36 protein-coding genes and 1 pseudogene (1 of these 37 running past the window's edge) are annotated in these 57671 nt (G+C 66.0%); 18 read left to right on the forward strand and 19 right to left on the reverse strand.

Features of this window, described 5'->3' with window-relative positions:
- A pseudogene (locus FR943_RS26320) lies at positions 1-12797 on the forward strand (non-ribosomal peptide synthetase); the annotation flags it as partial.
- 391 nt (positions 12798-13188) lie between these two features.
- On the opposite strand, the gene FR943_RS04455 reads toward FR943_RS26320, so the two are convergent.
- Positions 13189-13854 carry a methyltransferase family protein gene (locus tag FR943_RS04455; RefSeq protein WP_217155149.1) on the reverse strand — a complete coding sequence of 222 codons (666 nt, stop codon included), beginning with the start codon at positions 13852-13854 and terminating at the stop codon, positions 13189-13191.
- A gap of 28 nt (positions 13855-13882) precedes the next feature.
- A complete protein-coding gene (locus FR943_RS04460) occupies positions 13883-14899 on the reverse strand; it encodes a hypothetical protein (RefSeq protein ID WP_308170462.1) in 1017 nt (338 codons plus the stop codon).
- A gap of 27 nt (positions 14900-14926) precedes the next feature.
- Here FR943_RS04460 and FR943_RS26735 point away from each other — a divergent pair, with 27 nt between their 5' ends.
- On the forward strand, positions 14927-15268 hold the full coding sequence (locus tag FR943_RS26735; RefSeq protein ID WP_308170463.1) for a hypothetical protein: 342 nt from the start codon (positions 14927-14929) through the stop codon (positions 15266-15268).
- Here the strand turns inward: FR943_RS26735 and FR943_RS04465 are convergent.
- A complete protein-coding gene (locus FR943_RS04465) occupies positions 15265-16062 on the reverse strand; it encodes a GAP family protein (RefSeq protein WP_217155151.1) in 798 nt (265 codons plus the stop codon). The two genes, FR943_RS26735 and FR943_RS04465, sit on opposite strands and share 4 nt — an antisense overlap.
- A 4-nt stretch (positions 16063-16066) precedes the next feature.
- Positions 16067-22402 carry a sulfolipid-1 biosynthesis phthioceranic/hydroxyphthioceranic acid synthase gene (gene pks2 / locus FR943_RS04470; RefSeq protein ID WP_217155152.1) on the reverse strand — a complete coding sequence of 2112 codons (6336 nt, stop codon included), beginning with the start codon at positions 22400-22402 and terminating at the stop codon, positions 16067-16069.
- Between the two features lie 367 nt (positions 22403-22769).
- Here pks2 and FR943_RS04475 point away from each other — a divergent pair, with 367 nt between their 5' ends.
- The 5 genes from FR943_RS04475 (at position 22770) to FR943_RS04495 (ending at position 31449) form a co-directional block, all read left to right on the forward strand.
- Positions 22770-24509 carry an AMP-binding protein gene (locus tag FR943_RS04475; protein ID WP_217155153.1) on the forward strand — a complete coding sequence of 580 codons (1740 nt, stop codon included), beginning with the start codon at positions 22770-22772 and terminating at the stop codon, positions 24507-24509.
- A gap of 327 nt (positions 24510-24836) precedes the next feature.
- On the forward strand, positions 24837-25247 hold the full coding sequence (locus FR943_RS04480; protein WP_246584856.1) for an MmpS family transport accessory protein: 411 nt from the start codon (positions 24837-24839) through the stop codon (positions 25245-25247).
- Positions 25244-28105: an MMPL/RND family transporter gene (locus tag FR943_RS04485; RefSeq protein ID WP_217155154.1), complete on the forward strand. Its 2862-nt coding sequence runs from the start codon at positions 25244-25246 to the stop codon at positions 28103-28105. Before FR943_RS04480 ends, FR943_RS04485 begins: the two co-directional genes overlap by 4 nt.
- Before the next feature lie 5 nt (positions 28106-28110).
- A complete protein-coding gene (locus tag FR943_RS04490; protein WP_217155155.1) occupies positions 28111-30987 on the forward strand; it encodes an MMPL/RND family transporter in 2877 nt (958 codons plus the stop codon).
- 138 nt (positions 30988-31125) lie between these two features.
- Positions 31126-31449 carry a hemophore-related protein gene (locus tag FR943_RS04495; protein WP_217155380.1) on the forward strand — a complete coding sequence of 108 codons (324 nt, stop codon included), beginning with the start codon at positions 31126-31128 and terminating at the stop codon, positions 31447-31449.
- A gap of 6 nt (positions 31450-31455) precedes the next feature.
- Here the strand turns inward: FR943_RS04495 and FR943_RS04500 are convergent, their stop codons facing one another.
- Positions 31456-32355: a helix-turn-helix domain-containing protein gene (locus FR943_RS04500; protein WP_217155156.1), complete on the reverse strand. Its 900-nt coding sequence runs from the start codon at positions 32353-32355 to the stop codon at positions 31456-31458.
- A gap of 100 nt (positions 32356-32455) precedes the next feature.
- Here FR943_RS04500 and FR943_RS04505 point away from each other — a divergent pair, with 100 nt between their 5' ends.
- Genes FR943_RS04505 through FR943_RS04515 form a run of 3 tightly spaced genes read left to right on the forward strand, consistent with a single transcriptional unit; the run spans position 32456 to position 35522 of the window.
- Complete coding sequence (locus tag FR943_RS04505) at positions 32456-33583, forward strand: hypothetical protein (protein WP_217155157.1); 1128 nt, start codon at positions 32456-32458, stop codon at positions 33581-33583.
- Between the two features lie 2 nt (positions 33584-33585).
- Positions 33586-34368: an SDR family oxidoreductase gene (locus tag FR943_RS04510; RefSeq protein WP_217155158.1), complete on the forward strand. Its 783-nt coding sequence runs from the start codon at positions 33586-33588 to the stop codon at positions 34366-34368.
- The gene (locus FR943_RS04515) at positions 34365-35522 is read left to right on the forward strand and encodes a sulfotransferase family protein (RefSeq protein WP_217155159.1); all 1158 of its coding nucleotides are present in this window, start codon (positions 34365-34367) and stop codon (positions 35520-35522) included. The genes FR943_RS04510 and FR943_RS04515 overlap by 4 nt, the downstream gene beginning before the upstream one ends.
- A 5-nt stretch (positions 35523-35527) precedes the next feature.
- Here FR943_RS04515 and FR943_RS04520 read toward each other — a convergent pair whose 3' ends face one another.
- The 3 genes from FR943_RS04520 to FR943_RS04530 form a co-directional block, all read right to left on the reverse strand.
- Positions 35528-35998 carry a hypothetical protein gene (locus FR943_RS04520; protein ID WP_217155160.1) on the reverse strand — a complete coding sequence of 157 codons (471 nt, stop codon included), beginning with the start codon at positions 35996-35998 and terminating at the stop codon, positions 35528-35530.
- Positions 35998-37149 (reverse strand): 3-ketosteroid-9-alpha-monooxygenase, oxygenase component, encoded by a 1152-nt coding sequence (locus FR943_RS04525; protein WP_217155161.1) that lies wholly within the window; start codon positions 37147-37149, stop codon positions 35998-36000. Before FR943_RS04525 ends, FR943_RS04520 begins: the two co-directional genes overlap by 1 nt.
- Positions 37150-37257: 108 nt before the next feature.
- Entirely contained in the window at positions 37258-37893 is a 636-nt protein-coding gene (locus tag FR943_RS04530) for a hypothetical protein (RefSeq protein ID WP_217155162.1), read from the reverse strand.
- A gap of 61 nt (positions 37894-37954) precedes the next feature.
- Between FR943_RS04530 and FR943_RS04535 the strand changes: the two genes are divergently transcribed.
- Positions 37955-38479, forward strand: a complete 525-nt coding sequence (locus FR943_RS04535) for a gamma carbonic anhydrase family protein (RefSeq protein WP_217155163.1) — start codon at positions 37955-37957, stop codon at positions 38477-38479.
- A gap of 88 nt (positions 38480-38567) precedes the next feature.
- On the opposite strand, the gene FR943_RS04540 is transcribed toward FR943_RS04535, so the two are convergent.
- From FR943_RS04540 to FR943_RS04555, 4 genes are read right to left on the reverse strand one after another with little or no spacing between them, the layout of a single operon-like run.
- Positions 38568-39446, reverse strand: a complete 879-nt coding sequence (locus tag FR943_RS04540) for a TIGR03619 family F420-dependent LLM class oxidoreductase (protein ID WP_217155381.1) — start codon at positions 39444-39446, stop codon at positions 38568-38570.
- 11 nt (positions 39447-39457) lie between these two features.
- Positions 39458-40633 carry a thiolase family protein gene (locus FR943_RS04545; RefSeq protein WP_217155164.1) on the reverse strand — a complete coding sequence of 392 codons (1176 nt, stop codon included), beginning with the start codon at positions 40631-40633 and terminating at the stop codon, positions 39458-39460.
- Positions 40633-41697, reverse strand: a complete 1065-nt coding sequence (locus FR943_RS04550; RefSeq protein WP_217155165.1) for a thiolase family protein — start codon at positions 41695-41697, stop codon at positions 40633-40635. Before FR943_RS04550 ends, FR943_RS04545 begins: the two co-directional genes overlap by 1 nt.
- A gap of 13 nt (positions 41698-41710) precedes the next feature.
- A complete protein-coding gene (locus tag FR943_RS04555) occupies positions 41711-42703 on the reverse strand; it encodes a Zn-ribbon domain-containing OB-fold protein (protein WP_217155166.1) in 993 nt (330 codons plus the stop codon).
- A 57-nt stretch (positions 42704-42760) separates the two neighbouring features.
- On the opposite strand from FR943_RS04555, the gene FR943_RS04560 reads away from it, so the two are divergent.
- From FR943_RS04560 to FR943_RS04570, 3 genes are all read left to right on the forward strand, one after another.
- Positions 42761-43801: an LLM class F420-dependent oxidoreductase gene (locus FR943_RS04560; protein WP_217155167.1), complete on the forward strand. Its 1041-nt coding sequence runs from the start codon at positions 42761-42763 to the stop codon at positions 43799-43801.
- A 127-nt stretch (positions 43802-43928) separates the two neighbouring features.
- The gene (locus tag FR943_RS04565) at positions 43929-44609 is read left to right on the forward strand and encodes an acetoacetate decarboxylase family protein (RefSeq protein ID WP_217155382.1); all 681 of its coding nucleotides are present in this window, start codon (positions 43929-43931) and stop codon (positions 44607-44609) included.
- On the forward strand, positions 44606-45841 hold the full coding sequence (locus FR943_RS04570) for a cytochrome P450 (protein ID WP_217155168.1): 1236 nt from the start codon (positions 44606-44608) through the stop codon (positions 45839-45841). Before FR943_RS04565 ends, FR943_RS04570 begins: the two co-directional genes overlap by 4 nt.
- Before the next feature lie 562 nt (positions 45842-46403).
- Here FR943_RS04570 and FR943_RS04575 read toward each other — a convergent pair.
- A complete protein-coding gene (locus tag FR943_RS04575; RefSeq protein ID WP_217155169.1) occupies positions 46404-47213 on the reverse strand; it encodes a crotonase/enoyl-CoA hydratase family protein in 810 nt (269 codons plus the stop codon).
- A 70-nt stretch (positions 47214-47283) separates the two neighbouring features.
- Here FR943_RS04575 and FR943_RS04580 point away from each other — a divergent pair, with 70 nt between their 5' ends.
- The 3 genes from FR943_RS04580 to FR943_RS04590 are packed head-to-tail and all read left to right on the forward strand — an operon-like array spanning position 47284 to position 50964.
- On the forward strand, positions 47284-48936 hold the full coding sequence (locus FR943_RS04580; RefSeq protein WP_308170465.1) for a medium/long-chain-fatty-acid--CoA/3-oxocholest-4-en-26-oate--CoA ligase: 1653 nt from the start codon (positions 47284-47286) through the stop codon (positions 48934-48936).
- Positions 48936-50057 carry an NAD(P)H-dependent flavin oxidoreductase gene (locus FR943_RS04585; RefSeq protein WP_217155171.1) on the forward strand — a complete coding sequence of 374 codons (1122 nt, stop codon included), beginning with the start codon at positions 48936-48938 and terminating at the stop codon, positions 50055-50057. The genes FR943_RS04580 and FR943_RS04585 overlap by 1 nt, the downstream gene beginning before the upstream one ends.
- Before the next feature lie 52 nt (positions 50058-50109).
- The gene (locus FR943_RS04590; RefSeq protein ID WP_217155172.1) at positions 50110-50964 is read left to right on the forward strand and encodes a class I SAM-dependent methyltransferase; all 855 of its coding nucleotides are present in this window, start codon (positions 50110-50112) and stop codon (positions 50962-50964) included.
- A gap of 67 nt (positions 50965-51031) precedes the next feature.
- Here FR943_RS04590 and FR943_RS04595 read toward each other — a convergent pair whose 3' ends face one another.
- On the reverse strand, positions 51032-52591 hold the full coding sequence (locus FR943_RS04595; protein WP_217155173.1) for a succinic semialdehyde dehydrogenase: 1560 nt from the start codon (positions 52589-52591) through the stop codon (positions 51032-51034).
- Positions 52592-52701: 110 nt separating this feature from the next.
- On the opposite strand from FR943_RS04595, the gene FR943_RS04600 reads away from it, so the two are divergent.
- Positions 52702-53244, forward strand: a complete 543-nt coding sequence (locus FR943_RS04600; protein WP_217155383.1) for a helix-turn-helix domain-containing protein — start codon at positions 52702-52704, stop codon at positions 53242-53244.
- A 15-nt stretch (positions 53245-53259) separates the two neighbouring features.
- Here FR943_RS04600 and FR943_RS04605 read toward each other — a convergent pair whose 3' ends face one another.
- The 5 genes from FR943_RS04605 to fadD17 all read right to left on the reverse strand — a co-directional run.
- The gene (locus FR943_RS04605; protein ID WP_217155174.1) at positions 53260-54240 is read right to left on the reverse strand and encodes an NAD-dependent epimerase/dehydratase family protein; all 981 of its coding nucleotides are present in this window, start codon (positions 54238-54240) and stop codon (positions 53260-53262) included.
- A gap of 69 nt (positions 54241-54309) precedes the next feature.
- Positions 54310-54900 (reverse strand): LutC/YkgG family protein, encoded by a 591-nt coding sequence (locus FR943_RS04610; RefSeq protein WP_217155175.1) that lies wholly within the window; start codon positions 54898-54900, stop codon positions 54310-54312.
- On the reverse strand, positions 54887-56284 hold the full coding sequence (locus FR943_RS04615) for a lactate utilization protein B (protein WP_217155176.1): 1398 nt from the start codon (positions 56282-56284) through the stop codon (positions 54887-54889). The genes FR943_RS04610 and FR943_RS04615 overlap by 14 nt, the downstream gene beginning before the upstream one ends.
- Complete coding sequence (locus FR943_RS04620) at positions 56281-57027, reverse strand: (Fe-S)-binding protein (protein ID WP_217155177.1); 747 nt, start codon at positions 57025-57027, stop codon at positions 56281-56283. The genes FR943_RS04615 and FR943_RS04620 overlap by 4 nt, the downstream gene beginning before the upstream one ends.
- A 48-nt stretch (positions 57028-57075) precedes the next feature.
- Positions 57076-57671: the 3' portion of a long-chain-fatty-acid--CoA ligase FadD17 gene (fadD17, locus tag FR943_RS04625; RefSeq protein ID WP_217155178.1), read on the reverse strand. 916 nt of this gene lie beyond the right edge of the window; 596 of the gene's 1512 nt are visible here — the last part of the coding sequence; the start codon falls outside the window, past its right edge; its stop codon occupies positions 57076-57078.

The following is a 57671-nucleotide window of genomic DNA, read 5'->3' on the forward strand; positions in this document are numbered from 1 at the left end:
GATGAGCATGTGCTGGTGGCGGTGGTGCATCACATCGCCGCTGATGGTTGGTCGGTGGCTCCGCTGGTGGCTGATCTGGGTGCGGCGTATGCGAGCCGGTGTGCGGGAAGGGTGCCGGATTGGGTGCCGTTGCCGGTGCAGTATGCGGATTACTCGTTGTGGCAGCGGTCGTATCTGGGTGATCTTGCCGATCCGGAGAGCCGTATTTCGGGGCAGTTGGCGTACTGGGAGCAGGCGTTGGCCGGGTTGCCCGAACGGCTGGAGCTGCCGACGGACCGGCCCTATCCGCCCGTTGCGGATTACCAGGGCGCCAGCGTGGCAGTGGAGTGGCCGGCGGAACTGCAGCAACGCGTTGCCAGCGTGGCCCGCGAACACAATGCCACCACCTTCATGGTCGTCCAAGCCGCATTGGCACTGCTGTTGTCGAAGCTCAGCGCGAGTTCTGATGTGGCCGTGGGGATCGCGTCTGCCGGGCGCAACGACCCCGCACTCGACAACCTCGTCGGGTTCTTCGTCAACACGTTGGTGCTGCGGGTGGATCTCTCCGGCGATCCGACGGTCGGCGAGCTACTGGATCAGGTGCGGCGCCGCGGTCTGGCGGCCTTCGAGCATCAGGATGTGCCGTTCGAGGTGCTGGTCGATCGGCTCAACCCAACCCGCAGCCTGACGCATCATCCGCTGGTGCAGGTGATGTTGTCGTGGCAGAACCTGTCCTGGCAGCACAGTGCGGATTCCGCCGCCGGCCTGTCCCTGGGCAATGTGACGGCATCCCCGCTTCCCGCACAGACAAATACCGCGCGCACGGACCTGACTTTTGCACTGGGGGAACGCTGGACGGAGACCGGCGCGCCCGCGGGGATCGGAGGGACAGTGGAGTTTCGAACTGATGTCTACGACGAGGCGAGCGTTCGGCGGCTGATCGAGCGGCTGCGCCGGGTGCTGACGGCGATGACCGCCGAGGTAGAGGCGCCGTCATGACCGCCGATCTGTCCCGTCGGCTGTCCGCGATGGATTTCCTGGACGAGGACGAGCACGAGCAACTGTTCGGGTGGGGTAATCGCGCGGTGCTGAACGGCCCGGTGGTGGTGCCAGAGTCGATTCCAGGGATGTTCGCGCGTCAGGTGATGAGTGCGCCCGACGCGGTGGCCGTCGTTTTCGGCGGGTCTGAGATGTCGTATCGGGAGCTGGATGAGGCGTCGAATCGGTTGGCGCAGGTATTGGTCGACCTCGGCGCCGGGCCGGGCCGTTCGGTCGCGGTGTTGTTGCCCCGATCGGCCGATGCGATCGTGGCGATTCTTGCCGTCCTGAAAGCCGGCGCTGCATATCTGCCGATTGATCCGAAGCATCCGGATGCGCGGATCGAGTTCATGGTCGGTGATGCTGCCCCGGTTGCGGCGGTGACAACGGTGGAACTCGCCGGACGCCTGGACGGCTGCGGGGTGCGGCTGGTCGATGTCGAAAATGCCTTGGCCGCAGTAGCCCCTGACGATCCGCTGCCGGTTCGCGCCTCGGATGACGTTGCATATTTCATCTACACCTCGGGGACCACCGGTGTGCCGAAAGGAGTGGCGATCACCGACGGCAATGTGGTGCGCCTGCTGGGCACTCTCGACACGGAGCTGGGATTGTCGGATCAGGTGTGGACGCAGTGCCATTCGCTGGCGTTCGACTATTCAGTGTGGGAGATCTGGGGCGCGTTGCTGTATGGCGGTCGGTTGGTGGTGGTGCCAGAGTCGGTTACGCGGGCACCGGAAGAGCTGTTGGCGTTGTTGGTCGGCGAGCAGGTGACGGTGTTGAGCCAGACGCCCTCGGCGTTCTACGCACTGCAATCGGCTGAAGCGCTGGTGCCCGAGCTGGGCGGTCAACTGACACTGGAGACCGTGGTCTTTGGTGGGGAAGCGCTTGAACCACAGCGGCTTCGGCCATGGCTGGACAGCCACCCGGGCTCACCTCGGTTGATCAACATGTACGGGATCACCGAGACGACGGTGCATGCGTCGTTCCGGGAGATTGTGGCCGAGGACATCGAGGACAGTGTCAGTCCGATCGGTGTGCCGCTGGCACACCTGGGCTTCTTTGTGCTGGATCAGTCGCTGCAGCCGGTGCCGGTCGGCGTGGTGGGTGAGTTGTATGTGGTCGGTGCCGGTTTGGGACTTGGATATTGGCGTCGTGGTGGCTTGACCGCATCGCGGTTCGTGGCGTGCCCGTTCGGTGGTGCGGACACACCCGCGGCACGCATGTATCGGACCGGCGACCTGGCGTCCTGGGGTGCCGATGGGCAGCTGCGGTATCTGGGCCGGGCCGATGAGCAGGTAAAGATTCGCGGTTACCGCATCGAGCTCGGCGAGGTCCAGACTGTCCTTTCGGAGGTCGACGGGGTCGATCAAGCCGCGGTCATCGCGCGGGAGGACCGGCCGGGGGACAAGCGTCTTGTCGGATATGTCACGGAATCATTCGGCGGGGCTGTCGATCCGGGCCAGGTGCGGGCGGTGCTGGCGCAGCGGTTGCCCGGCTATATGGTGCCCGCCGCGGTGGTCGTCCTCGAAAGGCTCCCGTTGACGGTAAACGGCAAGCTGGACAAGCGGGCCTTGCCGGCGCCGGAATACCTCGACAGCGATCGTTACCGGGCCCCGAGCACCGTCACCGAGGAGATTCTGGCCGGCATCTATGCCCAGGTGCTGGGCCTGGAACGGGTCGGGGTCGACGACTCCTTCTTCGACCTGGGCGGAGATTCACTGACAGCCACCCGGCTGATCAACACGGTCAACGCCGGCCTGGATACCGACCTTCCGGTCCGTGCGGTGTTCGAGAGCCCGTCGGTGGCCGAACTGGCCACCCGTGTCACCGAGAGTTCAGGTGGGCGTGAGCCGTTGGTGTCGCAGCCACGGCCAGACGTCATCCCGTTGTCCTATGCCCAGCAGCGGTTGTGGTTCCTGGACCAGCTCGAGGGCCCATCGCCGACCTACAACATGCCGGTGGCGCTACGGATCACCGGTCTGCTGGACACTGACGCCCTTGGTCACGCGCTGGCCGATGTGGTGGGCCGCCACGAGAGCCTGCGCACCATGTTCGCCGCCCCGGGGGGCGTACCTCGACAAGTTGTGCTGCCCATCGCCGAGGCTGACTTCGGCTGGCGTGTCATCGATGCCGTCCACTGGCCGGCAACTGAATTGCAGCATGCCGTCGAAGCGATCACCGACCACAGCTTCGCTCTCGACGACGAGATCCCTTTGCAAGCCCGGCTTTTCCAGGTTGCCGATGATGAGCATGTGCTGGTGGCGGTGGTGCATCACATCGCCGCTGATGGTTGGTCGGTGGCTCCGCTGGTGGCTGATCTGGGTGCGGCGTATGCGAGCCGGTGTGCGGGAAGGGTGCCGGATTGGGTGCCGTTGCCGGTGCAGTATGCGGATTACTCGTTGTGGCAGCGGTCGTATCTGGGTGATCTTGCCGATCCGGAGAGCCGTATTTCGGGGCAGTTGGCGTACTGGGAGCAGGCGTTGGCCGGGTTGCCCGAACGGCTGGAGCTGCCGACGGACCGGCCCTATCCCTTGGTGGCCGATCATCGCGGTGCGAGCGTGGCAGTGTCCTGGCCGGCGGATCTGCACCAGCAGATCCGCGAGGTCGCCCGTGCGCACAATGCGACGACATACATGGTGGTGCAAGCGGCGCTGACGATTCTGCTGTCGAAGCTCAGTGCGAGTTCTGATGTGGCGGTGGGGGTTCCGATCGCCGGCCGCGGCGACACCGCCCTGGATGACCTGGTGGGCTTCTTTGTCAACACGCTCGTGCTGCGCGTCGACCTGGCCGGTGATCCCACCGTCACCCAGGTTCTGGAGCAGGTACGAGCCCGCAGCCTGGCTGCTCTCGAGCATCAGGATGTGCCGTTCGAGGCCGTGGTGGATCGGCTCAAACCGGTCCGCAGCATGGCCCACCATCCGTTGGTCCAGGTGGCATTGGCCTGGCAGAACTTCACCGCCGACCCCGCGGCCGAATCGGTATTGGGTGCGGCACAGGTCAGCTCGCTGTCGGTCGACACACACGTCGCTCGGATGGACCTGACCTTCTCGTTGTCCGAACGCTGGGACGCAACCGGTGAAGCCGCAGGGATCGGCGGGACCGTCGAGTTCCGGACCGATGTCTTCGACGCGGCTGGCATCGATAAGTTGGTCGGCCGATTGCAGCGGATGCTGGCGGCGATCACCGCTGACCCGGGACAGCGGTTGTCGATGGTGGACCTGCTCGAGGCGGACGAGCGGCTGAGATTGGACCACATGGGGAATCGGCAAGCACTGTCGCATGCGGTGACGCCGGTGTCCATTCCGAAGCGTCTCGCCCAACAGGTGACCCGCAATCCTGAGGTCGTCGCCATCACTGGCAATGGGCGGGGAATGACCTACCGGGAGTTGGACCTGGCCTCAAATCAGTTGGCGCATATGTTGACCGGCCTCGGTGCGGGGCCAGGCCGGTGCGTGGCACTGTTGTTCAACCGGTGCCCCGAGGCGATCGTGTCGATCGTGGCGGTGCTCAAGGCGGGCGCGGCCTATCTGCCGATCGATCCTGCGCACCCCGATGCCCGGATCGATTTCATGCTCGCCGATGCTGCTCCGGTCGTGGTCGTGACGACAGCGGAGCTGGCCGGCCGGGTGGCCGACTGCGGTGTGGCCGTCCTCGATGTCGCCGATGCCCGGATCGCAGCACAACCCGACAGCGCCTTGCCGGCCTGCGCCCCCGACGATGTTGCCTACCTCATCTACACCTCGGGGACCACCGGCGTCCCCAAGGGAGTGGCCATCGCCCACCGCAACGTCACCCAACTGCTGGCCGCCGTGGACCACCGGCTGTCGCCGCGGGTGTGGGCACAGTGGCATACGTACGCGTTCGATGTCTCGGTGTGGGAGATTTTCGGTGCGCTGCTGCACGGTGGGCGGCTGGTGATAATCCCCGAGTCTGTGGCGAGTTCACCGGATGACTTCCACGCGCTGCTGGTGGCCGAAAAGGTCAGCATCCTGAGTCAAACTCCGTCGGCGGTGGGCATGCTGTCGCCGCACGGCTTGGAGTCGGCCGCCCTCGTGGTTGCCGGCGAGGCGTGTCCGGCTGAGGTGGTCGATGACTGGGCCACCGCCGGGCGGGTGATGATCAACGCCTACGGACCGACCGAGACCACGGTGTACGCCACGATCAGCGCTCCCTTGAAGAAGACCGGTCCGGGCCCGGCGGTTGTGCCGATCGGTTCACCGGTGCCAGGGACCTCCGTGTTCGTGCTCGATCCGTGGTTGCATCCGGTGCCCCCGGGGGTGGTGGGGGAACTGTATGTGGCGGGGCTGGGTGTGGGGTACGGATACGCACGCCGGGCCGGCCTCACCGCAACCCGGTTCGTGGCCTGTCCGTTCGACGAGAACGGATGGCGGATGTACCGCACAGGTGACCTGGCGCGGTGGGGCGCCGATGGCCAGTTGCAGTATCTCGGTCGTGCCGATGAACAGGTGAAAATCCGTGGGTACCGTATCGAGTTGGGTGAAATTCAAACCGCCCTTGCCGACCAGGAAGGGGTGCGGCAAGCCGCGGTGATCGCGCGGGAGGACCGGCCCGGGGACAAGCGGCTGGTCGGATATGTCACCGAATCGAGCACCGGGGTCATCGACGTGGCTGCGATCCGGACCGCCTTGGCACAGCGACTGCCCGGCTACATGGTGCCGGCGGCGGTGGTCGTGGTCGAGGCGCTTCCGTTGACGGTAAACGGCAAGCTGGACAAGCGGGCCCTGCCGGCGCCGGAATACCTCGACAGCGATCGTTACCGGGCCCCGAGCACCGTCACCGAGGAGATTCTCGTCGGCATCTTCGCCCAGGTTCTCGGGCTGGAACGGGTCGGTGTCGATGACTCCTTCTTCGACCTGGGCGGTGATTCGTTGTCGGCGATGAGGTTGATCAACGCGATCAACGCCGGCATGGATGCCGACCTTCCGGTTCGTGCGGTGTTCGAAGCGTCGACGGTCGCGGGTCTGGGTGAGTACCTGAGGCGTCACCAGGGCGGGTCGGCCAGACCGCGGTTGGTGCCGCAGCAGCGCCCGACGGTGGTGCCATTGTCATTCGCACAGCAGCGGCTGTGGTTCCTGGATCAGTTGCACGGCCCGTCACCGCTGTACAACATGCCGGTGGCGTATCGGATTCGTGGTGCGTTGGATACCGAGGCACTCGGCCGGGCATTGACGGATGTGGTCGAGCGTCACGAGTCGTTGCGCACGGTGTTTCCCGCGACCGCCGGAGTTCCGCGGCAGCTGATCATTCCGGCCGGGCAGGCCGAAGTCAGTTGGCAGATTGTGGATGCCGACGGCTGGTCGGATGCTCGGTTGGCGGAGGCCATCGGCGAGACGGTGGCGCATCCCTTCGATCTGACAAGTGAGATCCCGCTGCGGGCCATCGTTTTCCGGGTCGGGCCCGATGACTACGTGTTGGCCGCAGTCGTACATCACATCGCTGCCGATGGCTGGTCGGTGAACCCGTTGGTGGCCGATCTGGGCAGGGCGTACGCCGCGCGATGCGTGGGCTCCCCTCCGGAATGGTTGCCGCTGCCGGTGCAGTATGCGGATTACACGTTGTGGCAGCGCTCGTACCTGGGTGAGTTGGATGATCCCGAGAGCGGCATCGCGCGGCAGGTCGCCTATTGGGACCAGGCGTTGGCCGGGCTGCCGGACTGCCTGGAGTTGCCGACGGACCGACCATATCCGGAGGTCGCTGATCACCGGGGCGCAAGCCTGGCGGTGCAATGGCCGGTGCAGCTGCAGCAGCAGGTGGCGCGCCTGGCCCGTGACCACGGGACGACCAGCTTCATGGTGGTACAGACCGCCCTCGCGGTGCTGCTGTCGAAGCTGAGCGCGAGTTCTGATGTGGCGGTAGGGGTTCCGATCGCCGGCCGCGGTGACGCTGCCCTGGATGACCTGGTGGGCTTCTTTGTCAACACCCTCGTGCTGCGCGTGGACCTGGCCGGTGATCCCACCCCCGCCCAGGTTCTGGAGCAGGTACGAGCCCGCAGCCTGGCGGCCTACGATAATCAGGACGTCCCGTTCGAAATGCTGGTGGACCGGCTCAATCCGACCCGCAGCATGACCCACCACCCCCTGGTCCAGGTCATGCTGGCCTGGCAGAACTTCAACGGTCAGGGGCACACCCCGGCAGTTGAAGATCCGCAGCTGGGCGACGTCCAGATCAGCCCGCTCACTGCTGAAACATCCACTGCCCGGATGGATCTGGTGTTCTCGCTGGGCGAACGACTCGACGGGGACGGTGAAATGGCCGGAATCGGCGGCACCGTGGAGTTCCGCACCGATGTGTTCGACGCGGCCGGCATCGAGACGATGATCGAACGGTTGCAGCGGGTGCTGTCGGCGATCACAGCCGATCCCGAGCAGCCCCTGTCAGCGATAGACGTGGTGAGCACCGGCGAGCGCGCCTACCTCGACCAGATCGGCAACCGCGCGGTGTTGGCCGGAACCACCCCGCTCGAGATGTCCATCCCGACCGTGTTCGGCCGGCAGGTGGCCTGCAATCCCGAGGTTGTCGCGGTCACATGCGGTGGCCGTGGGATGACCTATCGCGAGCTCGACGAGGCATCGAACCGGTTGGCGCACTTGCTGGCCGATCTCCATGTCGGCCCGGGTGCGTGTGTCGCGCTGTTGCTGGAACGGTCGATTGCGCCGGTCGTGGCGATCTTGGCGATACTGAAATCGGGCGCGGCATATCTGGCATTCGACCCGGCACATCCGCAGGAGCGGATCGAGTTCATGCTCGCCGACGCCGCACCGGTGGTCGCGATCACCAGCGCGGAGCTGCGGTCGCGGCTGGACGGTTGTGGCGTACCGGTCATCGACATCGACGATCCGCGCATCGCCGCACAACCCGGCGGCGCCCCTGCCGCGACACCGGCGGCCGACGACACCGCCTATCTCATCTACACGTCAGGCACCACCGGCGTGCCCAAGGGCGTGGCGATCAGCCACGGCAATGTCACCCAGCTGTTGACATCGCTGGACCTCGGGCTACCCGCCCCGGGCGTCTGGGCGCTGTGCCATTCATTGGCTTTCGATCTGTCCGTATGGGAAATCTTCCAGGCGATCCTGCGCGGTGGACGGTTGGTCGTGGTGCCTGAGGCCGTGGCGAATTCACCTGAGGAGTTCCACGCTCTGCTTGCCGCCGAACAGGTCAGTGTCTTGAGCCAGACCCCCTCTGCGACTGCGACGCTCGCGCCGCAGGGCCTTGAGACGATGGACCTCGTTGTCGTCGGTGAAACCTGTCCCGTCGAGTTGGTGGAGCGGTGGGCCCCAGGTCGACTGATGCTCAACGGTTATGGACCGACCGAAACCACGATGGGTGTCGCGATCAGCGCGCCCTTGACGGGGACGGGGCAGGCCGGTTCAGCGGTTGTTCCGATCGGTTCGCCGGTACCGGGCGCCGCCCTGTTCGTTCTCGACCCGTGGTTGCGTCCGGTGCCACCGGGCGTGGTGGGCGAGCTTTATGTGGCCGGCCGAGGCGTGGCGTGCGGATATATCGGTAGGTCCGCACTGACGGCGTCGCGGTTCGTGGCGTGTCCGTTCGGTGGGTACGGCTCGCGCATGTATCGGACCGGGGATCTGGTGTCCTGGGGCGCTGACGGACAGCTGCGGTGTCTGGGACGGGCCGACGAGCAGGTCAAGATCCGCGGCTACCGGATCGAACTCGGTGAAATCTCGGTGGCCCTCAACGAAATCGACGGCGTCGACCAAGCTGTGGCCATCGCCCGCGAGGACCGGCCGGGTGACAAGCGGCTCGTCGGATACATCACCGGCACCGCGGACCCCGGCGCGGTCCGTTCCGCTCTGGCGCAGCGGATGCCCGGCTATATGGTTCCCGCCGCCGTGGTGGTCCTGGACGCGATTCCGCTGACGCCCAACCACAAGTTGGACAAACGAGCGCTGCCGGCGCCCGACTACGCCGGGGCCGATCGCTATCGTGCCCCGGCGACCCCCGCGGAGGAGATCCTGACCGGGATCTATGCCCAGGTGCTGGGTCTGGACCGGGTCGGAGTCGATGACTCCTTCTTCGACCTGGGCGGGGATTCGTTGTCGGCGACCCGGCTGATCGCCGCGATCAACACCAGCCTGGCGGCCGACCTGGCCGTGCGTACCCTGTTCGAGGCGCCCACCATCGCCGAGCTGGCTCCGCACATCGGTGACGGTGGGTGCGAACGTACTCCGTTGACCCCGCGTGAACGCCCGACGGTCATCCCGCTGTCGTATGCGCAGCAGCGGTTGTGGTTCCTGGAGCAGCTGCAGGGGCCTTCACCGATTTACAACATTCCCATGGCATATCGGATCAGCGGGACGTTGGACGTGGCGGCGCTGGGCCAGGCCATCGCCGACGTGGTGGGGCGGCACGAGACCCTGCGCACCGTATTCGCGACCGCCGAGGGTGTTCCGCGGCAGGTCGTCAAACCGGTCGAGGACATCGAACTCGGATGGGAGATTGTCGACGCGGCCGGGTGGCCGGAGGAGCGGTTGCGGGCGGCCGTCGGCTCGGCTGTCGGACACGCGTTCGATCTGGCCGTCGACATCCCGTTGCGAGCCACTCTTTTCCGGCTGTCCGAGGACGAACATGTGCTGGCGGCGGTGCTCCACCACATTGCCGCCGACGGATGGTCGGTTGCGCCGTTGGTGACGGATCTGGGAACCGCCTACGTCGCCCGCTGTGGCGGGCAGGCGCCGCAGTGGGCGCCGTTGCCGGTGCAGTACGTGGATTACACCTTGTGGCAGCGCGATCAGGTCGGTGAGTTGTCGGATCCCGACAGTCGCATCTCCGAACAGATGGCCTACTGGGAGCAGGCGTTGGCCGGGCTGCCGGAGCGACTGGAGTTGCCGACAGACCGGCCCTACCCACTGATGGCGGACTACCGGGGCGCCAGCGTGCCCGTGCAGTGGCCGGCGCAGTTGCAGCAGCAGGTGGCGCGGGTGGCCCGGGAGCACAACGCGACCAGTTTCATGGTGATTCAGGCAGCGTTGGCGGTGCTGTTGTCGAAGCTGAGCGGAAACTCCGATGTGGCAGTGGGCTTCCCGATCGCCGGCCGCAACGATCCGGCGCTGGACAATCTCGTCGGCTTCTTCGTCAACACCTTGGTGTTGCGGACAGACCTGGCCGGGGATCCCACCGCCGCCGAGGTGGTGGGCCAGGTGCGCGCGCGGAGTCTGACTGCCTTCGAGCATCAGGACGTACCGTTCGAGACGTTGGTGGAGCGGCTCAACCCGACCCGGAGCATGGCGTCTCATCCGTTGGTGCAGGTGATGCTGGCTTGGCACAACCCGACGGCTGACGTCGCGGCCGAGACCGGCTTCAACGGCCTGCGGGCCACCCCCGTCACCGCTGAAACCCACTCCGCACGTATGGATCTGGTCTTCTCGCTGGGTGAACGTGTCGGTGCGGACGGTACCGCCGGCGGGATCAGCGGGGCGGTGGAGTTCCGGACCGATGTGTTCGACACCGAAACCGTGCAGACACTGGTCGACAGGTTGGCGCGGGTGGTGGAGGCGATCAGTTCCGACCCGTTGTGCCCAGTGTCATCGATCGACGTCCTGGATGCCGGGGAACGGACCCGCCTCGACCAGATGGGCAACCGCGCCGTGCTGACGGAGCCCGAACCTGCCTGGGTCTCGATTCCGGCGATGTTCGCCGGTCAGGTCGCCCGGTCGCCGGACGCGATCGCGGTGAGCTTCGAGGACTCGGCGATCTCCTACCGCGAGCTCGACGAAGCATCGAACCGGTTGGCGCACCTGCTGACCGGTCTGGGTGCTCGGCCCGGGCAATGTGTGGCGCTGTTGGTGCAGCGGTCTGCGGCGGCCATCACGGCAATCCTGGCGGTACTCAAGACCGGCGCGGCGTACCTGCCGATCGACCCGATGCACCCCGATGCCCGGGTCCGGTTCATGATCGGCGATGCCGATCCGGTTGCCGTCATCACCGCCGCGGGTCTGGCCGGGCGGCTGACGGATTGCGGCGTGACGGTTGTCGATGTCGATGATCCGCGTATCGACACGCAACCGGGTACCGCGCTGCCGGACCCGGATCCGGACGGGGTCGCGTACCTGATCTACACGTCGGGAACCACTGGTACTCCGAAAGGTGTGGCGGTGCCGCACCGCAACGTCACCCAGTTGTTGGACTCTGTGGAGGTGGGCCTGCCGCGACCCGGGGTGTGGACGCAATGGCACTCTTATTCCTTCGACGTGTCGGTGTGGGAGATATTCGGGGCATTGCTGCAGGGTGGTCGCCTGGTCGTGGTGCCCGAGACGGTGGCCGGCTCACCCGGAGACCTGCACGATCTGTTGATCGCTGAGCGGGTCGACGTGCTGAACCAAACCCCCTCTGCCGCAGCGGCACTCTCCCCAGAGGGCTTGGAATCCACGGCGTTGGTGGTGGCCGGCGAGGCCTGCCCGACCGAATTGGTGGAACGGTGGGCGCCCGGCCGGCTGATGATCGACGGCTACGGACCGACGGAGACGTGGTATGCCTCGTTCAGCGCCCCCTTGGAGACGGCTGGAGCCGATGTTCCGATTGGTATGCCGGCGCCAGGGGCGGCCTTCTTTGTTCTCGACGGGCGGCTGCGCCAGGTGGCACCGGGTGTGGTGGGGGAGTTGTACATCGCCGGCCGGAGTGTGGCCTACGGGTATGCCCGACGGTCGGGTCTGACGGCGTCGCGTTTCGTGGCATGCCCGTTCGGGTCCGGGGCGAGGATGTATCGAACCGGTGACCTGGTGTGCTGGGGCGCCGACGGGCAGATGCGCTATCTGGGACGGGCTGATGAGCAGGTCAAGATCCGGGGCTATCGAATCGAATTGGGAGAGATCCAAACAGTTTTGGCCGACCTTGACGGGGTGGACCAAGCTGCGGTGATTGCCCGGGAGGACCGGCCGGGTGACAAGCGGTTGGTCGGCTACGTCACCGGCACTGCTGACCCGGCACAGCTGCGCAGTCAACTGTCGCAGCGACTGCCGGCTTACATGGTGCCGTCGGCCGTGGTGACGGTCGAAGCATTGCCGTTGACCGTCAACGGCAAACTCGACCGGCGTGCGCTGCCGGCGCCGGAATACGCCGAGGCTGATCGGTACCGTCCGCCCTCGACCGCCACCGAGGAGGTCATGGCCGGGATCTATGCCGAGGTGTTGGGGCTGGAACGGGTCGGGGTGGACGACTCGTTCTTCGACCTCGGTGGGGACTCGTTGTCGGCGACGCGGTTGATCGCAGCGATCAACCGCAGTCTGGATGCCGACCTTGCGGTACGCACCATATTCGGCGCACCGACCGTGAGCGGGTTGGCTCAGCAGGTGGGCAGGGGCGACAGTGCCGAGGAAGTGATCCCGGTCGAGGTTTTCAAGACAGGTGACGGAATTCCGTGGTGTTGCATCCACGACGGGTTCGGCTTGAGCTGGTCGTATCGAGCTTTGGATGCCTACTTGAGCGGGCCGATCATCGGTATCAACCAGATCTCACGGGGCGATGAGGCTGAGGTCACCTCCATCCGCGAGATGGCGGAGAACTATGCAGATCGCCTCCAAGCCCTCCATCCCGAAGGGCACTACAACGTTCTCGGATGGTCCTTCGGCGGCATCGTTGCCCATGCGATGGCCGTGGAGCTACAGCGACGCGGGTGTGAGGTTCGGCATCTGGTCCTGCTGGATCCGACGGTCAACGTCAAACGGATCATCTCGTCGAATCTGACCTGGGGGCAGAGCCGTGTCTTCAAACACATTCTGCGGACCAAGGGCGTCGCTGTGCCCAGGCAGTGGGGGCGCCTCGGGTACCGCGAAATCGAGGAGTTGGTTCGCCGACAGGAGCCGGTGGGCTTCGCGCTGCCGCCGAGCGGACTGATGGACTTCATGGCGAAAAACCTTGACACCAACTGGGATTTACTGATCGACCATCAACCCGAGTTGTTCGACGGCGACCTGGTCGTCTTCTCAGCGGCGCGACGGAGGAGTATCCCGGGCATACGGGTGCGGCACCCCGGTGTCCTTGCCCGGATGGCACTGCGATACCAGCAGAGAAGTTGGCGCCCGTACATTTCCGGCGGTGTCACCGAACACCGGGTCGATTGCACGCATTACGAAATGCTGGCCGCCGGACCGCTGGCCACATATGGAGACCAGTTCAAGGCCATGCGGTAGCGGCTCACCAGAGGCCGGGCACCAGCCGGTGGGGCACCTTCTGCATATAGGAGCCGTAACCGGTCAGCTCTTCACGGAGCAGTTTTTCTTCATCGCAAATCCGAAGCGCAAAAATCAAGGGGGCGGGAATGGCGAAAAGGAGCCCCCAGTACGAGCCGAGCGCGAGCGGTGTTCCGGTATAGAGGAAGGTGTTGAACGTGTACATGGGGTGCCGCACCAGCGCGTACACGCCGGTGGAGATCAGGGGTTGGTCTTCCTCTACCCGAATGGTGATGGCTGCGTGGCTGTTCTGTGCAAAGACCTGGGTTACGCCACCGATTCCGACCACTATCAGAACGAAACCCACCAGGCAGAGCGGTATCGGGACGGTGGACCAGCCGAATCGATGATCGAGAGCGCTGACCACCACCAGGGCAATCCAGAAAACGTACGTGGCAACCGACAAGACTTTTTGCACGCCCCTTGACTCGGACGCCATCATGCGACGTTCGAGTATGGCAGGCGACTTGCGCAGGAGATAGATACTCGCGACCCACGAAGCTGCCAGCAGGACTGCGAAAAACAGCCATGCCTGCCAGTAGTTCAGGGTGCCTGCCGGCACGAACAGAAGCAACCACAGGGCCGACATCAGAAGAAAGCCCGACAGGAGCATTTTGAGAATGGACTTCATGGACCCTCCCCGGCCATCGCCCGGTCGTTCACAGATACGTACCGGTGAGTGAGTATTCTGACAAGGCACTTGAAAGATCCTGGTGCAGATCGTCTTTCGAGTTGGATCGGCCCGGAAGGCAGGAAATCAGCGAGATGAAGATCCGCCCCTGCACCGTTCCCGCGAGCAGCGTCTGCACCCCGCCGTACCGCTGCATCGTCGCCGGGGCCACCCCGAGGTGGTGCAGTCTGAGGGCGAAGCGGTCGGTGTCCGCGCCGTCCGGTCGGGCGGCGGCGGCAGCGATCACACCGACATTCGATGCGCCGACGAGGTTGAACGGATTGCCCCTCGTTGCCCCACGTGCGGCGCTGAGGAACCGCCGAGGCAGCAACGGAACCAACGCATTCAGGAAGTCCTGGGGGTCGGGAACCTCCTGGTGCCGAATCAGTGCTTGTTTGACCGCAGCCCTGATTTCGCGCAGGTCGGTAGCAGCGGGTGCCGGGTCGACGGTGGCGCGGACACCGCTGATCGCGTTGGCGCGGGTGTCGCCCTCGGTGCGCTCGTTGACCGGAAGCGTCACGACCACCGAACCGTCGGTGGCCACCCGCCCGGCGCGCTGGGCGAGGCGCGCTGCAAGCCCGACGAGCAGCGTGTTGCTGGTCCCGCCGAGCGACTGCGCGCGGGCTTCCCACGCGGCCGCATCGACGAAGACCGTTGCGGTGGGGAGTATGTCGGATTCGTTTCCCGGCGAGGCGGGCGCAGGCGATTTGGACGGTGGGGGAGCCGCCGGTTCGGCTGTGTCGCGACCACCGCGGGCCAACGTGATCGAAGCGGCAATGGCACGGCCGATATCCGGGATGTCGCGCATTGTCTGCCGGGCGTCCTGGCGCACGGCCTGCCACCAGGTGCGCGACGCGGCGGGCGGCCAGCATATCGGGTCGACGCGGCCCAGCGATGCGTCGGCCACCGCCTCCCACAATCCGACGCCGTCGGTGATGCAGTGCGAGATGGCCAGGCTCAGACCGGTACCGCCGTCGGTGAACGGTAGTGCGGCAAGCCGCCACACCGGGCCCTGCTCGCAATCCAACGGACGATGGGCCTGCTCGTCGAGCCAGTCGCCGAACGCTTCACGCGGTTGTGCCGCAGCGTCTACTTCGAGATCACTGAAATGTTCCGGGGCTACCCAGCGACTGCGTCCGAATGGCAATGGGGACTGCGCGATACAGCGAGACAGCCGGCCCCGCTGCAGGTTCTGGTGGAACTCTTGCAGACCATCGACATCGATGGGCCGGTCACAGACCCAGACACACTGCAGAACCGTGTTCGATCCGGTCGCCTGGCCGAGATCGAACATGGCTTGGTCGAGCAGATCGAGTACATTGCTCGTCGTCGTACGGTGCGAGTCACGCGGCTTCGTCCGGTAGATCATGTCTAACTCGCCACGCCGCGCAGGAGCAGGAAGGCGCCGGCCACCGCCATGAGTGCCGCCACGAGCTTGCGTTGGTGGACGGCCGACCATTCGTGTAGCCGTCGCAGGACGGCGTGAGTTCGTTCCGGAGCCACCACGCTGTTGAGCAGAATGATTTCCTCGACCGCCAGTGCAACTATCACGTACACGGCGACCGCGGCGATCTGAATGTCGATCGCGACTCCGGACGCCACCACCACGGCAAGGATGAGAACGGCCGCGTCCGCCGGTGGCAGCACCACGAGGCCGACGACGAACGAGATCCACGGCGAGCCGGTGCGCCAGCCGCGGCGGATCCGGCCCAGCAGCCGCTGAACCGCAGACCGTCCTTCCTGGGCCGGCTCCTCCGATTCCAACAGCAGCGAAAGTGAAGACGGTGCGGTCTGACCGCCCGTGGACTGCTGCCTGCCCGTGTTCGACTGCGTCACCACCCCGCTGCGGGCGGACGCTCTGGACGACGAGCGCACGGCCATCAGCACGGATCCCGCCAGCAGAAGCACCCCGAGTCCGATCGCAATGTACTGGGCGGCAGGGCTTGTCGTCGGATGCGCAAAGTCCTTCACGAAGTTCGCCGAGGCCGGCATGGTGTGCAACAGGATCAGCGGGATGAACAGGCTGACGAGACCCACGATGAGCGCTCCGAGCCACCACGCAAGCAGGTTCTTGATCGGCCGTGGGCGGGACAACACCATGAGGATGATCCCGAGCCGCACGGGGTTCACCGTCGTCAGGAGTGCCAACACCAGTATCGGTCCCCACATGTCGTCAGACCGCCCCAGCGGGAAGGAGCTTCTCGCACAACAGTTCCGCCAACCCCTGCACGGTGGTGATGCCGGTGGCCGAGATGCGTACTCCGGTTTCGTTCTCGATACGGGTGCGTAGCTCGAGCGCGCCGAGGGAATCCATTCCGTACTCGGACAGGGGGCGGTCGGGATCGACACTGCGCCGCAGGATCACGCCGACCTGATCGGCGATCATCTGCCGCAGTTTGGTGGTCCACTCGTCCGGTGGCAGCACGTCGAGTTCGGCCCGCAGCTTGCTGGTGCCGGTAGAGCTTTGTCCGGTGGCCCGGAACGCCTCGGCGAACGGGCTGCGTTCGGCGAACATGGTCAACCACGGTGCACCGGCGATGGGGGCGTATCCGGTATACGGGCGGTCGTGCCGTAGCAGTGCTTCGAACGCGTAGGCGCCTTCCTCGGGAGCGATGGCGGCTCCGGTGCTCTCGGCCAGGGCGGTGCCCCGGCCGATCTGCCCCCAGGCTCCCCAGGCGATCGAAGTGGCCGGCAGCCCTTGAGCCCGCCGCCACAGGCTGAACGCATCCAGCCAGCTGTTGGCCGCGGCATAGGCCCCCTGTCCGGGGGAACCGACCAGTGCCGCGGCCGAGGAGAACGAGCAGAACCAGTCCAACTGCTGGTTCGCGCCGGCCCCCTGGAGGGCCTGGTGCAGATTCCACGCTCCGTGAACCTTTGGGGCCCAGTCACGCTCGATGAGATCGTCGGTGATGTTGGTCAGCGCCGCATCCTCGATCACACCTGCCGCGTGCAGCACACCGCGGACCGAGAGTCCGCCCGCGGTGGCTGCGGCCACCAGCCGCTCTGCGGTCGCCGGAGCGGCGATATCGCCGCGCTCGACGACCACGTCGACACCGGCGGCTCGGATCCGTTCGATCGCCGTCAGGGCCGCCGCGGTCGGCTCAGAACGCGACGACAGCACGATCCGCCCGCAGCCGTTCGCCGCCATCCTCTCGGCGAGGAACAAGCCCAGTCCGCCGAGGCCACCGGTGACGATGTACGCCCCGTCCGGGCGGAACACCCGGACCTGGGCCGGGGGCACCACAAGTCGACTCGAACCGGTATGGGGGACGTCCAGTACGAGCTTGCCGGTGTGCTGCGCGCCGCTCATCATCCGGATGGCAGTGGCGGCCTCGGTGAGCGGGTAGCGGGTGAACTCCGGGATCGGTAGCTCACCCTCGGCGGTGAGCAGATACACCGTGGACAGCAACTCGCGCAGGCGATCGGGATGGCTGACGGACATCAACGCCAGGTCGACGGCGTAGAACGACAGGTTGCGGCGGAAGGGGAAGAGTCCCAACCGGGTGTCGGCGTAGATGTCCCGCTTGCCGATCTCCACGAATCGCCCACCGAATGCCAGTAATTCCAGTCCGGCCCGCTGGGCGGCCCCGGTCACCGAGTTCAGCACGATGTCCACTCCGTAGCCGTCGGTGTCGCGGCGGATCTCATCGGCGAACTCGAGTGTCCGCGAGTCGTACACGTGTTCCACACCCATGTCGCGCAGCAGTTGCCGGCGATGCTCGCTGCCGGCGGTGGCGAAGATTTCCGCACCCGCAGCGCGAGCGATCGCCATCGCCGCCCGGCCCACTCCGCCGGTCGCGGAGTGGATCAGCACCTTGTCGCCGGATCGGATCCGGGCCATGTCGTTGAGCCCGTAGTAGGCGGTGGCGGTCGCAATGGTCAGTGCGGCCGCCTCGGCGTCGGACAGGCCGGCCGGCACGGTGGCGGCCAAGCGGGCATCGCAGGTGACGAATGTGCCCCAACAACCGTCGGCGCACAGACCGCCGACGTGATCGCCGACCTTGTGTCCGGTCACGTCGGGACCGACCGCGGTCACCACACCGGCGAAGTCGATGCCGAGCTGCGGCAGGTGCCCATCGAAGGCGGGATAGCGGCCGAAGGCCACCAACACGTCGGCGAAGTTGACGCTGGAGGCGTTGACGGCGACCTCGATCTGACCGGTCCCGGGGGGAACATGCTCGCAGGCAACGAGTTCCATCGTCTCCAGATCGCCGGGGGTACGGATCTGCAACCGCATCCGGTCGCGTTCGGGATCGGCGACGGTGGTCTGCCGCTCGTCAGGGCGCAGCGGGGCCAGGCACAACCGCGCCGTGTACCACCGATCGTCGCGCCAGGCGGTTTCGTCCTCCTCCGATCCGCTGAGGAGTTGGCGGGCCAACTGCACCCCGTCGGTGGCATCGTCCAGATCGATCTGGGTGGCGGCCAGATGCGGGTGCTCGGCGCCGATGACCCGGATCAATCCCCGCAGCTCGGCCTGTTCCAGATTGACGGCATCGCCGGGCAGCACGGTCTGGGCATTGCGGGTCACCACGTACAGGCGCGGCGGCTCGCCGGTGATCTGCGGCAGCTCACGGGTGATGTGAACCAGCTGACGCAGATGCTCGCGGCCCAACATCGGTGATTGCTGCGCGCCCGCACCGTTCTGCGGGGCCTCCATGATCACCACCCCGGTGAACCGGGTTGCCCGCAGATGGCCGACGAGCTGTTCACACGTCGGTGAGTCGTCGCCCCGGTCGGGCCAGGACATGCTGATGCATTGTGCGCCACGGTCCTTCAGCGCCTCGGCCAACCGCACCACGCCCGCATCCGGGTGTGGCGACGTTCCGATCAGCAGCCAGGACCCGGCGTCGGCGTATTCCACCTCGGGCAGCTCACGTTGTCGCCATTCGACGGTCAGCAACCGCTCGCTGAACACTTGCTCGTCGTACCGGTCGGTGGAAGTTCCGGCGCCGAGGCGCAATCCCTGGACCCGCAGCAGCACCGTGCCGTCCTCGTCGAGTACATCGATATCGGCCTCCACCCCGGTGGCGTCGGACTTGAGCAACCGCGTGTAGCAGTAGCGGGCGTTGCGTGCCGAACCGTAGGCCCGCAGTCGTCTGACCCCGAGTGGCAGCCCCAGCGCGTCCCCGCCGAGCGCCTGCACCGCGGGATGGGCCTCGATGGATTGGAAGCAGGCGTCCAGAAGCGCCGGGTGCACCCCGTACGCGTCCTGTTGCGAACGGATCGAGCGGGGCAGCGCGACCTCGGCGAACACCGTCTGGGCCGGCGCCTGGCCGGTGTGGACGCTGACCAGACCGGTGAAGGCGGGACCGTACTGAATACCGTGCCGGCTCACTCGATCCCGCACATCGTCGCCGTCTTCACCGTCCGGGTGGGCGGAGCGGACCGCGGATATGTCATACGGCGGTGGCGGTTCGTCGACCGCGGGGTGCAGCACCGCGGTGGCGTGCCGCACCTGCTGTTCGGCGTCGTCGGTCGTGACGCTGAACACCGCGCCGCCGGGAAATGACATCGATGCGGCGGCCCCGACGGTTGTCTGCTCGTCCAGCAGCATCGCCTGATCGAACCGAATATTCCGGACCTCGGCTGCGTCACCCCAGACTACCTGCGCGGCCGCCAGCGCCATTTCGCAGTAGGCCGCCCCCGGAAGTACAGCCACGTTGCGAATCTGGTGGTCACCGAGCCACGGCTGGGCGGCCGTGCCCACATCCGCCTGCCAGACGTACCGTTCCGGTTCCTCGTGGAGCCGAACATTGGCACCCAACAGTGGGTGCACCGCGATGGTGCAGCCGCCGTGGGTCGCAGACTCCCGACCGTCACCGGCCAGCCAGGACTTGCGATGCGTCCACGTCGGAAGCGGCGCATCCACCAGGCGACCGGCCGGACACAGCGTCGAGAAGTCGACGGCGGCGCCCGCGCTGTGCAGATCGATCAGGAACCCGCGCAGCCCTTTCCGCAGCTCCTGTCCGCGGCGCATCGCGGCCAGGGCGGCGATGGGTGTCCCGCGGTTGTCCGCGGTCTGTTCGAGAGCACGAGTGAGCAGCGGGTGGGGGGACAGTTCGGCGAAGACCCGGTAACCGTCCTCCAACGCCGCCTGTACCGCGGTGGCGAAGCGCACCATCTTCCGCATGTTGGTCACCCAGTAGTGCGCGTCGCACACCGGCTGCTCGCGGGGGTCGAACAGCGTCGCCGAGTAGAACGGGATCTCCGGTGTCATGGGTGTGAGATCGGCGAGCGCCGTGGCCAGATCGTCGGCGATCGGTTCCACCTGCGGTGAGTGGAAGGCGACATCGACCGGGACCATGCGGGCCAGCACGCCGCGGGCTTCCCAGTCGCCGACCAGATCGCTCACCGTCTGCATCGCGCCGGCGATGACAGTGGACTGTGGTGACGCCACCACCGCCACCACCACATCGTTGATGCCGCGGCCGGTCAGTTCCGAAAGGACTTGTTTGGCAGGCAGTTCCACGGCGGCTGTGGCGCCCTGACCGGCGATTCGGCACATCAGCTTCGACCGGCGGCAGATGAGGCGCAGGCCGTCCGCCATCGTGAGGGCCCCGGCCACGACGGCTGCCGCGGCCTCGCCCAGTGAGTGACCGATGACGGCGGCGGGCCGGATTCCGTAAGCCTTCATGGCAGCGGCCAACGCCACCTGCATGGTGAACAACGTGGGCTGCAACCGGTCCTGGCCGGACACCGCCTCGGCCGCCGATATCGCCTCGGTGACCGAGAACCCGGCCTCGGCCGCGATGATCGGTTCGGCCTCGGCCACCGTGGCGGCGAACACCGGTTCGGTGGCCAGGAGCTCGGTGCCCATCCCGGCCCATTGCGAGCCCTGCCCCGAGAACACCCATACCGGTCCCCGGTCGTCGTGCCCGACCGCGGCTTGATAGGGCGTGTCGCCGTCGGCGACCTCGCGCAGGGCTGCGACGAGTTCTGTTGGGCTGCTTGCGCTGACGGCGGTGCGCACGGGCCGGTGTACTCGCCGGCACGCCAGCGTGTAGGACAGATCCGGCAGGGCAATGTCCTCGTGTGCCGCCACCCAGTCCGCCAGCCGGCCGGCGGTGCGGCGCAGTTCGTCGGCCGAGGTGGACGACACCGGGAACAGCAGCGGTGTCGATTCAGATTCCGGCCGCGGGGCCGTCGAGGCCGGCTCGGGCGCCTGCTCCAGAACGGCGTGCACGTTGGTCCCGGACAGGCCGTACGACGACACCACCGCCCGCCGCGGATGGTGCCCATTGGTGCACCACGGCGTGGTCTGTTGGGGCACAAACAGATTGGTCCGGATCTGGGCGAGCTGGTCCGGCAACCGGGTGAAGTGCAGGTTCTGCGGCACCACGCCATGTTCCAGTGCCAGGACCGCCTTCATCAGCCCGACCGCCCCGGAAGCTGCCTGCGCATGTCCCAAATTGGTCTTCACCGAGGCCAGCGCACAGGGACCGTCGACGCCGTAGACCTTGGCCAGGCTGGCGTATTCGATGGGATCGCCCACCGGGGTACCGGTGCCGTGCGCCTCGACCATGCCGACCGTGTTCGGATCGACGCCGGCCGCGGACAACGCCGCTCGGTACACCGCGGTCTGCGCGGCGTCCGAGGGAGTGGCGATGTTCACGGTGTGCCCGTCCTGATTCGCGGCGGTACCGCGCACCACGGCCAGGATCCGATCGCCGTCGCGCACGGCGTCCGCGAGCCGCTTGAGCACGATCACGACGCAGCCCTCGCCGCTGACGAACCCGTCGGCGGCGACGTCGAAGGCGTGGCAACGCCCGGTCGCCGACAGCATCCCCTCGGCCGACCCCGAGGCGAACTTTCGTGGATCCAGGGCCAACGTGGCGCCGCCGGCCAAGGCGAGGTCGCTCTCCCCCTCGTGCAGGCTGCGGCACGCCAGGTGCACCGCGGTCAACCCGGACGAACACGCGGTGTCCACCGTGAGTGCGGGGCCGTGCACGCCGAGCGCGTAGGCGATCCGTCCCGACGCCAGGCTGAAGTTGTTGCCGCTGAAGCCGTATGCCGCTTCCAGCGACCGAGCGTCCGCGGCCAGCATCTGATAGTCGGCGTGCGTCAAACCGATGAACACACCGGTCAGCGAATCGGCCAGATCCTCGCGGGTCAGGCCAGAGTGCTCCATGGCTTCCCACGAGGTCTCCAGCAACAACCGGTGCTGGGGATCGAGTGCGGCGCACTCGCGTTCGTTGATCCCGAAGAAGTCAGCGTCGAAGCCGGCGACGTCATCGAGGAACGCGCCCCATTTCGATACCGACCGGCCCGGGACGCCGGGTTCCGGATCGTAGTATTCGTCGGCGTCCCAACGGTCCGGTGGAACCTCGGTGACCAGGTCATCGCCACGTAGCAACGCCTCCCACAGAAGTTCGGGGGAGTCGATGCCGCCGGGGAGCCGGCAGGACATGCCGATGACGGCGATGGGCGTGACCGGCGCGGCACCAGGCGCGCTGTCGGATGCGGTCAATTTCCCCTCCTCCCGGTCGGCCCCGCGCGGTTTTACCGGCATCAGGCCCGATAGCCCGCTTTTGAGCGTCGAGCCCCAGAAATGTGGCCGGCGGTAACGCGCGGCCATTGCTGGTTCAACGCCCGTAGCGGGCGACCACAACAAATAACGGTATGTTCGCTGAGGTTTCCTGTCTCGCGATCCGGCAATCGGCCGGAAAGATATCCGCGATTTCAAATACTTTGCCGGGCGGCGCCGGTGCATGCACTGACTGTCAAGATCAGAGGCCTGACGGCAGCGCAAAGTCAAGGTGCTGCTCCCGGCGCGGCCGCAGGCGTAATCACGTGTGTGTGATTCATGCAGGGCGCGATAACAAGTTTGCTGACGGTTCCGGTGATCTGATTTTGATTACCGCGATACCCTGATCGGCGTGGTCGAGTCGTCCATTTTGTCGTTGCTGCATGAACGTGCGAGCCTGCAGGGTGATGACACGGCGGTGACGTTTGTTGATTTCGAAAATAATTGGCACGGTACGGCCGAGACCTTGACATACGCCCAGTTGTATCGACGCACGTGCAACGTGGCGCGCGAACTCGGCAAGTTCGGCGCACCCGGTGACCGTGCCCTGATCCTGGCCCCACAGGGGTTGGACTACATCGTGGCGTTCTTCGGCGCACTGCTGGCCGGACGCATCGCGGTTCCGTTGGCGGTGCCACTCGGCGGCGTCAGCGACGAGCGGGTCGAATCGGTGCTGCAGGATGCGTCTCCGGCGGTCGTCCTCACCACTTCGGCAGTTGCCGACACCGTGGCCGGGCACGTCGAAAATCGTTCCGGCGGAGGGGTTCCAGTCGTCGTGGCAGCCGACTCGCTGGATCTCGATGCCCCGACAGGCGCCCAGTTCGGCGACGAAAACCATACGGGCACAGCGTATTTGCAATACACATCCGGGTCGACCAGGCGGCCGGCCGGGGTGATGATGTCGCACCGCAACCTGATGGTCAACTATGAACAACTGACGTCGGGCTATTTCGCGGAGTTCAACAACGTCGTGCCCGAGGGCTCCACCATCGTCTCCTGGCTGCCGTTCTATCACGACATGGGCTTGTACCTGGGAGTCTGCGCGCCGGTGCTGGCCGGAGTGCCGGCCGTGCTCATGAGTCCCGTGGCATTCCTGCAGCGCCCGGCCAGGTGGATGCAGATGCTGGCGGCCAACGGTCGCACCTATACCGCCGCACCGAACTTCGCCTTCGAACTTGCGGTGCGCAAGACCTCCGACGAAGACATGGCTGGACTCGATCTGTCCGACGTGCTCGCCATCATCACCGGTAGTGAACGGGTGCATCCGGCGACACTGGAGCGCTTCGTGAACCGTTTCGCGCCACTGAACCTGGGCGAGACGGTGATACGCCCGTCCTACGGGCTGGCTGAAGCTACGGTCTACGTGGCCACCCGGGCCTCGGGCGAACCGCCGGCGATCGTCCGATTCGACAGCGAACCGTTGACTCTCGGTAAGGCAACGCGTTGCCGGAACGGAGCCGGGACACCGCTGGTCAGCTATGGAGTTCCGGCCTCGCCGATGATCCGCATCGTCGATCCTGACACCTGCGTTGAGTGCCCGCCCGAAACTGTCGGGGAGATCTGGGTATACGGCGACAACGTCGCGAGCGGCTACTGGCAGCGGCCCGCCGAAACCGAATCGACATTCGGCGCCCGGATAGTGGCGCCGTCGGCTGGCACGCCGGAGGGGCCGTGGCTGCGCACCGGAGATTCCGGCTTCCTGTTCGAGAACGAGCTGTACGTCATCGGCCGCATCAAGGATCTGTTGATCGTGTACGGGCGTAACCACTCTCCCGACGACATCGAGGCGACGATCCAGGAGATCAGCCGCAGCCGGTGTGCCGCGATCGCGGTGCCCGACGGCGCCACCGAGAAGCTCGTCGTCATCATCGAGGTGCGAAGACATGCCGATACCCCCGATGCATCAGGAGACCAGCTCTCCGCCGTCAAGCGCGACGTGACCTCGGCCATCTTCAACACCCACAGTCTCGGTGTGGCGGATCTGGTTCTGGTTCAGCCTGGTTCGATCCCGATCACGACGAGTGGCAAGGTCCGGCGGGCGGCATGCGTCGAGCAGTACCGACAGGGCGAGTTCGCTCGCCTGGACGCATAGATCCCCATGCCGGAGGTATTTCCGTTCCACCGCATTCATACAGCGGACATTCAGCGACGCAAAACTGTTAGCCGCGGTAAGTTCCGTTCCGCGTCGAACACCCGCAATATGCATTACGATCCCGTATCACCTTGGGAATGGACCGATATGGAGGTCTCCTGAATGCTCTACTGGTCGGAATCGGATTGCCCAGCCCGGGCTGCAGTGTGTTTACCGTGACCACACCTGGTGTGTGGCAGCGGGCCGGCAGCCGTGGTTCCGGTGGCGGGAAAAGTCCGGATTAGGCCACGGATTCAGGGGGTTCGAACTGTGGGGGTTCTGAAGCGGCTGTGGATCCCGCTGCTGATTCTGGTGGTAATCCTCGCCGGAGGATTCACCGTCATGCGCCTGCACGGGGTGTTCGGCTCCGAAGTCCGGCCGGTATACGCCGACACCGAGGTCGAGGAACGCACGCCGTATGACCCCAAACAACTGGTCTACGAGGTATTCGGCCCACCCGGGACGGTGGCCAACATCAGCTATTTCGATGTCGACGCAGAACCGCAGTTCGTGGAAAAGGCCAGCTTGCCGTGGTCGTTGGAATTCCCGATGACCGAGGCCACCGCGATGGTCAACGTCATCGCGCAAGGTGACAGCAACAGGATCGGTTGCCGAATCATCATCGATGACAAGGTCGAAGCCGAACGGGTCGAGAACGGCGAGAGCGCGTTCACCTATTGCCTGTTGAAGGCCGCATGAGCAGCCCCACGGTAACCGCCGACCCGCCGTTCGTGGCGCGGGTGATCCGTCGCTTGGCCATACCGATCATCCTGGGCTGGCTGGTGATCACCTATCTGCTCGGTGCCGCCGTCCCGCCGCTCGAACAGGTGGAGAAAGAGCACTCGGTATCGCTCATCCCCAGCGACGCGCCGTCGTTCAAGGCGATACAGCGGATGGGCGAGAGCTTCGGCGAAACCAATTCGAACAGCGTCGCGATCATCGTCCTGGAAGGCGAACATAAGCTCGGCGACCCGGCGCATCACTACTACGACGACCTACTTCGCCAGCTCAGAGCCGATACCGCACACGTGCAGCATGTCCAGGACTTCTGGGGAGACCCGCTCATGGTCGGGGCGGCCCAGAGTGCCGACGGCAAGGCCGCGTACGTCCAGCTGGGCCTTGCGGGCGATCTCGGCCAGTCGCTCTCGAACGAATCGCTCGAAGCGGTCCGCGACATCGTCGACCGCAGTTCACCACCGCCGGGGGTGAAGGTCTACGTCACCGGACCGGCCGCCACCGTCGCCGACCTGAGCGCCAGCGGCAACCGGACGGTCCTGCTGGTCACCGGGCTGAGCCTGACGGTGATCCTGGCGATGCTGCTGTTCTTCTTCCGGTCGATCTTCACCGCGGTCATCCTGCTGCTCCTGGTGGGCATCCAATTGCAGGTGGCCCGCGGCGTCGTCGCCCTGATCGGCGATCTCGGGCTCATCGGACTGTCCACCTATGCGGTGAATCTTCTGGTGACGCTCGGCATCGCGGCCGGAACCGACTACGGCATCTTCTTCGTCGGGCGCTACCAGGAGGCGCGGCAGGCCGGTGAGGACCGTGAAACGGCCTTCTATTCGACGTATCGCAGCGTCGGAAAGGTCGTGCTGGCGTCCGGGCTGACCATCGCCGGCGCGGTCTTCTGCCTCAGCTTCACCCGCCTGCCCTACTTCCGCACCCTCGGGATTCCTTGTGCGCTGGGCATGGTTGTAGCAGTCGCCGTGGCCTTGACGTTGATCCCCGCGGTCCTTTCGCTGGGCAGCCGATTCGGGTTGTTCGAACCGAAACGCAAGATCATCGTTCGGCGCTGGCGCCGTCTCGGCACCGCGATCGTCCGATGGCCGGCACCCATTCTCGTCGCAGCCTGCGCGGCATCGCTCATCGGATTGTTGGCGCTACCGGCGTACCAGCCCGGCTACAACGACCAGAATTATCTGCCCAAGGACATTCCGGCCAACGCCGGCTATGACGCTGCCGCCCGGCATTTCCAGCAATCGCTGATGGTGTCGCCGGACATATTGCTGGTCGAGGCCGACCATGACATGCGCAATCCGGCGGATTTTCTGATCTTGAACAAACTCGTCAAAGGCGTTCTGGCCGTTCCCGGAGTTTCCCGGGTGCAGGGCCCCACACGCCCCGAAGGTATTCCGCTCAAGCACACCACAATTCCGTTCATCATCAGCGCGTCGAACTCCAGCCAGCTCGAACTTCTGCCATTCCAGAAAGCGCGAATGAACGATCTGGTCACCCAAGCCGACGAGATCGCGAAAACGATATCCGTGATGAAACGGATGTACGAACTCATGAAAGAACTTTCCGCAGCGACCAACGCCGTGGTCGGCAAGACACACGAGCTGGAGGATGTCACGCTCGAATTGCGGGATCACATCGCCGATTTCGACGATTTCTGGCGACCGATCCGCAATTACCTCTACTGGGAGCCGCATTGCTTCGACATCCCGTTGTGCTGGTCGATCAAGTCGCTGTTCGAAGCCCTGGACGGGGTTGACGAGCTCACCACCACGATGCACCAACTGATCGGCAACCTCGATCAACTGAATGCCCTTATGCCGCAGATGATCAGCCAGTTCCCGGAGATGATCGCCACCATGCAGAGCACTCGGACCATGATGCTGGCAATGCACAGCACCATGGCGGGGATCTTCTCTCAGATGGAGGAGATGTCCGAGGGGTCCTCCGCCATGGGCAAGGCCTTCGACGAGGCCCAGAACGACGACTCGTTCTACATCCCCCCGGAAGTTTTCAAGAACGCCGACTTCAAACGGGTCATGGACGTGTTCCTGTCCCCGGACGGGAAAACCGCACGCATGCTCATCACCCAGCGCGGCGATCCGGCGACACCCGAAGGCATCGCGCGCGTCGAGCCGATCAAAACAGCTGCCGAGGAGGCACTCAAGGGCACCCCGCTGGAGAGCGCCAGGCTCTACCTCACCGGGAGCGCGGCGATGGCGAAAGATCAGGTGGACGGCTCCACGTACGATCTGCTGATCGCCGGGATCGCCGCCCTGTGTCTGATCTTCATCATCATGCTGATCATGATCCGCAGCCTGGTCGCGGCGCTGGTCATCGTTGGTACGGTGGCGCTTTCGCTCGGGGCGGCATTCGGGCTGTCGGTGCTGATCTGGCAACACATCCTCGGGATCCAATTGAACTGGATCGTGCTCGCCATCGCGCTCATCATCCTGTTGGCCGTCGGCTCGGACTACAACCTGCTGCTGGTGTCGCGGATGAAAGAGGAAATCGGTGCCGGCATCAACACCGGCATCATCCGCGCCATGGCCGGTAGCGGAACAGTGGTGACAGCTGCGGGTCTGGTGTTCGCGTCGACCATGTTTGCCATGCTGGCCAGTGATGTGCGCACGATCGGACAGGTGGGGTCGACGATCGGTATCGGGCTGTTGTTCGACACTCTGATCGTGCGGGCACTCATGACACCGTCCATCGCCGCGTTGCTGGGACGTTGGTTCTGGTGGCCGCAGCTCGTGCGGCAGCGGCCGATCAGTCCCCGGCCGCTGGTTCGTTCCCTGCTGCTGAAACCCGACGAACGCTGACTGCGATGAGCACCGGTCCACCGTTGCACGCCCCGCCCTGGGCGAAGGTGATCCATCGGCTTGCGGTGCCGATCATCCTCGGCTGGCTGGTGATCGTGGCTCTGCTGACGTTCGCCGTCCCCTCGCTCGAACACGTCGGACGGCAGCACTCGGTATCGCTGGTGCCCGCCGATGCGCCCTCCTTCAAGGCCATGAAACACATGGGCGAGGTGTTCGGCGAATCCGATTCCGACAGCGTCGCCATGATCGTCCTGGAGGGACAACAGCCACTCGGCCCCGACGCACACCGCTATTACGACGATCTGGTCCGCCAGTTGAAGGCGGACACCACACATGTCCAGCACGTCCAGGATTACTGGGGCGACCCCCTCACGGCGACGGCCGTGCAGAGCGCTGACAACAAATCCGTCTATGTTCAGCTGAACCTGGCCGGCAATCAGGGTGAATCGCTGGCGAACGAATCGGTGGAGGCTGTCCGCGGCATCGTCGAGCGGACCTCACCGCCACCGGGCGTGCAGGCCTACGTCACCGGGCCGGCCCCACTGGTGTCGGACATGAACCACGCCGGAGACAAGTCGATCGCCAAGATCACCGTCGTCACCCTGGTGGTGATCATGACGATGCTGCTCCTCGTGTACCGCTCCCTCGTCACCGCTGTCCTGCTGCTGACCATGGTGGGCATCCAGGTGCAGGTGGCCCGGGGAGTCGTCGCCCTGCTGGCCGACCACCAGATCATCGGGCTCTCGACGTTCGCGGTGAATCTGCTGGTCTCCCTTGGGATCGCGGTCGGCACCGACTATGGCATCTTCTTCCTCGGCCGGTATCAGGAGGCCCGCCAGGCCGGCGAGGATCGCGACACCGCCTTCTACACCACCTATCGCAGCGTGGCGAAAGTGGTTCTGGGGTCGGGTCTGACGATCGCCGGGGCGATCTTCTGTCTGAGCTTCGCCCGGCTGCCCTACTTCCACACCATGGGGATCCCCACCGCGGTGGCCATGGTGGCCGCGGTGACGGTCGCGCTGACGCTCATTCCGTCCGTCTTGGCTGTCGGTGGTCGATTCGGGCTGTTCGAACCCAAACGCAAGATCATCGTCCGACGCTGGCGACGGCTGGCGACAGCGATCGTCCGGTGGCCGGCACCGATTCTCGTCACGGCGTGCGTGGTGGCGCTCATCGGGTTGTTGGCCCTGCCGGCGTACCGCACCAGCTACAACGACCGGCTGTACGTACCGGCCGACATCCCGGCCAACGTCGGATATGCCGCCGCCGAGCGGCATTTCCCCCCGTCGCGTCTGACCCCGGACATCCTGTTGCTCGAAGCCGAGCACGACATGCGCAATCCCGCCGACCTGCTGGTGCTGAACAAGGTGGCCAAGGCCGTCTTTGCAGTTCCGGGCGTATCCCGGGTACAGGCGATAACCCGTCCCGAGGGCAATCCGATCAATCGGACGTCGATCCCGTTTCTGCTCTCGCTGCAGAGTGCCAACCAGAAGCAGACGCTGCCGTTCCAGAAGCAGTCGATGGACAGCCTGAAGAAGCAGGCGGACCAGATGACGAAGATGATCAACACGACGCAGCGCCTCTACGAGACGTCGCAGAAGCTCGTCAGCACGACCCATCGGATGACCCGGGACACCCGTGAATTGGAGGCGGTCACAAAGGAACTGCGCGACCACATCGCGGATTTCGATGACTTCTTCCGCCCTATCCGCAACTACTTCTACTGGGAGCCACACTGTTTCGACATTCCGTTCTGCTGGTCGATGAGGTCGCTGTTCGACTCGATCGACGGCGTCGACGCGGTTACCGACGGAGTGGGTGAACTTGCGGATCACACCGATCAGCTGGACGTGCTTATGCCCAGGCTGGTCGTGCTGTTTCCTCAGATGATCGCGAGCATGAAATCGATGCGTGCGGTCACGCTGACCATGCACAGCACCATGATGGGCTCGATGGCCCTGATGGAAGAGAACAGCGCGAATGCCACCGCCATGGGCCAGGCCTTCGACGAGGCCCGCAACGACGATTCGTTCTACCTGCCGCCCGAGGTCCTGGAGAACAAGGATTTCAAGCGTGCGATGAACCTGTTCTTCTCGCCGGACGGGAAGGCGGTCCGGTTCATCATCTCGCACCGGGGAGACCCCGCGACGCCGGAAGGCATCGCGCGGGCCGAGCAGATCGTGCGGGCCGCGCAGGAGGCGCTCAAGGTGACGCCGCTGGAAAATGCGAAGGTGCAGTTGGCCGGTACGTCGGCGACGTACCGGGACATGCGTGACGGCTCCACCTACGATCTGCTGATCGCCGGGGTCGCGGCGCTGTGCCTGATCTTCATCATCATGCTGCTGATCACCCGGAGCCTGGTGGCGGCGCTGGTCATCGTGGGTACGGTGGCGATTTCCCTCGGTGCCGCATTTGGGCTGTCGGTGCTGATCTGGCAACACATCCTCGGGATCAACCTGCACTGGCTCGTGCTGGCCATGTCGGTGATCGTGCTGTTGGCCGTCGGTTCGGATTACAACCTGCTGCTGGTGTCGCGGATGAAAGAGGAGATCGGCGCCGGGCTCAATACCGGCATCATCCGGGCCATGGGCGGCAGCGGGAAGGTGGTGACGGCGGCCGGGCTGGTGTTCGCGTTCACGATGATGTCGATGGTGGTCTCCGATCTGCGCATCATCGGCCAGGTGGGCTCGACGATCGGGATCGGGCTGCTGCTGGACACCCTGGTGGTGCGCGCACTCATGACCCCGTCCATCGCCGCGCTGCTGGGGCGCTGGTTCTGGTGGCCGCAGATCGTGCGGCAACGTCCGGCCAGTGGGTTGCTGCGGGAGACGGCGCCGCGTCCGGTGACGCGGTCCCTGCCGCTGCGCCCTGACGAGGATTGATCCGGGGGCATCGGCGCCGGGGCGAACCGTTTTCCGAGTCAAATACCCAGTCGGCGGCTCAGCTGGCAAATTGCCAAAACCATTGCGGGCTCGCGCTGCACGAGTAAAGTCCGGACCGCGGGAGGAGGTCCACCCATGATGGAACGAGTGCCGATCACATTGGCTGTCGCCGGCGGGGCCGTGGCGCTGTCACTGGCCACCGGAGCCGGTATCGCCTCCGCTGACCCCAGGCTGGACTCAGCCGTCAACACCAGTTGCAGTTACCCGCAGGTGATGGGTGCGCTCAACGCGCAGAGCCCCATGGCCGGGGAATCGCCGATGGTGCAGTCGGTTCTGCGTCAGTTCCTGGATTCGCCGCGGGATCAGCGTCAGCGGATGGCCGAGGGCATCGCGGCGCAACCTGCCAACCAGCCCTACCTGGGGTTGCTGCAGACGGTGTTCGATACCTGCAACAACTTCTGAGCACCGTCAGTAGGTGGGTTTCACACCGCCCAGCTGCGCGGTCACCGCATCGGCCGCCGCGACCAGTGCGCGGGCCCGGTCGGTGATCTCCTTGTCCGTCAAGGCTTTTCCGATGTGCAAGGATGCCGCCATCACCTGGCGTCGGTAGTGGTCGAACACCGGCGCGGAGATGACGCTGATGTCCTGCCGGCTACGGCCGCCCTCGTCGCGCAGGTAGACCCGCTCACCGATGTCGGACACCAACTCGCTCAGCAGCGCCCGCAGTTCGTCGGGCAGGTCCGTGGACATGCCGGCCATCAGCGCGTAGAGCCGGCGGCCACCCGGGGTCAGCCGTTCCACCAGATAGCCATCGGTGCGGCAGTTTTCGATCACGCGTTGCAGCCGTGCGGATTCGGTGCGCAGCGGGATGGTCGGCGCCTTGGCCAGCCAGGTCCGCAGCGCGTCGTCGTCCCACAGCACGAACATCAGACCGACCGGGGGAGCGAACGGGTAGCTCTGCCCGATCCGCACCCCGACGTCGCGGCCCGGCGGGCCGACCAGCTCCAGCACGGTGATGCGGTCGTCGACGACGGCCGTCAGACCCGCTGAGGTGTCGAAAGCAGCTGACAGGGACAGTAGTTCGGACCGGGCGGACGGGCTGACCCGCATGGATTCCTGAGCCGCGTGGCCCAGCGAGATCAATGCCGGGCCGAGGCGGTAGGTCTTGTCGGTGCTGTCGCGGATCAGGTGACCCGATTCGGTGAGGGTGGTCAGGATGCCCAGGCACGTTGGCTTGCTCAGGCCGACCTGCCGGGACAGCTCCGAGAGTCCGAACCGCTGCTGCGGGCGTCGGGACAGGAAATCCAGGATCGCCACCACTCGCGCGGTGGGTGGCGAAGCGCGGCCGGCCGGTGCGGCGTCGGGCATCTGACCTCCACGGCGTTGACGGGAATTGGAACGCGTTCTAGTCTCAGGTCAGAAACTCTACCACTGCGGTCCAATATTGGACCGAGAGAGCAGATGCCGGATGTACTCACAGCCGTTGATCGATGCCATCGCCGAGGCAGAACACCTGGTGGCCACCGCGCACTTCATCGAATCGGAAGCCGACCTTCTGGAAGGCCTGCAGTACCTGGCCGGCTGCATCTCCGGATGCACCCACCTGGCCTTCGACTACGACCGCGACCACCCCTTCCTGCAATCGGGCACCGGCCCGTTCACCAAGATGGGCCTGGACAACCCCGACACGCTGTACTTCGGCACCCGCGTGCAGCCCGGACACGAGTACGTCGTCACCGGGAAGCGGGGCACCACCACCGATCTCAGCTTCCAGATGCTCGGCGGGGAATACACCGATGACAACGTGCCGGCCAGCCAGGCCGCATTCGACGACCGCGAACTCGACATCGCCGCCGACGGAACCTTCGAGTGGCGGGTGACCCCGACCAGCCCGTCGCAGCTGCTGATCCGCGAGGTCTACAACGACTGGTCGGCGCAACGCGGTCACATCAGCGTGGCGCGCACCGACACCGCCGGGACCGCGCCGGCGCCGCTGACGCGCGAGCTCATCGAAAAGCGCTATGCCGTGGCAGGCAAGCAGCTGGTGCAGCGGGTGAAGACCTGGCTGCAGTTCCCGCAGTGGTTCTACAACAACCTGCCGGTCAACACCATGGTCGCGCCCCGGCTGACCCCCGGCGGTCTGGCAACGCAGTACTCGTCGGTCGGCCACTACGATCTGAAACCCGACCAGGCCATGATCATCACCCTGCCGGTCACCGATGCGCCGTACCTCGGATTCCAGCTGGGCAGCCTGTGGTACATCTCGCTGGACTACATCAACCACCAGACTTCGCTCAACGGCACTCAGGCGCAGGCCGATCCGGACGGCAAGATCCGCATCGTGGTCTCCGACGCCAACCCCGGTGTGACGAACTGGTGCGAAACCCTGGGCCATTCCAAGGGATATCTACAGTTCCGCTGGCAGCGGCTGTCACGTGAGCTCACCGAGGCCGACGGCCCGAGCGTCGAGATCGTCGACGTGGCCGACGTGGCGACGGCGTTGCCGTACCACGAACACAACAAGATCTCCGAGGAAGATTGGCGTCAGCGAATCGCGCTGCGCCAGAAGCAGATCGCCGACAGGATGGTGGGTTAGACATGGCCGGTCTTCTCGATAACAAGGTCGTCGTGATCAGCGGTGTCGGGCCCGGGCTCGGGACGACGCTGGCCCGCCGATGCGCGGAGAACGGCGCCGACCTCGTGTTGGCCGCCCGCACCGTCCAGCGGCTGGAGGACGTGGCCAAAGAGGTGACGGCACTGGGCCGTCGCGCACTTGCGGTGGGCACCGACATCACCGACGAGGAGGCGGTCGCAAACGTGGTGGCCCGCACGATGGAGGAGTACGGCAAGGCTGACGTGTTGATCAACAACGCGTTCCGGGTCCCGTCCATGAAGCCGTTCGCTAACACCACCTTCGAGCACATGCGGGATGCGATCGAGCTGACCGTGTTCGGTGCGCTGCGCATGACCCAGGGCTTCACTCCGGCCCTGGAAGCAGCCAACGGCTCAGTGGTGAATGTCAATTCGATGGTAGTGCGGCACTCGCAGGCCAAGTACGGGGCCTACAAGATGGCCAAGTCGGCCCTGCTGTCGATGTCGCAGACCCTGGCAACCGAACTGGGGGAGAAGGGTATTCGGGTCAACTCCGTGCTGCCCGGCTACATCTGGGGTGAAACCCTGGAGGGGTACTTCAACCATCAGGCGCAGAAGTACGGCACCACCGTGGAACAGATCTACAACGCGTCGGCTGCCGGATCCGACCTCAAGCGGCTGCCGACCGAGGACGAGGTGGCCTCGGCGATCCTGTTCATGGCCAGTGACCTGGCCAGCGGGATCACCGGCCAGGCCCTTGACGTGAACTGTGGAGAGTACAAAGCATGACAAGCGGCGCCAACGGCCGGACCAACGTGGGTACCGTCGAGGATCTGCATGCCTCGGCGGTAAAGGCCTGCGGTCTCGAAGATTTCGGCTCCGATGACGACAACTACCTCGAAGCACTCGGGGTACTGCTGGAGTCCTATCAGCGCGACGCAGACCTGACCGAACTCGGCAGCAAGATGCAGCGCTTCTTCACCCGGAATGCGCTGGTGGCCCGGCTCGTCTCGGAAGCTGCGTTCAAGCAGTACCCACAGCACACCGACGTGCCGATCGAGCGGCCGATCTTCGTCACCGGTCTGCCACGCACCGGGACCACGGTGATCCACCGGTTGCTCACGGCAGACCCGATGCACCAGGGTTTGGAGATGTGGCTGGCCGAGTTCCCACAGCCGCGGCCGCCGCGGGAAACCTGGTCCGACAACCCGGTTTTCAGTTCGCTCGATGCCCAGTTCAAGAAGGCACACGAGGAGAACCCGGACTACACGGGCCTGCACTTCATGACAGCGGACGAGGTCGAGGAATGCTGGCAGCTGCTGCGCCAGTCCTTGCACTCGGTGTCGTACGAGACGCTGGCCCATGTGCCGACCTACTCGCAGTGGCTGGCCCGCCAGGACTGGACCAAGCCGTATGCGCGGCACCGGAAGAACCTGCAGCTGATCGGCCTCAACGAGCCCGAAAAGCGTTGGGTGCTCAAGAACCCCAGCCATCTCTTCGCCCTCGATGCGCTGTTCGCCACGTATCCCGATGCCCTGGTCGTCCAGTGTCACCGGCCGGCGGAGACGATCATGGCCTCGATGTGCTCGCTGTCGCAGCACACGACCGCCGGCTGGTCCAATACGTTCACCGGGAATGTGATCGGCGAGGACGCCATGGAGACCTGGTCGCGCGGGTTGGAGTTGTTCAATACCGAACGAGCCAAGCATGATCCGGCCCAGTTCTGCGACGTGGACTACTTCGAGTTCATCAAGGACCCGGTGGGCGCTGTCGAAGGCATCTACCGCACCTTCGGCCTGGAGTTCACCGACGCCGCGCGGCAGGCCATGATCGACAGTCACGCCCAGACCCAACAGGGTCCTCGGGCTCCGAAGCACACCTACTCTCTGGCCGACTACGGGTTGACGGCCGAGACCGTCAAGGAGCGGTTCCAGGGCCTCTAGGGAAATCAGCCGTCGCCGGGGGAGGGGGCCGAGGACACCTCCTCCAGGCAGCCCTCGGCGACGGCGTGTTTGATGCTGTCGGACAGGCGCGGACACGACCGGGCCCGGGCCGGATCACCACCGGCGGAACGAATTTCGGCGAACGTCGCGCAGCGCCGTACCGCCTCGGAATTCCACTGCACCGAGGTGTGCTCGGCGCTGAGTTTCTTCACCTGCACCGACACATGGCAGAAACGGCAGTCCACCGATACCAGACCAGAGGTCAGATAGCGCTCGCGGTCGCGCAAGCTGGCCTCGCGGACGGCGGCAGCACGCTCGGGGTCGGAGGCGAAATCGGGTGCCTTGGACCATGTTCCGGACGAAGCACCGGGCCGGTGCGGGTGCTCGTCGTCGTCATGGGCGCCGTGCAGTAGCAGCATCGAGCGGGCCAGATCCTCGACGTCTGGTGTCTGGCCCTGCTCGTTGCGTGCCGTCATCAGCTGCTCTGCGCTGCTTCTTTTTGTGCCGCCTGGACCTTGAGGTTCTCTTCGACCTCCACATGCCACTTCTCGTTGGCCGCGGTGGTGTCGATCTCCATCTCGAAGCGGTCGGTCATGTCGGGCGTGATGTCGGCGACATCGACGTAGAACTGCTGGTACCACCGGCGCATCTGGTAGACGGCGCCGTCCTCCTCGACCAGCAACGGGTTGTCGATTCGGGTCTTGTGCTTCCAGATCTCGACGTCCTGCAGGAAGCCCTGGCTGACGCCGTCCGTCATCGCGTTGGCCAGCTTCTGGGTGGTCTTGTCGTCCATGCCCTTGGGCTTTTCGACGATGACGCCCCACTGCAGCATGAACGAGTTCTGGTCCACCGGGTAGTGGCAGTTGATCAGGATCGACTCGGCCTTGTAACCGCTGTAGTTGTTGTGCAGCCAGTTGATCATGAACGACGGTCCGAAGTAGGAGGCCTCGGAGTCCAGGTGAGACTCGCCGTATTGCGTGCCCATCCCGCCGATGTCCTGACGGCCCACGTTGTGCAGGTACTGCGAGGCGATGTGTCCCTCGAAGACGTTCTTGAAGTACGTCGGCAGGCCGAAGTGGATGTAGAAGAAGTGCGCCATGTCGGTGACGTTGTCGATGATCTCGCGGCAGTTGCTGCCCTCGATCAGCATCGAATTCCACTGCCACTCGGTCCACTCGTCGCTGGCAGCCTCTGCGATCTCCGGGATGCGAACCTCGTCCGAGGGCGCATTGCCCTCGTGGTCGTGCCAGACGAACAGCAGTCCGCCGCGCACGTCGGTGTGCCAGGCGCGGGTGCGGGCCAGACGCGGGGTGCGCTTGGCGTAGGGGACCAGCTTGCACTTGCCGTCGCCGCCCCAGCGCCAGTCGTGGAACGGGCAGGCGACCGTGTCGCCCTTGATGGTGCCCTGGGACAGGTCGCCGCCCATGTGCCGGCAGTAACCGTCCAGGATCTTCAGGTCTCCCTGAGAGTCGGCGAACACCACCAGCTTGGTGCCGAAGATCTGAACGGAGTGGGGCTGACCGTCCAGGAAATCCTTGACCGGTCCCAGGCAGTGCCAACCGCGTGCATAGCGGTCAGGCAGGGCGCCGGTGTCGATCTCTCTGATGCCGGCATGTTCGGTAGTCACGGTGGGCCTCCCGTATCTGTGCTCTCTAACTAGAACACGTTACAGTTTTTTGCCTCCTTCTGGCAATCACCAGCGCGTGACCTGCGGCATACCCGTAGTAAAAGGTGGTTACTCCCGCTCCGGAAGACCGATTCGCAGGGCAACCTGCTGCATGCGGCCCACACTCGCCACGGTCTGCGGCGACACCGGGTCGTCCGGGTTGCTGTCGAACTCCAGCCGCACCACCGCGCGGCCCTGGGTGTACATCAACAACGTGACGGCCTTGGAACCATCGGGCGCGGTCCCGGAGATGACAGTGCCGCCCAGACCCACCGGCACCGGTTCGGGCTTACCGCCGGCCACCATGGTGCTCACCGCTGCCGCCGCCTGCTTCAGCGTCGCCGTGGCCGTCGAGGCATCCGGGTAGATGAGAATCGTGTCGGCGATGGCCCTGGTGTCATCGGCATTGACGAACAGCGTGCTGGCGCCGGACTGGCCGTCGGGATTGGCAGTGGCCGACCGGGTGGTGAAGGAGTCGGGCGGGATGCTGACGTCCTCGGCCTGCAGCAGCAAATGGCTGTAGTCCGAGGTCTGTGATTTCGGCGACGATTGGGCATTTGCCTGCGACGATGTGGTCGGCGCCGGGGCCCACGGCGTGGCCGGCGAATCCTCGGTCGGGGTGCATGCGGCGGCCGTGCCGACGATGGTCGCAGCAAGACCGGTGGTGAGCAGTAACTTCAGGCGGTTGGTTGTCGTGAGCGACATAGTTACTGTTCAGCGTACGCGTCGGCGCCCTGAGGGCGCTTTCCTGCGGTATATGTGAACGATGCCGCTGTATTCGTTCGAGGGCCGTTCACCCGTGGTCGACCCGAGCGCATTCGTCGCCCCGACGGCAACCTTGGTCGGCGACGTGACGGTCGAAGCCGGGGCATCGGTGTGGTTCAACACCGTGCTGCGCGGCGACTTCGCCCCGATCGTCATCCGTGAGGGCGCCAACGTACAGGACGGGTCGGTACTGCACGCGCCGCCGGGAATCCCGGTCGACATCGGACCCGGCGCGACGGTCGCCCACATGTGCGTCGTACACGGCGCACACGTGGGAGAAGAGGCGTTGATCGCCAATCACTGCACGGTGCTCGACGGGGCGGTGATCGGCCGGCGCAGCCTGATCGCCGCGCATTCCCTGGTGGTCGGTGGAACCAAGATTCCCGACGAGGTGGTGGTCACCGGCGCGCCCGCCAAGGTTCGCGGACCCATCGCCGGCACCGCGGCCCACATGTGGGTGCAGAGCAATCCCGGTGCCTACCGAGACCTGGCCCAGCGCTACCTGACCGGCCTGGGCGAGATCTAGCTTTCACCCCCGCCGAAACGGCATTCCAGCACGCGGCCACTCGACCTTTTGCTGCTGGAATGCCGTTTCGGCGGAGACAAGCGGACAGTCAGTCCTGCCAGCCGGAGTGGATGTAGGTGTCGGCGAACCGCTTGAGCGAATCCTGCTTCTTCTCCAACGGAGCGTCGAAGCCCAGGCCCTCCAACATCCACGGGATGACGATGTTGTCGGTGATGCCGGCCTCGGCCAGCTGACGGTGCCCGTCGAGATCGAACTTGTCGATGCACACGGCCTGGAACTCGAACGGCTCGTCGGCCCGGCCGTATTCGGCCCGCAACTTGTTGAGCGCCGTCACGGTCTCGGCCAGCTGCGCGCAGGTCATCATCGCGCTGGTCCAGCCGTCGCCAACCCGGGCGGCGCGCTTGAGCGCCACCGACGTGTGGCCACCGACGTAGAACGGCACCGGCGCCGACGGTGCCGGGCTCATCTGCAGCCGCTCGAAATCGTAGAACTCACCGTGGTACTCCACCATGCCGCCGCCGAGCACGAGCTTGAGCACCTCGATCATCTCGTCGACGCGGGCGCCGCGCTTGGCGAACGGCACCCCGCACCACTCGAATTCCTCAGGTGCCCAGCCGATTCCGACGCCGAACCCGAACCGGTTTCCGGTCAGGTTGGCCACCGAACCGACCTGGCGGGCCAGCAGCAGCGGGTTGCGTGAGCCGAGCTTGAGCACGTTGGTGTAGAACCGCAGCGTCGAGGTGACCGCACCCATCGAGGCGGCCGCGATCAGCGGGTCCACCCACGGGGTCTCGGCATTCCACATCCGCGAACCGTCCGGGGTGTACGGATAGTCCGCGGCCTGCTTTTCCATGTAGAACAGCGAGTCCGGCAACGCGATCGCGTCGAACCCGACTTCCTCAGCGGTGCGGGCCAACCCGGTCAAATGCTCCAGCGGGCCCATGGCCACGCTGAGCGTGTACTTCATGCGTGGTGCGGTCACTTGTCCGCAGGCTTGTCGCTCGAGACCACCCACATCGAGTAGTACTGCGCGCCACCGCCATAGGCGTGGCCGAGCGCCTTGCGCGCTCCCTCGACCTGGTGGTCGCCGGCCTTGCCCATCACCTGGATCGCCGACTCGGCGAACCGGATCATGCCCGACGCGCCGATCGGATTGCTCGAGAGCACGCCGCCCGAGGCATTGAACGGGATCTTCCCGCCGATGGCGGTCTCGCCGGCCTCGGTGAGTTTCCAACCCTCGCCCTCGGCGGCAAAACCGAGGTTCTCCAACCACATCGGCTCGAACCAGGAGAACGGCACGTACACCTCGGCGACGTCGATCTCGTCGATCGGACTGGTGATCCCGGCAGCGCGCCACAACGCCGCGGCAGCATCTCGGCCCGCCTGCGGGTTGACCTGGTCGCGACCGGAGTAGGCAAGCGGTTCGGTGCGCAGGGCGGTGGCGTGGATCCAGGCCACCGGATGTCCTTCGGCCACCCGAGCATCCGCGGCGGCCTCGTCGCCGATCACCATGGCGGCGGCACCGTCCGACGACGGGCAGGTCTCGTCGAATCGGATCGGATCCCACAGCATCTGGGAGGCCATCACCTTTTCCAGGGTGATGTCGGATTGCTGAAGGTGGGCCAACGGGTTTTTCGCCCCGTTGAGACGGTCCTTGACCGCGACCATCGCGCCGATGTGGTTCGGCGCCCCGGAGCGACGGATGTAGGCGCGTACGTGGGGGGCGAAGTAGCCACCCGCACCGGCGCCGACGGGCTTGGTGAACGGCACCGGAATACTCAACGCCCACATGGCATTCGACTCGGACTGCTTCTCCCAGGCCATGGTCAGCACCCGGCGGTACTTGCCGGACTTCACCAGGCTGGCCGCGACGATCGCGGTCGATCCGCCCACCGAGCCGGCGGTGTGCACGCGGATCAGCGGCTTGTTGGTGGCGCCGGTGGCGTCGGCCATGAACAACTCGGGCATCATCACGCCCTCGAAGAAGTCCGGCGCCTTGCCCACCACGACGGCGTCGATGTCGTCCATCGTCGCGCCCGCATCGGCCAGTGCGCGGTCGATGGCCTCGCGCACCAGTCCGTTCATCGACACGTCGTGCCGCTTGGCCACGTACTTGGTCTGGCCCGTTCCGAGGACCGCTGCTTTGTTAGCCATTAGTTCTTGCCCTCCAGGACCGCGACCAGATTCTGTTGCAGCGCAGCACCGCTGGTGGCATGTGCCAGGACGCGGCCCGCTGTGCCGTTGAAGATGTGCTGCGCGGCGAAGCCGATGCGCTCGAGGCCGGCCGAGAACATCGGGTTGGCCGCCAGCGCGCCGCCGGAGGGGTTGACCTTCGTGTTCCCGTTCAGACCGATCGCCTCGGTGAGGATCAGGTGCTGATGGGTGAACGGTGCGTAGATCTCGGCCACGTCGATCGAGCTGACGTCACCACCGGTGGCGACCTGTGCGGACGCGGTGGTGGACGTCGAGACGGTCAGATCGCGCGCACCGAGCACCGGGGTCTCGATGCGATGCTCGAAACCGGTGATCCAGGCCGGGTTTTCACGCAGTTCGCGAGCCCGGTCACCGGCGGCCAGCACAATTGCCGACGCACCGTCGGTGATCGGGGCGATGTCGTGGCGACGCAGCGGATCGGCGAAGAACGGCCGATCCAGCAGCTCGGCCACCGAGGCCGCCGATTCCACCGAGTCGACGCGGTCGGCCGCGGCGAACGAATCCAGGGCGACCTGGGCCATCTGCTCCGTGGTCCACTTACCGGCATCGAGTCCGAAGCGGGCCTGAAGTCCGGCCAGCGACACCGCATCCGGCCACAGCGGCGCAACGGTGTAGGGATCGGTCTGCAGGGACAGCACGCGACGCAGCACGCCCGCCGAGGACTTGCCGAAGCCGTAGACCAGCGCGGTGTCCACCTCGCCGGTCAAGATCTTGATGTAGGCCTCGTACAGGGCCCAGGCGGCGTCCATCTCGACGTGCGACTCGTTGATGGGCGGCACCGCACCGATCGAGTCGATCGCCGAGATGAACGAGAATGCCCGGCCGGCAAGATAATCGGAAGAGCCGGAGCACCAGAAGCCGATGTCGGTCTGCTGCAGGCCGAGTTCTTCATAGAGGCTGGCGAAACACGGCATCAGCATCTCGACACCGTTGGTGGTGCCGTCGGTGCGGCGCACATGCGGGGCATGGGCGAAGCCGACGACAGCGACATCACGAAGAGTCATGTGGGAGTTCCCTTTACAGGTGGTGCTTGTAGCTGTCGTAGTCGGCGTCGGGCTCACCCGTCGGCCGGAAATGCGAGATGTTGTCGATGCCCAGACCCCATTCCTCCTGGGGCTTCCACACCGCTTCCACCCGCATACCCATCCGCACCTCGGACGCCTCGATGTCGGTCACCAGATGCAGGAACGGGATGTCGGCACCGTCGAGCAGCACGTAGGCCGCGACGTACGGCGGCTTGATGCGCTGGCCGGCGAACGGGATGTTGATGATCGCGAACGTGGTGACCGTGCCCTTGTCGACCAGCTCGACGAACTGGTCGAGTTCCTTGCCGGTGGCCGGATCAGCTTCCTTCGGCGGGAAGTACACCTTCCCGGTATCCCCGGTCCGCGCGCCCAGCAGCTTGCCGTCGCGCAGGCCGCGCAAGTAGGTGCTCTCGGGCCGCGAGGCGGTGTGCTGGATCTCGATCTGCGAGGGAACCACCAACATGGTCACCGGGTCGCGGTCGTCGGCCGGCGCGGCGGGGACCTCTTCAGGGGTCTCACCAGGCACGAAGTAGGCGATGTCGGTGATGGCGCCCACCGGTTCGTCGACCCAGTGCGCGTGCACCCGTGCGCCGCTGCTCAGCTCACCTTCGGCGACGTCCACGGCGTGCAGCAGCGGGGTGTCGGCACCGTCGAGCTTGATCAGCGCCCACGCGAACGGCCGGTCCAGCGGCTGCCCCTCCAGAGGCTCGGGCTGCCAGGTCCAGGACAGGACCGTCCCGACGCTGGACACCGGGACGACCTCGGTCAACGCCTCATAGGTCACCGGGTCATACTCAGCGGGTGGCACATGCACGCGTCCGTCCGACCCGCGTACGCCGACGATCCGGCGCTCACGCAGGGCAGTGAAGAACTGGCCGAGCAGGGGTCCGACTGAACGGGTGTAGTCAAACGACAGTTTCAGTGGCGCGGAAAGTGGTGGCTCACGGTGATCTGTCGAGGCCGGGCGGCTTTGGCTGGCTGTCACACATCGAGTAGAACAGGTTCTAACAATCGTGGCAAGGCACGTGGGAAGGCAATCTAAATGAAGCTGGGTCTGCAACTCGGGTACTGGGGCGCGCAGCCGCCGACCAACCACGCCGAACTCGTCGCCGCCGCCGAGGCCGAAGGATTCGACACCGTCTTCACCGCGGAGGCCTGGGGCTCGGACGCCTACACCCCACTGGCCTGGTGGGGGCGTGAAACCACCCGGATGCGGCTGGGCACGTCGGTGATCCAGCTGTCCGCCCGCACGCCCACGGCCTGCGCGATGGCCGCGCTGACCCTCGACCACCTCTCCGGTGGCCGCCACATCCTGGGCCTCGGGGTGTCCGGCCCGCAGGTGGTCGAGGGCTGGTACGGCGCGAAGTTCCCCAAGCCACTGGCCCGCACCCGCGAGTACATCGACATCCTGCGTCAGGTCTGGGCCCGTGAGGCGCCGGTGCGCAGCGACGGCCCGCACTATCCGCTGCCGCTGACCGGTGAGGGCACCACCGGCCTGGGTAAGCCGCTCAAGCCGATCACCCACCCACTGCGTGCCGACATCCCGGTCATGCTCGGCGCCGAAGGGCCCAAGAACGTCGCGCTGGCTGCCGAGATCGCCGACGGCTGGCTGCCGATCTTCTACTCGCCGCGGATCGCCGGCATGTACAACGAGTGGCTCGACGAGGGCTTCGCCCGGCCGGGCGCCCGGCGCACCCGGGAGACGTTCGAGATCTGCGCGACCGCGCAGGTGGTGGTGACCGACGACCGGCCCGCGATCATGGAGCTGATGAAGCCGCACCTGGCGCTCTACATGGGCGGAATGGGTTCGGAGGACACCAACTTCCACGCCGAGGTGTACCGCCGGATGGGGTACGCCGAGGTGGTCGACGACGTCACGAAACTGTTCCGCTCCGGACAAAAGGACGGGAAAGAGCAGGCCGCCAAGATCATTCCGGACGAACTGGTCGACGACTCCGCGATCGTGGGCAACCTCGACTACGTCAAGGAGCAGATCAAGGCCTGGGAGGCTTCCGGCGTCACGATGATGGTGGTCGGTGCCCGTTCGGTCGAGCAGATCAAGGATCTTGCCGCGCTGGTGTAGCGGTCCAGTTTTCCGACTAGACACTTCCTTGCAGTCTGTCTACTCGAGGTTCTAGATTTATGGCGTGAGTCACAGCACTCCCGCTTCCGGGTCCTCGCAACACACCGTGGCCGGCACTGTGCTGACGATGCCGGTGCAGATTCGCACCGCCGATCAGCACATGGCGATGTTCTCGGTGGACGCCGACGCCGCACAGCGCATGATCGACTACAGCGGCCTGCGCGTGTATCGGCATCGGCCGCACCGCGCGATCGTCGTGCTGATGCTCATGCGCTACCTCGACGGCGATCTCGGCCCCTACCTGGAGTACGGCACCAACGTCATGGTCAACCGGCCCGGTTCGCAGGAGGCCGGGCTGCGCCACCTGAGCTCGGCCGGCGCCTTCGTGCACCACCTGCCCGTCGACGGCGAGTTCACCCTGCAGGCCGGCCGGCAGATCTGGGGTTATCCGAAAGTGCTGGCCGACTTCACCGTTCGCGAGGGCAGGCCGTTCGGTTTCGAGGTGAGTATCGACGGCCGACTCGCGGTGGGCATGGATTTCGCGCCCGGCTTGCCGGTGCCGTCGGCGCTGACGGCCAAGCCCCAGGTGCAGTCCACCTACTCCTGTCTCGACGGGGTGCTACGGGAAACCGAAGGGACGATGCGGCTTTCGGGCGTGCGTTACCGGCCGGGCGGGGTCCGGATCCGGCTGGGGGACCACCCGTACGCCAACGAACTTGCGGCGCTGGGCCTGCCCAAACGGGCGCTGCTGTCCAGCGCGGTTCGCAATGTGCAGATGACGTTCGCCGACGCCAAGGAGATTTCGTGACCCAGGTCCTGCTCAAGCCCGATGTCGACCTCACCAACGGCACCTTCTATGCCGACGGCGGAGCGCGGGAGGCCTACCGCTGGATGCGGGCCAACGAGCCGGTGTTCCGCGATCGCAACGGTTTGGCGGCGGCCACGACGTATGCGGCGGTGATCGATGCCGAACGCAACCCGGAACTGTTCTCCAGCACCGGCGGCATCCGTCCGGACCAGCCCGGCATGCCGTACATGATCGACATGGACGATCCGGCACATGTGTTGCGCCGCAAGCTGGTCAACTCCGGCTTCACCCGCAAGCGGGTGATGGACAAGGTGCCCTCGATCGTGACGCTGTGCGACACTCTGATCGACGCCGTGTGCGAGAAGGGCGAGTGCGACTTCGTCCGCGACATCGCCGCGCCGCTGCCGATGGCAGTGATCGGTGACATGCTCGGGGTGCTGCCCACCGAACGCGACATGCTGCTGAAGTGGTCGGACGACCTGGTGTGCGGGCTGAGCTCGCACCTGGACGAAACGGCGATCACGAAGCTGATGGACACCTTCGCCGCCTACACCGCGTTCACCATGGAGGTGATCGCCAAGCGGCGGGCCGACCCCACCGAGGACCTGTTCTCGGTCCTGGTCAACGCCGAGGTGGAGGGCCAGCGGATGAGCGATGACGAGATCGTCATGGAGACGCTGCTGATCCTGATCGGCGGCGACGAGACCACCCGGCACACCCTGTCCGGTGGCACCGAACAGCTGCTGCGTCACCGTGCGCAATGGGATCGGCTCGTCGCGGATGAGCGCTTGCGCGAAGACCATGAAGGACGCCAGGAGGCCCTGCCCGGTGCGATCGAGGAGATGCTGCGCTGGACCTCGCCGGTGAAGAACATGTGCCGGACCCTGACCGCCGACACCGCCTTCCACGGAACCGAACTGAAGGCCGGCGAGAAGATCATGTTGATGTTCGAATCGGCCAACTTCGACGAGGCGGTTTTCGACAACCCTGATGACTTCGATATCGGTCGGAACCCCAACAGCCACATGGCTTTCGGTTTCGGGACACATTTCTGCCTGGGTAACCAGCTGGCCCGGCTGGAACTGCGGCTGATGATCGAGCGCCTGCTCGCCCGGCTGCCCGATCTCCGGCTGGCCGACGACAATCAGTTGCCGTTGCGCCCGGCCAACTTCGTCAGCGGGCTGGAATCGATGCCGGTGGTGTTCACCCCGACGGCCCCGGTGGGAGCCTGATGACGACGCCGCTCAGGCCCTGTGTACACCTAGGCGCCAGTTAAGCATCCGCTGTGCAAGGGCGTTCACAGGTTTCGCATAGCACGTCTAATTAGATAGCCTCTTCAAATCGGGGGATGAACGCGACGATTGAAGGGTGCATGTAATGGCACGACATCTAACCGGGCGCAAATTGACAAGTGGTGTGGTGCTGGGCGGGGCGCTGCTGGCCGGAGCCTTGGGGGTGGCCGGGCAGGCGAGCGCGGCACCGGTTCCGGCGCCGACGAGCCTGCAGGCCGGGGGGCCGGCCCCGCTGTTCTCCCCGCCGGCGCCGCCGTTACGGCCGTGGGGACCGCCTCCCCCTCCGCCTCCACCACCGCCATTCTGGGGTCCACCGCCGCCACCCCCGCCACCGTTCTGGGGGCCGCCGCCCCCGCCGCGGCCGTGGGGTCCGCCGCCCCCGCCTCCTCCGGGGCACTGGGGACCGCCGGGGCATGGCGGACCGCCCGGACACTGGCACTAGGGCACTGAAAGCACTGAGGCCCTGCTCGATTCGAGCTGGGCCTCAGTCGCGTGCCGGGTGTTACTTCATCTGGAAGTTCGGTGCCCGCTTCTCCTTGAACGCCAGCGGGCCCTCCTTGGCGTCGGCCGACAGGAACACCGGGATGCCATTGGCGGTGTCGGGCTTGAACGCGTCGTTCTCGTGCATGCCCTCGGTCTCGCGGATGGTCTTGAGAATCGCCTGCACGGCCAGCGGGCCGTTGTTGTTGATCACCTCGGCGATCTCCAAGGCCTTGTCCAACGCGGAACCGTCGGGCACGACGTAGCCGATCAGGCCGTAGGACAGCGCCTCGGCCGCGGTGATGTGCCGTCCGGTGAGCAGCAGATCGCAGGCGATGGTGTAGGGGATCTGGCGGACCAGGCGCACCGCCGAGCCGCCCATCGGGTACAGGCTCCACTTGGCCTCGGAGATGCCGAACTTGGCGCTCTCGCCGGCGACCCGGATGTCGGTGCCCTGCAGGATCTCGGTGCCCCCGGCGATGGCCGGGCCCTCGACCGCGGCGATCAGCGGCTTGGTGAGCCGACGGCCTTTGAGCAGGCCTTCGATCTTCGACGGGTCGTAGCTGCCGTCCTTGAACGAATCACCCGGCGGCTTCTTCGTCGCGCCCTTGAGATCCATGCCCGCGCAGAAGTACCCACCGGCGCCGGTGAGGATGCAGGTCCGGATCTCCGGATCGTTGTCGACGCGGTCCCAGGCCTCGACCATGATCGAGAGCATCTCGGTGGAAAGCGCGTTGCGCGCCTCCGGCCGGTTCAGCGTCAGGATCAGGGTGTGTCCGCGCTGCTCAATGAGGGCGTCGGGCCCTTTTTCTGCGTCTTTTTGGTCACTCACGGACAGTCAGCTCCTATGCATTTTCAACCCAGACTTGTCTCGAAATGTAACACGTTCTAGTTTAGGTTCTGTGGCTCTGAATATTGCGGATCTTGCCGAGCACGCCATCGACGCTGTGCCTGACCGTGTCGCCCTGATTTGTGGCGACGAGCAGCTGACCTATGCGCAGTTGGAGGAGAAGGCCAACCGCCTGGCCCACTATCTGATCTCCCAGGGCGTCAAGAAGGACGACAAGGTCGGCCTGTATTGCCGCAACCGCATCGAGATCGTGATCGGGATGCTGGGCATCGTGAAGGCCGGCGCGATCCTGGTCAACGTCAACTTCCGTTACGTCGAAGGCGAGCTGAAGTACCTGTTCGAGAACTCGGACATGGTCGCGCTGATCCACGAGCGCCGCTACGCCGACCGGGTGGCCAACGTGCTGCCGGAGACCCCGTTGGTCAAGACCGTGCTCGTCGTCGAAGACGGATCAGATGACGATTACCAGCGCTACGGCGGTGTTGCCTTCGAGGACGCGCTGGCGCAGGGCTCGCCCGAGCGTGACTTCGGCCCGCGTAGCGAAGACGACATCTACCTGCTCTACACCGGCGGCACCACCGGGTTCCCCAAGGGCGTCATGTGGCGCCACGAGGACATCTACCGAGTGTTGTTCGGCGGCACCGACTTCGCCACCGGCGAGCCCGTGGCCGACGAGTACGACCTGTCCAAGCAGGCCGTGGCCAACCCGCCGATGATCCGGCTGCCCATCCCGCCGATGATCCATGGCGCGACCCAGTCGGCCACCTGGATGGCCCTTTTCACCGGGCACACCGTGGTGCTGATGCCGGAGTTCGACGCCGACGCGGCGTGGCGGATGATCCACGAGCACAAGGTCAATCTGCTGTTCTTCACCGGCGACGCGATGGCTCGGCCGCTGCTCGATGCGTTGTTGGCCCACCAGGACGCCGGCAACCAATATGACCTGTCGTCACTGTTCCTGTTGGCCAGCACCGCGGCCCTGTTCTCCACGAGCCTCAAGGAGAAGTTCCTCGAGCTGCTGCCCAACCGGATCATCACCGACTCGATCGGCTCCTCGGAGACCGGCTTCGGCGGTACCAGCATCGTGGCCAAGGGCCAGAGCCACACCGGCGGCCCGCGCGTCACCATCGACAAGACCACCAAGGTGCTCGACGAGGACGGCAACGAGGTGGTGCCGGGCTCGGGTGTGCGCGGCATCATCGCCAAGTGCGGCCACATCCCGGTCGGTTACTTCAAGGACGAGAAGAAGACCGCCGAGACCTTCCGTACCTACAACGGGGTGCGTTACGCCATCCCGGGTGACTACGCCGAGGTCGAGGCCGACGGCAGCGTGACCATGCTGGGTCGCGGTTCGGTGTCGATCAACAGCGGTGGCGAGAAGATCTACCCCGAAGAGGTCGAGGCCGCGCTCAAGGGGCACCCGGATGTGTTCGACGCGCTGGTGGTCGGCGTGCCCGACGAGCGCTTCGGACAGCACGTCGCCGCCGTCGTGCAACCCAGGGAGGGCGCCCGCCCGACGCTGGCCGACCTTGACGCCTTCGTCCGCAGCGAGATCGCCGGATACAAGGTGCCGCGCAGCCTGTGGCTGGTCGATGAGGTCAAGCGGTCGCCCGCGGGCAAGCCCGATTACCGCTGGGCCAAGGACCAGACCGAAGAGCGCGCCGCCGACGAGGTGCACGCCAACCATGTGGGAGCCAAATCCTGATGAAGACCGAACTCTGCGAGCGGTTCGGGGTCGAATACCCGATCTTCGTCTTCACCCCGTCGGAGAAGGTGGCTGCCGCGGTCACCCGGGCCGGCGGCATGGGGGTGTTGGGCTGCGTGCGGTTCAACGATCCCGACGAGCTGGACAACGTGTTGTCCTGGATGGACGCCAACACCGACGGCAAGCCGTACGGCGTCGACGTGGTGATGCCGAACAAGATCCCCACCGAGGGCACCGCCGTCGACATCGACAAGCTCATCCCGCAGGCGCACCGCGACTTCGTCGCGAAAACCCTTGCCGATCTTGGTGTTCCACCGCTTCCCGATGACGATGAGCACAACGCCGGGGTACTGGGCTGGCTGCACTCGGTGGCCCGCAGCCATGTCGAGGTGGCGCTGCGGCACCCGATCAAGCTGATCGCCAACGCGCTGGGCTCCCCGCCCAACGACGTCATCAAGCAGGTCCACGAGGCCGGTGTCCCGGTGGCCGCCCTGGCCGGCAGCGCCAAGCATGCGCTCAGCCACGTAGCCAACGGGGTGGACATCGTGATCGCCCAGGGGCACGAGGCCGGCGGGCACACCGGTGAGATCGGCTCGGTGGTGCTGTGGCCGGAGATCGCCGAGGCGGTCGAGGGCAAGGCCGCGGTATTGGCCGCCGGCGGGATCGGTACCGGCAAGCAGGTGGCCGCGGCGCTGGCGTTGGGTGCGCAGGGGGTCTGGATGGGCTCGGCGTTCCTGACCGCGGCCGAATACGACCTGGGTGTGCGCCGCGAGTCGGGCGCCTCGGTGATCCAGGAGGCGCTGCTGAAGGCCACTTCCGCCGACACCGTGCGCAGCCGGATCTACTCGGGCAAGCCGGCGCGACTGCTCAAGAGCCGCTGGACCGACGCCTGGGAGGCCCCGGGCGCACCTGATGCGCTGCCGATGCCGCTGCAGAACATCCTGGTCGGCGAGGCGCATCAACGGATGAGCCGGTCCGACGATCCGACCGCGGTTGCCATGCCGGTGGGGCAGATCGTGGGGCGGATGAACGAGATCCGGCCGGCCGCCGACATCATCGCCGAGCTGGTGAGTGGTTTCGAAGCCGCGACCAAGCGTCTGGACGGCATCGCCGGAAGCTGAGTCTGAACGCAGGCCCGATGCTTTTCCGGCGCTCACCGGTAGGGTCGAGGCGGTGAACGAAGCAGAGGCACTCGCCGCGAACCGTGCCAACTGGGACGATCGGGCCGATGTCCACGCCCGTTCCCAGATGTATGACGTGGCAGGGTTTCTGGCGGACCCGACCGAGATCTCGCGGGTCGTGCTCAACGACCTCGAGGTGCTGGCGCCGCACCTGCCCGAAGCCGGGGTGACGGGCCGTTCGCTGTTGCACCTGCAATGCCACATCGGTACCGACACCGTGTCCTGGGCGCGGCTGGGAGCCCGCGACGTGCATGGCGTGGATCTGTCGCCGAACTCGCTGCGGCACGCGGCCAGGATCGCGGCGGCCGACGGTCGTGAGATCACCTGGGTCGAGGGCGATGCCCGGTTCGCCTCGACGCTGATCCAGCGGCGCTTCGAGACCGTGGTGACCAGTGCTGGAACCATCGTGTGGCTGCCCGAACTCGTCAACTGGGCGCGATCGATCCACGATCTGCTCGAGCCGGGCGGGGTGTTCCTGATCCGTGACGATCATCCGATCCTCGGGGCGATGGACTTCGAACCGTGGGAGATCACCGACGACTACCTCAGCGGCGGCGGTGCCCGAACCTACGACGACGCAGGGACTTACACCGAGAACTCGGCCGGACAGATCATCCATGTGCGTAATCATGAGTGGCGTCATGATCTGGCCGAAGTCGTCACTTCACTGCTGCAGGCCGGCCTCGTCATCGAGTCGTTTGCCGAGCTGCCCTATATGGACTGGCCAGCCTTCCCGGATCTTGTGGCATGCCCGCAAGGGTGGGCCCTGCCGCTGGGAACGCCGAGGATCCCGCTGAACTTCGCGGTCGTGGCGCGGCGTCCCCAAATCACTGAACCGGCCCCGTGACATCGCCGAGCTGTGTTTGGCGTTCGAGGTGGACCGCCAGCTGCCGTGACCTGTTCGCGCTGAGAAACTAGCGGCCGGGCAGCTTCTGCACCGCCCGGATGATCGGGGTCAGCGCCTTCTGCCACAAGGTCTGCGAAATCCCCAGCGGCGGATCGAGATTGATCACCCGCGCGGTGGAGACGGTCTGTGACTCGGTGTACTTGAGGATGCCGTCGGCGCCGTGCCGACGCCCGACACCCGAGGCCTTCATGCCGCCCATCGGTGCGGCGGTGCTACCGAAGGCCAGGGCGTAGCCCTCGTCCACATTCACTGTGCCGGAGTTGATCCGGGCGGCGATCGCCTCCCCTTCGGCCTTCGAGCCGGCCCACACGCTGGCGTTGAGCCCGTACTCGGTGTCGTTGGCCTTCTCGATCGCCTCATCGACGGAATCGACCGGGTAAATCGACACCAGCGGGCCGAAGGTTTCGTTGCGGGCGCACTCCATCTCGTCGGTGACCCCGGTCAGCACGGTCGGCTCGTAGAACAGCGGGCCGATGTCGGGGCGGGCATTACCGCCGGCGATCACCTTGGCGCCCTTGACCTTTGCGTCATCGACATGGCCGGAGACCGTCTTGACCTGGTCCTCGGAGATCAGGCTGCCCATGTCGGCGGTGAAGTCGTAGGCACCCGAGAGCTTCATCTTGCGCACCTGCTCGCCGAACTTGGCGGTGAACTCGTCGGCCACCGCCCGCTCGACGTAGATCCGTTCGATCGAGATGCACAGCTGGCCGGCGTTGGAGAAGCACGCCCGGGTCGCGGCCTTGGCCGCCACGTCCAGGTTGGCCCCCTTGGTGACGATCATCGGGTTCTTGCCACCCAACTCGGCCGAGAAGCCGATCAGCCGGCGCCCGCACTGCTCGGCCAGGGACCGGCCGGTGGCGGTGGACCCGGTGAACATCAGGTAGTCGCAGGCCTGCACGATCGCGGTGCCGACCACCGAACCCGGCCCGGGCACCACCGCGAACAGATCGCGCGGCAGCCCGGCCTGATATAGCAGTTCGGCATTGGCCAGGGTGCAGTACGGGGTCTGGCTGTCGGGCTTGACCACCACGGCATTGCCGGCCAGCAGGGCCGGAATGGAATCCGAGATCGACAGCGCCATCGGGTAGTTCCACGGCGAGATGACCCCGACGACTCCCTTGGGGTGGTGGTTGACCACGGTCTTGACCAGACCCGGCAGCAGGCCCTGCACCCGCTTGGGGGAGAGCAGTTTGGTCGCCTCGCGCGCGTAGTAGCGCGAGTTCAGGATCATGTCGACGATCTCTTCCTGCGCCGCCGAGCGGGCCTTGCCGGTCTCGGCCTGGGCCACGTCCATCAGGAAGTCACGGCGATCGGCCACCAGCTCGCCGAAGCGCTCGATGACGGCGGCCCGCTCGTCGACCGGCCGCTTGGCCCACTGCGCCTGGGCGGCGCGGGCCTTGGCGAACGCCGCGGTCACATCCTCGGCGGTGCCGACCGGGATGGTGGTCAGCTCGCGGCCGGTGAAAACCTCGTCGATGGTCTTCGTCGGGCGCGCACTGACTTCAGCGTCGTCGATGGCGACGAGCGCACGCAGGCGAGCGAAATCCGCAGCGGACGGAGCAGGCATCGGGGTCTCTCCCTACTGGCAAGTAACTATCAGTCATGGCCAACCTACTCGGTACCGGCGGTCCGACCAAGGGCGGAGGTAGCTGCACCGGCATGCGGTTGAATCAGGGCATGAGCGGGCGGCCACGTGACACCTCGATCGACGACCGGGTGTTGAGGGCCACCCGTGAGCTGCTCGTCGAGGTGGGCTGGGACGATCTGAGCGTGCGCCTGGTTGCGGCGCGCGCCGGGGTCGGGCGGGCCAGCGTCAACCGGCGCTGGCCGTCGAAGGCCGAGCTTGTGCTGCACGCGATTCTCGGCGAGACCCCGGACATGGCGCCGTTCTCGGGCACCGATCTGGCCGGCTGGATCGACTGGGTGGTGCGCGGCAGCCACGAACTGTTCAGCCGGGCCGATCTCAAGGAGGCCGTGCCCGGCCTGCTGCTGGCGCTGCGTGACAACGACGATCTGCGCTCGGCGTTGTGGCGGGGTTTCAGCGGTCCCGCGGTCGAGCTGTTCGCCGCGCAGGGTTACGGTTCGCAGGCCGATGCGCGGGCTGCGCTCACGATGGCCGCCGGTGCCGCGCTGTTCATGACCACCGTTGCGGTCGACGACGATTCGGCCGTGCTGCAGGATCGTCTGGTGGCCCTGCTGTGCGCCGCGCTGGGGGCGTGACCGGGCGTCGAGAACTCACCGCCCGAAGGAGGCCAGGATGGCCGCCTGAGGTGAGCGCCACGCCTCGATCCGGAGGTCGGAGCGGGTGACGGCGTCGTCGGTGGGCGTGGCGGCGGTGAGCAGCATCGCGGCCTCGTAGCTGATCCCATCCCCGAGCGGCAGCACCCCGCCGACCAGGTCGGACACCCATCCGATGCCGCGGAACAGCGCCGGGGCCAACGGGATTCGATGGATCGGCCGGCCGCGGCCCTGTTCCAGCGTATCGACCATCTCATCGAAGGCGACCATGACGCCGCCGCACACATAGCGGTGCGGGCCGCGGCCGGGTTGCATGAGCCGCACGTGAACGTCGGCGACGTCGCGCACATCGATCATCTGCATGCCGCCGCGCATCCGGGGGGCGAACCCGGCTCGCACGATCGGCGCCCAGCCGCGTTCGGTGACACCGGCCGCCGTCCACCCGGAGTAGGCCGGGCCCACCACGCTCGACGGATAGGTGACCACCACCGGCGCGCCCTCGGCCTGCAGTCGGCGCGCGGCGCGGTCGGCGTAGGCCTTCGTCTGGGCGTATGGGCTGCGCCCCGGCGCGGGCGGGGTGTCGGCGGAGATCACCCCGTCCGGCGGCGGGAAAAGCGCGCTGTAGCTGCTCACCGAGACGATCGGGTCCAGCCCGGCCTCGACCGCGCGCAGCAGCAGGTTCTCGGTGGCGTAGGCGTTGACCTCCCACATCAGGCCCTCGCGGCGGCGGTCGGTGCCCACCACCCCGGCGGCGTGAAGCACGGCGTCGCAGCCGGCCAGCAACACGTCCACCGTCGTCCGGTCGCGGATGTCCCCGCTGATGACGGACACCTCGCCCAGCGCGGACAGGCGCTGCGCCACCTCGTCGTCGGTGCCCCCGGGAATCGTGAGCAGACGTACCTCGTGACCCGCCGCCAGCAGGGCTGCCACGGTGTGTACCCCGAGATAGCCGGTCCCGCCCGTTACCGCGATGCGCATGTGTACCTCTCGCCGACCACAATTTCGGTGCCAATGGTATCGAAATGGTGTGGCGCGGCTGCGGCCCGGTCAGTGGGCGGGCCGCGGGGCCAGTACGGCCGTCAGTGTGGTGACGCCCTGCGCCGGGTGCACCGTCTTGCCGCCGATGTCGGCCGAGCCGGACGGCCCGGACAACAACACCGCATAGCCGGCCTGCCGAAAGGCCGGATGGGCGTAGGCGTGGTGGATGTTCTCCACGATGTCGGCCGGGTCCAGCAGCACCACCAGATGCTGGGCCAGCACCGCGGCCGTGCTCACCGCGAGTTCGGCCTCGGTCACCAGGATCGACCCGGTCTCGGCCACTCCGAGCGGGGTACGCACCACCGTGACGTCAACATCGGCCGGCCCGGCCCAGTCGGCGAACCCGTCGGGGTCCACGTTCCCGGTGACTTCGCTTGTCGCCGAACAGATCCGGTGTGCCTCGGGAAACGTGGTCGCCAGCCAGTCCGCCAGCCCCGATTCCGGTGCGGTGATGGTCTTGCCGTCCAGCCGGGCCAGCGCCGCGGTGAACAGCGAAACCAGGTCGGCCGGGCCGGCGCCGAAATCGGGGACGGTGGGCAACTCCCGGGGCGCGGGCGCATTTCGGCGCACCGCGGCGAGGATGTCCTCACGTGCCGGCATCGTCGGCATCCGATCGACTGCGGGTACGGGCGTACCACTGGTGGAAGGTTTCTCGTGACGGCTCGGGCAGATCACGGTGCCGCCCCCAGGCGTTGAGCCGGTTGTAGAGCGCGAAGTCCGGCGCCACCTTGAGTGCGGCCATGCCGGCCTCGGTGGCCACCCGGTAGGTACGCGGATGGCGCAGCACCGTGTCGGCCACCTTCATCGCAGCCTTCTTGATGGTGCTGAACTGGTCCTGGTCCTCCATCACCTCGCGCCACTGGTAGATCTGATCGTGGATGTTGATCTCCACCGGGCACACGTTGGTGCAACTGCCGTTGAGGCTGCAGGCATACGGCAGCTCGTGGTAGCGCCGGATGTCGGTGGCAGGCATGGTGATGAGGCCGATCGGCCCCATATAGGTGGCCCCGTAGGCCAACCCGCCGCTGCGCCGGTACACCGGGCAGGTGTTCATGCACGCACCACACCGGATGCACTTCAACGACGACCAGAACTGTTCGTCGGCCAACCGCGCCGAGCGCCCGTTGTCGACGAGCACGATGTGCATCTCGCCGCCGTCGCGGGGTTTGGCGAAATGCGATGTGTACTGGGTGATGCGCTCACCGGTGGCGCTGCGGGTGAGCAGCCGGATGAACACCGCCAATTCGGCCGGGCCCGGAATGATCTTCTCGATCCCCACCGAACAGATCCGCAGCGGTGGGATGTTCGCGGACAGATCGGCATTGCCCTCGTTGGTGACGGTGACGATGGCGCCGGTCTCGGCCAGGGCGAAGTTGGCCCCGGTCATGCCGGCTTGCGCCTCGAGCATGAGCGGACGGGTGTGTTCGCGCATGACGTGCGCGAGATAGACCGGATCGGCCCGCTGCGGATCGGAACCGTATACCCGGCCGAACAATTCGGCGACCTGTGCGGGGGTTTTCTGGAAGGCCGGCCCCACGATGTGGCTCGGTGGCTGATCGTCGAGTTGCTGGATGCGCTCGCCCAGGTCGGTTTCGGTGATCTGGATGCCCCGTTCTTCCAGGAACGGCCGCAGATCGCATTCCTCGGTGAGCATCGACTTCGACTTCGCCAGATGTGTGACGTGGTGCTCGGCGAGGATGTCGTGGACGATCCGGTTGTGCTCGTCGGCATCCCGCGCCCAGTGCACCGTGGCCCCGTTGGCGACGGCACGCTCCTCGAACATCTCCAGGTAGTGCCCGAGGTGGGTCAGGGTGTGCTCTTTGATCTGGGATGCCAACGTGCGCAGCTCTTCCCATTCGGGAACATCCCGCGCTGCGGCATCGCGGCGCTCGCGCAGACCCCAGATCAGCGTGTCGAACGCCTTGACGTGGTCCGGATCGGCGAGGAAGGCCAGCGCATTGTGGGCCGGGTCAACGGGTTTCACCGGGCATCTCCGTTCAGTACCTCGGCCAGGTGCAGGAACTGGAAGGTTTCCTGATTGCGGCTGGCGCAACCCTGCATGTGCATGAGGCAGGACATGTCCCCGGACACCACGTGCCGGGTGCCGGCGGCGCCGATGCGTCCCATCTTGTCGCTGCCCATTGCCGCCGAGACCGCTTCGTCGGTGACCGCGAAGGTGCCGCCGAACCCGCAACACTCGTCGGGGCGGTCGAAGTCGGTGAGGGTGATGCCGTCGACCTTCTCCAGCAGGCTGCGGGGTTTGGACTGCCATGGGTCGTTGGGGCGCTCACTCATCGTCTGCTGCGACAGCCCGCGGATGGCCGAACAGCTGACATGCAGCGCGACCTCGTGCGGAAACCGGGCCCACGGAAGCTCTTTCACGTCCAGCACGTCACACAGGAACTCGGGCAGATCCCACACATGGCTGCTGACGTGGCGGCGGGCCGGGGTGTCGTCGGAGGCGGTGAACTTGTTGCGGATGTGGTGTACGCAGCTGCCCGACGGGGCCACGATGTGGTCGTATTCGGCGAAGTTGCGGATGAACAGCTCTTCGGTGGCCCTGGCCTGAAGGTAGGCGCCGCTGTTGGCCATCGGCTGGCCGCAGCAGGTTTGGTCGAACGGGTACTCGACATCGATGCCGAATCGCTCCAGCAGACCCAGCGTGGATTTGCCGACCTGAGGAAAGAACATGTCGACATAGCACGGGATCATCAACCCCACACGCACAGTTGCCACCATAGTGTCCGGTGGCCCCGAGCAGTTCCGAATCGCGTATCAGGGCTGAATGTGCCAGACCGGATCCGGGCAGTCGGTGCCCTCGGCCGAGAGTTGCCGCTTGATCACCTTGAACGTCTCGGTGCGCGGCAGCTGGACACCGATCCGCACGTAGGACGGCCACTGTTTGGGACCCAGATCGGGTTGCTCGGCCAAGAACGCTCGGAACGCGTCGGCATCGAAATCCGATCCCGCCGCGAGCACCAGCGCGGCCATCACCTGGTCGCCCACGGCCGGATCGGGAATCGGATACACCGCAGCCTCGGTGACATCCGGGTGGCGCAACAGGATTCGTTCGATCGGTGCGGTACCGAGATTCTCGCCGTCCACCCGCATCCAGTCACCGAGCCGCCCGGCGAAGTGCGCATAGCCGGACTCGTCGAGATAGGCGAGGTCCCCGGTGTGGTACACGCCCCCGGCCATCCGGGCGGCCTCGGCGTCGGGATCGTTGTAATAGCCGCGGAACCAGCCGGCGCCGGTCGGGTTCACCAACTCGCCGATGACTCCGGGCGGGCACGGTTCACCGGTGTCGACGTCGACGATCGCCACCTGGTCGGTGAGCGGGCCCAACGCGCCTGCGGGAGTGTCGGGGGTGC

The organism is [Mycobacterium] fortunisiensis (assembly GCF_019050325.1).
GTDB lineage: Bacteria > Actinomycetota > Actinomycetes > Mycobacteriales > Mycobacteriaceae > Mycobacterium > Mycobacterium fortunisiensis.

Excerpts from the sequence above, each read along its gene's own strand:
- FR943_RS04510 (WP_217155158.1), top strand. The coding sequence starts at position 33,586 with ATGGCCGGTCTTCTCGATAACAAGGTCGTCGTGATCAGCGGTGTCGGG.
- FR943_RS04605 (WP_217155174.1), bottom strand. The coding sequence starts at position 54,240 with ATGCGCATCGCGGTAACGGGCGGGACCGGCTATCTCGGGGTACACACC.
- FR943_RS26735 (WP_308170463.1), top strand. The coding sequence starts at position 14,927 with ATGGGCCTGCTCGTCGAGCCAGTCGCCGAACGCTTCACGCGGTTGTGC.
- FR943_RS04540 (WP_217155381.1), bottom strand. The coding sequence starts at position 39,446 with ATGAAGTACACGCTCAGCGTGGCCATGGGCCCGCTGGAGCATTTGACC.
- FR943_RS04530 (WP_217155162.1), bottom strand. The coding sequence starts at position 37,893 with ATGTCGCTCACGACAACCAACCGCCTGAAGTTACTGCTCACCACCGGT.
- FR943_RS04550 (WP_217155165.1), bottom strand. The coding sequence starts at position 41,697 with ATGACTCTTCGTGATGTCGCTGTCGTCGGCTTCGCCCATGCCCCGCAT.
- FR943_RS04495 (WP_217155380.1), top strand. The coding sequence starts at position 31,126 with ATGGAACGAGTGCCGATCACATTGGCTGTCGCCGGCGGGGCCGTGGCG.
- FR943_RS04490 (WP_217155155.1), top strand. The coding sequence starts at position 28,111 with ATGAGCACCGGTCCACCGTTGCACGCCCCGCCCTGGGCGAAGGTGATC.
- FR943_RS04565 (WP_217155382.1), top strand. The coding sequence starts at position 43,929 with ATGCCGGTGCAGATTCGCACCGCCGATCAGCACATGGCGATGTTCTCG.
- FR943_RS04515 (WP_217155159.1), top strand. The coding sequence starts at position 34,365 with ATGACAAGCGGCGCCAACGGCCGGACCAACGTGGGTACCGTCGAGGAT.
- FR943_RS04560 (WP_217155167.1), top strand. The coding sequence starts at position 42,761 with ATGAAGCTGGGTCTGCAACTCGGGTACTGGGGCGCGCAGCCGCCGACC.
- FR943_RS04595 (WP_217155173.1), bottom strand. The coding sequence starts at position 52,591 with ATGCCTGCTCCGTCCGCTGCGGATTTCGCTCGCCTGCGTGCGCTCGTC.
- FR943_RS04610 (WP_217155175.1), bottom strand. The coding sequence starts at position 54,900 with ATGCCGGCACGTGAGGACATCCTCGCCGCGGTGCGCCGAAATGCGCCC.
- FR943_RS04545 (WP_217155164.1), bottom strand. The coding sequence starts at position 40,633 with ATGGCTAACAAAGCAGCGGTCCTCGGAACGGGCCAGACCAAGTACGTG.
- FR943_RS04520 (WP_217155160.1), bottom strand. The coding sequence starts at position 35,998 with ATGACGGCACGCAACGAGCAGGGCCAGACACCAGACGTCGAGGATCTG.
- FR943_RS04535 (WP_217155163.1), top strand. The coding sequence starts at position 37,955 with ATGCCGCTGTATTCGTTCGAGGGCCGTTCACCCGTGGTCGACCCGAGC.
- FR943_RS04455 (WP_217155149.1), bottom strand. The coding sequence starts at position 13,854 with ATGAAGTCCATTCTCAAAATGCTCCTGTCGGGCTTTCTTCTGATGTCG.
- FR943_RS04585 (WP_217155171.1), top strand. The coding sequence starts at position 48,936 with ATGAAGACCGAACTCTGCGAGCGGTTCGGGGTCGAATACCCGATCTTC.
- FR943_RS04485 (WP_217155154.1), top strand. The coding sequence starts at position 25,244 with ATGAGCAGCCCCACGGTAACCGCCGACCCGCCGTTCGTGGCGCGGGTG.
- FR943_RS04465 (WP_217155151.1), bottom strand. The coding sequence starts at position 16,062 with ATGTGGGGACCGATACTGGTGTTGGCACTCCTGACGACGGTGAACCCC.
- FR943_RS04600 (WP_217155383.1), top strand. The coding sequence starts at position 52,702 with ATGAGCGGGCGGCCACGTGACACCTCGATCGACGACCGGGTGTTGAGG.
- FR943_RS04505 (WP_217155157.1), top strand. The coding sequence starts at position 32,456 with ATGTACTCACAGCCGTTGATCGATGCCATCGCCGAGGCAGAACACCTG.
- FR943_RS04500 (WP_217155156.1), bottom strand. The coding sequence starts at position 32,355 with ATGCCCGACGCCGCACCGGCCGGCCGCGCTTCGCCACCCACCGCGCGA.
- pks2 (WP_217155152.1), bottom strand. The coding sequence starts at position 22,402 with ATGCCGGTAAAACCGCGCGGGGCCGACCGGGAGGAGGGGAAATTGACC.